Origin of the sequence: Accumulibacter sp. (assembly GCF_029255125.1) — a bacterium.
In the GTDB taxonomy this organism is placed as follows: Bacteria; Pseudomonadota; Gammaproteobacteria; order Burkholderiales; family Rhodocyclaceae; genus Accumulibacter.
On record NZ_JAPUVR010000138.1, the window covers coordinates 1 to 55,498 of the forward strand.

55 protein-coding genes and 2 tRNA genes (1 of these 57 cut by a window edge) are annotated in these 55,498 nt (G+C 64.1%); 31 read left to right on the plus strand and 26 right to left on the minus strand.

Translation table 11 applies throughout. The features are described 5' to 3' along the window. Positions 1 to 979 precede the first annotated feature (979 nt). On the plus strand, positions 980 to 1,168 hold the full coding sequence (locus tag Q1L59_RS14900; RefSeq protein WP_300333651.1) for a hypothetical protein: 189 nt from the start codon (positions 980 to 982) through the stop codon (positions 1,166 to 1,168). A 516-nt stretch (positions 1,169 to 1,684) separates the two neighbouring features. Here Q1L59_RS14900 and galU read toward each other — a convergent pair. The 14 genes from galU to fliF all read right to left on the minus strand — a co-directional run bounded on the left by galU (position 1,685) and on the right by fliF (position 13,856). Further along, complete coding sequence (galU, locus tag Q1L59_RS14905; protein WP_300333654.1) at positions 1,685 to 2,554, minus strand: UTP--glucose-1-phosphate uridylyltransferase GalU; 870 nt, start codon at positions 2,552 to 2,554, stop codon at positions 1,685 to 1,687. A gap of 177 nt (positions 2,555 to 2,731) precedes the next feature. Beyond that, positions 2,732 to 3,517 (minus strand): flagellar biosynthetic protein FliR, encoded by a 786-nt coding sequence (fliR, locus tag Q1L59_RS14910; protein WP_300333657.1) that lies wholly within the window; start codon positions 3,515 to 3,517, stop codon positions 2,732 to 2,734. 7 nt (positions 3,518 to 3,524) lie between these two features. Next, positions 3,525 to 3,794 (minus strand): flagellar biosynthesis protein FliQ, encoded by a 270-nt coding sequence (fliQ, locus tag Q1L59_RS14915; RefSeq protein WP_300333659.1) that lies wholly within the window; start codon positions 3,792 to 3,794, stop codon positions 3,525 to 3,527. Continuing rightward, a complete protein-coding gene (gene fliP / locus Q1L59_RS14920; protein WP_300333662.1) occupies positions 3,791 to 4,546 on the minus strand; it encodes a flagellar type III secretion system pore protein FliP in 756 nt (251 codons plus the stop codon). Before fliP ends, fliQ begins: the two co-directional genes overlap by 4 nt. Next, a complete protein-coding gene (gene fliO, locus Q1L59_RS14925) occupies positions 4,533 to 4,946 on the minus strand; it encodes a flagellar biosynthetic protein FliO (RefSeq protein ID WP_300333664.1) in 414 nt (137 codons plus the stop codon). Before fliO ends, fliP begins: the two co-directional genes overlap by 14 nt. A gap of 94 nt (positions 4,947 to 5,040) precedes the next feature. Further along, positions 5,041 to 5,403, minus strand: a complete 363-nt coding sequence (gene fliN, locus Q1L59_RS14930; protein WP_300333791.1) for a flagellar motor switch protein FliN — start codon at positions 5,401 to 5,403, stop codon at positions 5,041 to 5,043. 61 nt (positions 5,404 to 5,464) lie between these two features. Continuing rightward, positions 5,465 to 6,469, minus strand: a complete 1,005-nt coding sequence (gene fliM, locus Q1L59_RS14935; RefSeq protein ID WP_300333667.1) for a flagellar motor switch protein FliM — start codon at positions 6,467 to 6,469, stop codon at positions 5,465 to 5,467. Between the two features lie 9 nt (positions 6,470 to 6,478). Beyond that, positions 6,479 to 7,036, minus strand: coding sequence for a flagellar basal body-associated FliL family protein (locus tag Q1L59_RS14940; protein ID WP_300333669.1), 558 nt, complete (start codon positions 7,034 to 7,036; stop codon positions 6,479 to 6,481). A gap of 82 nt (positions 7,037 to 7,118) precedes the next feature. Beyond that, positions 7,119 to 8,225 carry a flagellar hook-length control protein FliK gene (locus Q1L59_RS14945; RefSeq protein ID WP_300333672.1) on the minus strand — a complete coding sequence of 369 codons (1,107 nt, stop codon included), beginning with the start codon at positions 8,223 to 8,225 and terminating at the stop codon, positions 7,119 to 7,121. A gap of 57 nt (positions 8,226 to 8,282) precedes the next feature. Then, positions 8,283 to 8,729, minus strand: a complete 447-nt coding sequence (fliJ, locus tag Q1L59_RS14950; protein WP_300333675.1) for a flagellar export protein FliJ — start codon at positions 8,727 to 8,729, stop codon at positions 8,283 to 8,285. A 25-nt stretch (positions 8,730 to 8,754) separates the two neighbouring features. Further along, a complete protein-coding gene (gene fliI, locus Q1L59_RS14955) occupies positions 8,755 to 10,173 on the minus strand; it encodes a flagellar protein export ATPase FliI (RefSeq protein ID WP_300333677.1) in 1,419 nt (472 codons plus the stop codon). Beyond that, positions 10,170 to 10,904, minus strand: coding sequence for a flagellar assembly protein FliH (locus tag Q1L59_RS14960; protein ID WP_300333679.1), 735 nt, complete (start codon positions 10,902 to 10,904; stop codon positions 10,170 to 10,172). The genes fliI and Q1L59_RS14960 overlap by 4 nt, the downstream gene beginning before the upstream one ends. A gap of 212 nt (positions 10,905 to 11,116) precedes the next feature. After that, entirely contained in the window at positions 11,117 to 12,115 is a 999-nt protein-coding gene (gene fliG, locus Q1L59_RS14965) for a flagellar motor switch protein FliG (RefSeq protein ID WP_300333681.1), read from the minus strand. Then, positions 12,105 to 13,856: a flagellar basal-body MS-ring/collar protein FliF gene (gene fliF / locus Q1L59_RS14970; protein WP_300333683.1), complete on the minus strand. Its 1,752-nt coding sequence runs from the start codon at positions 13,854 to 13,856 to the stop codon at positions 12,105 to 12,107. Before fliF ends, fliG begins: the two co-directional genes overlap by 11 nt. Before the next feature lie 123 nt (positions 13,857 to 13,979). Between fliF and Q1L59_RS14975 the strand changes: the two genes are divergently transcribed. From Q1L59_RS14975 to Q1L59_RS14990, 4 genes are all read left to right on the plus strand, one after another. After that, positions 13,980 to 15,173, plus strand: coding sequence for an ATP-binding protein (locus Q1L59_RS14975; protein ID WP_300333685.1), 1,194 nt, complete (start codon positions 13,980 to 13,982; stop codon positions 15,171 to 15,173). Continuing rightward, positions 15,163 to 16,554: a sigma-54 dependent transcriptional regulator gene (locus tag Q1L59_RS14980; RefSeq protein WP_300333688.1), complete on the plus strand. Its 1,392-nt coding sequence runs from the start codon at positions 15,163 to 15,165 to the stop codon at positions 16,552 to 16,554. Before Q1L59_RS14975 ends, Q1L59_RS14980 begins: the two co-directional genes overlap by 11 nt. A 76-nt stretch (positions 16,555 to 16,630) precedes the next feature. Then, a complete protein-coding gene (fliE, locus tag Q1L59_RS14985) occupies positions 16,631 to 16,963 on the plus strand; it encodes a flagellar hook-basal body complex protein FliE (protein WP_300333690.1) in 333 nt (110 codons plus the stop codon). Between the two features lie 18 nt (positions 16,964 to 16,981). Next, positions 16,982 to 17,581: a DUF4126 domain-containing protein gene (locus Q1L59_RS14990; protein WP_300333693.1), complete on the plus strand. Its 600-nt coding sequence runs from the start codon at positions 16,982 to 16,984 to the stop codon at positions 17,579 to 17,581. Positions 17,582 to 17,618: 37 nt separating this feature from the next. Here Q1L59_RS14990 and Q1L59_RS14995 read toward each other — a convergent pair whose 3' ends face one another. Next, positions 17,619 to 17,942 carry a hypothetical protein gene (locus Q1L59_RS14995; protein WP_300333695.1) on the minus strand — a complete coding sequence of 108 codons (324 nt, stop codon included), beginning with the start codon at positions 17,940 to 17,942 and terminating at the stop codon, positions 17,619 to 17,621. A 132-nt stretch (positions 17,943 to 18,074) separates the two neighbouring features. Between Q1L59_RS14995 and ylqF the strand changes: the two genes are divergently transcribed. Next, entirely contained in the window at positions 18,075 to 18,974 is a 900-nt protein-coding gene (ylqF, locus tag Q1L59_RS15000) for a ribosome biogenesis GTPase YlqF (RefSeq protein WP_300333696.1), read from the plus strand. Continuing rightward, positions 18,947 to 19,867, plus strand: coding sequence for an acyltransferase (locus tag Q1L59_RS15005; RefSeq protein ID WP_300333698.1), 921 nt, complete (start codon positions 18,947 to 18,949; stop codon positions 19,865 to 19,867). Before ylqF ends, Q1L59_RS15005 begins: the two co-directional genes overlap by 28 nt. Before the next feature lie 56 nt (positions 19,868 to 19,923). On the opposite strand, the gene Q1L59_RS15010 is transcribed toward Q1L59_RS15005, so the two are convergent. Continuing rightward, positions 19,924 to 20,472, minus strand: a complete 549-nt coding sequence (locus Q1L59_RS15010; RefSeq protein ID WP_300333699.1) for a phasin family protein — start codon at positions 20,470 to 20,472, stop codon at positions 19,924 to 19,926. Between the two features lie 273 nt (positions 20,473 to 20,745). Then, positions 20,746 to 21,405 carry a c-type cytochrome gene (locus tag Q1L59_RS15015; RefSeq protein ID WP_300333700.1) on the minus strand — a complete coding sequence of 220 codons (660 nt, stop codon included), beginning with the start codon at positions 21,403 to 21,405 and terminating at the stop codon, positions 20,746 to 20,748. Positions 21,406 to 21,579: 174 nt separating this feature from the next. Between Q1L59_RS15015 and Q1L59_RS15020 the strand changes: the two genes are divergently transcribed. The 7 genes from Q1L59_RS15020 (at position 21,580) to Q1L59_RS15050 (ending at position 27,964) form a co-directional block, all read left to right on the plus strand. Then, the gene (locus Q1L59_RS15020; protein ID WP_300333702.1) at positions 21,580 to 22,350 is read left to right on the plus strand and encodes a heme-copper oxidase subunit III; all 771 of its coding nucleotides are present in this window, start codon (positions 21,580 to 21,582) and stop codon (positions 22,348 to 22,350) included. A gap of 65 nt (positions 22,351 to 22,415) precedes the next feature. Next, on the plus strand, positions 22,416 to 23,147 hold the full coding sequence (locus Q1L59_RS15025; protein WP_300333703.1) for an SCO family protein: 732 nt from the start codon (positions 22,416 to 22,418) through the stop codon (positions 23,145 to 23,147). Continuing rightward, entirely contained in the window at positions 23,140 to 23,865 is a 726-nt protein-coding gene (locus tag Q1L59_RS15030) for a cytochrome c oxidase subunit II (RefSeq protein ID WP_300333706.1), read from the plus strand. Before Q1L59_RS15025 ends, Q1L59_RS15030 begins: the two co-directional genes overlap by 8 nt. A 17-nt stretch (positions 23,866 to 23,882) precedes the next feature. After that, on the plus strand, positions 23,883 to 25,454 hold the full coding sequence (locus Q1L59_RS15035; protein ID WP_300333709.1) for a cbb3-type cytochrome c oxidase subunit I: 1,572 nt from the start codon (positions 23,883 to 23,885) through the stop codon (positions 25,452 to 25,454). An 83-nt stretch (positions 25,455 to 25,537) separates the two neighbouring features. Continuing rightward, positions 25,538 to 26,176, plus strand: a complete 639-nt coding sequence (locus Q1L59_RS15040; RefSeq protein WP_300333712.1) for an SCO family protein — start codon at positions 25,538 to 25,540, stop codon at positions 26,174 to 26,176. 199 nt (positions 26,177 to 26,375) lie between these two features. Next, positions 26,376 to 27,269 carry a heme o synthase gene (cyoE, locus tag Q1L59_RS15045; protein ID WP_300333715.1) on the plus strand — a complete coding sequence of 298 codons (894 nt, stop codon included), beginning with the start codon at positions 26,376 to 26,378 and terminating at the stop codon, positions 27,267 to 27,269. 47 nt (positions 27,270 to 27,316) lie between these two features. After that, entirely contained in the window at positions 27,317 to 27,964 is a 648-nt protein-coding gene (locus Q1L59_RS15050) for a LysE family translocator (protein WP_300333718.1), read from the plus strand. 58 nt (positions 27,965 to 28,022) lie between these two features. On the opposite strand, the gene Q1L59_RS15055 is transcribed toward Q1L59_RS15050, so the two are convergent. Together Q1L59_RS15055 and Q1L59_RS15060 are read right to left on the minus strand one after the other, a co-directional pair. Continuing rightward, the gene (locus Q1L59_RS15055; protein WP_300333721.1) at positions 28,023 to 29,078 is read right to left on the minus strand and encodes a sensor domain-containing diguanylate cyclase; all 1,056 of its coding nucleotides are present in this window, start codon (positions 29,076 to 29,078) and stop codon (positions 28,023 to 28,025) included. 28 nt (positions 29,079 to 29,106) lie between these two features. Then, on the minus strand, positions 29,107 to 29,934 hold the full coding sequence (locus tag Q1L59_RS15060; protein WP_300333724.1) for an alpha/beta hydrolase: 828 nt from the start codon (positions 29,932 to 29,934) through the stop codon (positions 29,107 to 29,109). Between the two features lie 424 nt (positions 29,935 to 30,358). Between Q1L59_RS15060 and Q1L59_RS15065 the strand changes: the two genes are divergently transcribed. Both Q1L59_RS15065 and Q1L59_RS15070 read left to right on the plus strand, forming a co-directional pair. Continuing rightward, entirely contained in the window at positions 30,359 to 31,360 is a 1,002-nt protein-coding gene (locus tag Q1L59_RS15065) for a TerC family protein (RefSeq protein ID WP_300333726.1), read from the plus strand. Positions 31,361 to 31,377: 17 nt separating this feature from the next. After that, entirely contained in the window at positions 31,378 to 31,704 is a 327-nt protein-coding gene (locus tag Q1L59_RS15070; RefSeq protein WP_300333728.1) for a hypothetical protein, read from the plus strand. Positions 31,705 to 31,785: 81 nt separating this feature from the next. Here Q1L59_RS15070 and Q1L59_RS15075 read toward each other — a convergent pair whose 3' ends face one another. From Q1L59_RS15075 to Q1L59_RS15085, 3 genes are all read right to left on the minus strand, one after another. Beyond that, on the minus strand, positions 31,786 to 32,343 hold the full coding sequence (locus Q1L59_RS15075; RefSeq protein ID WP_300333731.1) for a 1-acyl-sn-glycerol-3-phosphate acyltransferase: 558 nt from the start codon (positions 32,341 to 32,343) through the stop codon (positions 31,786 to 31,788). Positions 32,344 to 32,558: 215 nt separating this feature from the next. Then, positions 32,559 to 34,874: a DNA internalization-related competence protein ComEC/Rec2 gene (locus Q1L59_RS15080; RefSeq protein ID WP_300333733.1), complete on the minus strand. Its 2,316-nt coding sequence runs from the start codon at positions 34,872 to 34,874 to the stop codon at positions 32,559 to 32,561. Positions 34,875 to 34,970: 96 nt separating this feature from the next. Continuing rightward, positions 34,971 to 35,138: a hypothetical protein gene (locus tag Q1L59_RS15085; protein ID WP_300333735.1), complete on the minus strand. Its 168-nt coding sequence runs from the start codon at positions 35,136 to 35,138 to the stop codon at positions 34,971 to 34,973. A 431-nt stretch (positions 35,139 to 35,569) separates the two neighbouring features. Here Q1L59_RS15085 and Q1L59_RS15090 point away from each other — a divergent pair, with 431 nt between their 5' ends. The 4 genes from Q1L59_RS15090 (at position 35,570) to Q1L59_RS15105 (ending at position 42,103) form a co-directional block, all read left to right on the plus strand. Beyond that, the gene (locus Q1L59_RS15090; RefSeq protein ID WP_300333736.1) at positions 35,570 to 35,797 is read left to right on the plus strand and encodes a hypothetical protein; all 228 of its coding nucleotides are present in this window, start codon (positions 35,570 to 35,572) and stop codon (positions 35,795 to 35,797) included. Further along, positions 35,785 to 36,333, plus strand: coding sequence for a nuclease-related domain-containing protein (locus Q1L59_RS15095; protein ID WP_300333737.1), 549 nt, complete (start codon positions 35,785 to 35,787; stop codon positions 36,331 to 36,333). Before Q1L59_RS15090 ends, Q1L59_RS15095 begins: the two co-directional genes overlap by 13 nt. A 55-nt stretch (positions 36,334 to 36,388) precedes the next feature. Beyond that, a complete protein-coding gene (locus Q1L59_RS15100; protein WP_300333739.1) occupies positions 36,389 to 41,002 on the plus strand; it encodes an EAL domain-containing protein in 4,614 nt (1,537 codons plus the stop codon). Between the two features lie 93 nt (positions 41,003 to 41,095). Next, on the plus strand, positions 41,096 to 42,103 hold the full coding sequence (locus Q1L59_RS15105; protein WP_300333741.1) for an NAD-dependent epimerase: 1,008 nt from the start codon (positions 41,096 to 41,098) through the stop codon (positions 42,101 to 42,103). A 65-nt stretch (positions 42,104 to 42,168) separates the two neighbouring features. On the opposite strand, the gene mutM is transcribed toward Q1L59_RS15105, so the two are convergent. After that, positions 42,169 to 42,996: a bifunctional DNA-formamidopyrimidine glycosylase/DNA-(apurinic or apyrimidinic site) lyase gene (gene mutM, locus Q1L59_RS15110; RefSeq protein WP_300333792.1), complete on the minus strand. Its 828-nt coding sequence runs from the start codon at positions 42,994 to 42,996 to the stop codon at positions 42,169 to 42,171. A 94-nt stretch (positions 42,997 to 43,090) separates the two neighbouring features. Here mutM and Q1L59_RS15115 point away from each other — a divergent pair, with 94 nt between their 5' ends. The 9 genes from Q1L59_RS15115 (at position 43,091) to Q1L59_RS15155 (ending at position 50,302) form a co-directional block, all read left to right on the plus strand. Next, on the plus strand, positions 43,091 to 44,854 hold the full coding sequence (locus tag Q1L59_RS15115) for a tetratricopeptide repeat protein (RefSeq protein WP_300333742.1): 1,764 nt from the start codon (positions 43,091 to 43,093) through the stop codon (positions 44,852 to 44,854). Next, a complete protein-coding gene (gene lolB, locus Q1L59_RS15120) occupies positions 44,851 to 45,471 on the plus strand; it encodes a lipoprotein insertase outer membrane protein LolB (RefSeq protein WP_300333744.1) in 621 nt (206 codons plus the stop codon). The genes Q1L59_RS15115 and lolB overlap by 4 nt, the downstream gene beginning before the upstream one ends. Before the next feature lie 12 nt (positions 45,472 to 45,483). Continuing rightward, entirely contained in the window at positions 45,484 to 46,365 is an 882-nt protein-coding gene (gene ispE / locus Q1L59_RS15125) for a 4-(cytidine 5'-diphospho)-2-C-methyl-D-erythritol kinase (RefSeq protein WP_300333745.1), read from the plus strand. Positions 46,366 to 46,463: 98 nt separating this feature from the next. Further along, positions 46,464 to 46,540 (plus strand) — tRNA-Gln (locus Q1L59_RS15130). Positions 46,541 to 46,630: 90 nt separating this feature from the next. Continuing rightward, positions 46,631 to 47,581, plus strand: coding sequence for a ribose-phosphate pyrophosphokinase (locus tag Q1L59_RS15135; protein WP_300333746.1), 951 nt, complete (start codon positions 46,631 to 46,633; stop codon positions 47,579 to 47,581). Positions 47,582 to 47,704: 123 nt separating this feature from the next. Next, positions 47,705 to 48,319 carry a 50S ribosomal protein L25/general stress protein Ctc gene (locus Q1L59_RS15140; protein WP_300333747.1) on the plus strand — a complete coding sequence of 205 codons (615 nt, stop codon included), beginning with the start codon at positions 47,705 to 47,707 and terminating at the stop codon, positions 48,317 to 48,319. A gap of 81 nt (positions 48,320 to 48,400) precedes the next feature. After that, entirely contained in the window at positions 48,401 to 48,991 is a 591-nt protein-coding gene (gene pth, locus Q1L59_RS15145; protein ID WP_300333748.1) for an aminoacyl-tRNA hydrolase, read from the plus strand. After that, positions 48,988 to 50,082, plus strand: a complete 1,095-nt coding sequence (gene ychF, locus Q1L59_RS15150; RefSeq protein WP_300333749.1) for a redox-regulated ATPase YchF — start codon at positions 48,988 to 48,990, stop codon at positions 50,080 to 50,082. The genes pth and ychF overlap by 4 nt, the downstream gene beginning before the upstream one ends. An 85-nt stretch (positions 50,083 to 50,167) precedes the next feature. Beyond that, positions 50,168 to 50,302 (plus strand): hypothetical protein, encoded by a 135-nt coding sequence (locus Q1L59_RS15155; protein ID WP_300333751.1) that lies wholly within the window; start codon positions 50,168 to 50,170, stop codon positions 50,300 to 50,302. Between the two features lie 196 nt (positions 50,303 to 50,498). Here Q1L59_RS15155 and Q1L59_RS15160 read toward each other — a convergent pair. Continuing rightward, positions 50,499 to 50,575, minus strand: a tRNA-Val gene (locus Q1L59_RS15160). Positions 50,576 to 50,900: 325 nt separating this feature from the next. Then, positions 50,901 to 52,523, minus strand: a complete 1,623-nt coding sequence (locus Q1L59_RS15165; protein ID WP_300333752.1) for an ABC-F family ATPase — start codon at positions 52,521 to 52,523, stop codon at positions 50,901 to 50,903. Positions 52,524 to 52,830: 307 nt separating this feature from the next. Between Q1L59_RS15165 and Q1L59_RS15170 the strand changes: the two genes are divergently transcribed. Both Q1L59_RS15170 and Q1L59_RS15175 read left to right on the plus strand, forming a co-directional pair. After that, a complete protein-coding gene (locus Q1L59_RS15170) occupies positions 52,831 to 53,721 on the plus strand; it encodes a hypothetical protein (RefSeq protein ID WP_300333753.1) in 891 nt (296 codons plus the stop codon). Positions 53,722 to 53,734: 13 nt separating this feature from the next. Next, the gene (locus Q1L59_RS15175; protein WP_300333755.1) at positions 53,735 to 54,385 is read left to right on the plus strand and encodes a toll/interleukin-1 receptor domain-containing protein; all 651 of its coding nucleotides are present in this window, start codon (positions 53,735 to 53,737) and stop codon (positions 54,383 to 54,385) included. Between the two features lie 125 nt (positions 54,386 to 54,510). Here the strand turns inward: Q1L59_RS15175 and Q1L59_RS15180 are convergent, their stop codons facing one another. Continuing rightward, positions 54,511 to 55,498, minus strand: partial view of an alkene reductase gene (locus Q1L59_RS15180; RefSeq protein WP_300333756.1) — the 3' portion only. The gene runs 104 nt beyond the window's last position; 988 of the gene's 1,092 nt are visible here — the last part of the coding sequence; the start codon falls outside the window, past its right edge; its stop codon occupies positions 54,511 to 54,513.

Sequence of the window (55,498 nt, forward strand, 5' to 3'; positions counted from 1 at the left end):
AAAGGCGGAAAGGCGAGTCGGCAGCCTCGCTTTCTACGCCACCGCAGAATTGTTCCCTTCCGCGCGACATCGGCGCCCGCTGCCCCGGGTGGCAGTGCTGAAACGAAAAATTCACAACCTCTGACTACTCCGATCACGCCGCCCATCTGCTCCGCCGCACCGCGTTCGCCGGCGGCCTCCATGGCCGGCGCTACAAACTCGTCTTCCGTGGCCAAAACGGGGCTACCTTGAACGCCACCACCGGGCTTTTCATGCTCCATTAGCTGAGGCTCAAACCGTCCTGCTCGCGGCCCAGCCTGTCGAGGGGCAATGGGCAGGCCGAGGCGTCTCTCGCACCGCCAAGTATCGCGCGAATCTCCCGCCGGCGGCTTCGGGTCTTTGGAAGAGGCTCGGCTGTGGGCCAACGACATCGTCCGCTGGTACAAAACACGGAGCACCTCCACAGCGGCTTCCGCTACGTGACGCCGGCCCCGCGCCAGCCTAATCCTGCTCGTTGGAGTGTGGCCGTAGTCGCAACTGGTCTGCTGCCGGCTTGGTCACCCTTAACGCTGGCCGGAAATCAGCGAAGCGCGATTGCGCCAGCACCACCGAAAGTATGCCAATCGCAGCGTGAGTTTCGGCGACAGCTATCTTGGCACTTGGAGAAGGGGGCATCTGCAGAACGAACTGAGTCCGGATGGCCAGGAGGCTTGCCTGTATTGCCACTCACCGAGTCAGCAACTCAAGTAAGATGCGGTGCGCGCAATTCGGTGCGCGTTTCGAGGCCGGATTGCAGCAGATGAGCGATGGCCTGCTAGAGCTCAGGAGAGAAAAACGCCACGACAGGTTCCTGGAACATCTCGGCCGACTCAAGCAGAGGACCTTGGCGCCAGCCAGCACTATAGGGTCAAGGTGGTCACCGAGGAAACCGGCAAGACGGTGGCAGCGATCACTTTGCAGAAGGTGCCGGTCCCCGGACGAGAGCCGGGAACCCCGGCGCTTGCTGCGTGCATGCCTGCACACCAACGAGTTCTCCTCGGGTGAAGTGAAGCTCTGGCGGACCTACTCGATGCTCACCGACCTGGAGAGTGTGTGCCGGAGTCTGAAAGGTAAGCTCGGCATGCGACCGATCTATCACAAGCGGGACGCGCGCTCGGACGGACATCTGATCATTACCGTGCTCGCCTAGCAGTGCGTTCAGTTTCTGCGCGTCAGACTCAAGGCCGCGGGAATCACCGACAGTTGGGCGACCCTGCGCGGGATATTCTGTGCGTCCAGCGCCGGGTGACCGCGATCTTCAACCAGTGCGACGGACGCTCGCTGCATGGGCGCAAAGCCACCGCCGCCGAACTCGGCCTGCTGGCAATCTATCGCGCGCTCCGCGTCAGCGCCGCACTCCGCGCAACGAGGAAACTGATCAGGTGAATCACAGATTGCGCGCTTGTGGTGCGACGCGCGCATTTCGTCGCAGGCGAGGCATTGATGCATCGAGCGATGCTTGTTGGCCCGCTAAACAGGGGTTGGGGCCGTGACCAGCGCGCATCCGGTCGAGCGCAGGCGTGGCGCAAGGCTTGCGGGCAACTACTGAGCGCCCCCTTCCGCCTTCGTGTCGATCTTGCGTGCGAGTGCTGTTCTGCTGTCGCCGGTTCGTGCGGCGCCTGCTTGTCGCCTGGCGCAGCAGCGGCTTGCGGCGAGCTCCTCGTTCTTACGTCACATACTTCGCCAGCAGCCGTCGCAAATCGTCAGCCAGTTCCGGGTGGCGGAGGCCGAAGGCGATGGTGGCGTCCAGGTAGCCGAGCTTGGAGCCGCAGTCGTAGCGTGTGCCGCGGTAGCGGTAGGCGAGGACCTGTTCCTCGGCAAGCAGTGCACCGATGCCGTCGGTAAGCTGGATCTCGCCACCGGAGCCTTTGCCGATGTGGGCGAGGTGATGAAAGATGCGCGGCGTCAGTACGTAGCGCCCGACGACGGCTAGCGTCGAGGGCGCTTTCGCCGGTTCGGGTTTCTCGACGATGCTGCTGATGTGTTCGACGCCGCCGCTCAACGGCTGGCTGTCAACGATGCCGTAGCTCTTGGTATGCGCGCGCGGCACGTTCTGGACGCCGATCACGGAGCAGTGGTGTTCGGCATGAACGTCCACCATCTGGCGCATCACCGCGGGCTCACCGTCGAGCAGGTCGTCGGCGAGGAGTACGGCGAAGGGCTCGTTGCCAACGACCGGTTTGGAACAGAGTACGGCGTGACCCAGGCCAAGCGCCTCGGACTGGCGGATGTAGATGCAGTTGATGTCCTTCGGCAGCAGGTTGCGCACGAACTCGAGCATTTCGGTCTTGCCGCGCCGCTCGAGCTCGGCTTCGAGTTCGTAAGCTTTGTCGAAGTGATCTTCGATCGAACGTTTCGAGCGGCCGGTGACGAAGATCATGTCGGTGATTCCGGCCGCTGCGGCTTCCTCGACGGCGTACTGGATCAGCGGTTTGTCGACGATCGGCAGCATCTCTTTCGGGCTGGCCTTGGTGGCAGGGAGGAAGCGAACGCCCAGTCCGGCGACTGGGAAGACCGCTTTGGTAACTCTTTTCATATGCTCGGCAACTCCCTGCAACTCGGTGAATGGAAACTCTTCCGGCACGGGCCGATGAGGGGATGTTGCGGACTCGTCGGGAATCCGCCCTTAAATTGGCTGGATAGTATATTCCGCTTGTTGCCGTTGCGGACAAAATGCATCGCTGGTGTGGCTCGGCCGGTCGCATTGCCGTGGCTACAGCATGCGCGGCGACAGGTTGCCGATCATTGAGCGCAGGCCGAGTTCGAAGAGCTGCTGCAATGGTTGGCTCAGGTAGGGCAGGGCAACGATCAAGCTGGCGAAGCCGAGTGCCAGGGTGAGCGGGAAGCCAATGGCCATCAGGTTGAGTTGTGGCGCTGCCCGGCTGAGCACGGCGAGCGCGAGGTTGGTGATCATCAGGGCAACGAGGATGGGCAGCGCGAGGAAAAGCCCCGACGAGAAGATGATGCTGCCTGCCTGCGCCAGTTTATGCCAGCTGGTCGGGTCTGCGCTTTGAATTCCGATCGGGATCAGCGCGAAGCTCTGGGCGAGCGTGGCGATGACCATCAGGTGGCCATTGATCGACATGAAGACGAGCAGCGCGAGCAGACCGAGAAATTCAGAGATGACGGCCGTCTGACCAGCGGTCTGCGGATCGTAGGCGCTGGCGAAACCTAGCCCCATTTGCATGCTGATCATTTCGCCGGCGAGGTCGACGGCGGTGAAGACGAGGCGCATGGCGAAACCCATGGCGAGGCCGATCAGCATTTGCTGGGCGAGAATCAGGAGCCCGGCTGCCGATCCCGGGGCGAGCGGCGGGATTGGCGGCAGTATGGGGGTGATGGCGAAGGTGATTGCCAGGCCGGCGGCGAGCCGGACGCGCAGCGTCAGCGCCGGGTTGCTGAACGGCGGGGCGGCAGCCAGGATGGCCAGGATGCGCGCCAAGGGGAAGAAGAAGGCGCTTACCCAGGCGTTGATCTCGTTGGCCGAGAGACTGATCACGCGGCAGTCAGCCGATGAAGAGGGGAATGCTTTCGAGCAGTCGCCGCATGTAGTCGACCATCAATTGCAGCATCCACGGTCCGGCCAGGATGAGGACGAGGAACATGCCGACCAGCTTGGGTATGAACGACAGCGTCTGTTCGTTGATCTGCGTCGCCGCCTGGAAGACGCTGATCACCAGGCCGATGAGCAGCGCAGCGAGGAGCAGCGGTGCTGACAGGAGCAGCGTCATTTCGATCGCCTGCCGACCGATATCCATGACCAGTTCGGGCGTCATGCGGCGAAGCTCGCCATCAGCGAGCCGAGCAGAAGGTGCCAGCCGTCGACGAGGACGAAAAGCATCAGCTTGAAGGGCAGCGAGACCATCACGGGCGACATCATCATCATGCCCATCGACATCAGCACGCTGGCCACGACCATGTCGACGATGAGAAACGGGATGAAGATGATGAAGCCGATCTGGAAGGCGGTCTTCAGTTCGCTGGTGACGAAGGCCGGGATGAGCAGGCGCATGGGCACATCGTCGGCGGTCTGGAAACGCGGGGCGTTGGTCATCCGGGCGAAGAGGGCAATATCAGCCTCGCGCGTCTGCTTGAGCATGAACTTGCGCAGCGGAACGGCGCCGCGTTCGATCGCCTGCAGATAGGTAATCCGGTTTTCGGAGAGAGGGACGTACGCGTCCGTGTAGACCGTGTCGAGCACCGGCGACATGATGAAGAAGGTGAGAAAAAGCGAAAGCCCGAGAAGAACCTGGTTGGGTGGCGAGGTCTGGGTGCCCAGCGCGTGCCGGAGCAGCGAAAGGACAATGATGATGCGGGTGAAGCTGGACATCATCAGCAAGGCGGCGGGAATGAAGGTGAGCGCCGTCAGTGTGAGGAGCGTCTGTATCGATAGCGTGTAGGTCTGACTAGCGCCGGGTCCGGGCGTGCTGGTGAAGGCGGGCAGGCCGCCGCCGGCTTGTGCCCAGACGGCGAGAGGCATGAGGAGCGCGGCAGGCAGGAGGAAGACGATCGCTCTAGCTGCCTTCATTCTTGCGTTCCGAGAGCTGCCTCAGCCATAGCGCAAAGCGTTGATCGGCAGCGGACGGCGCTTGCAGCTCGCCTTTCGGGAGTGTGTGCAGCGTTCGGATCTGGCCTGGTACCAGGCCGATGACGAGCCAGGTGTCAGCGATTTCGACGAGGACGATTCTCTCGCGGGCGCCGACGATCAAGCCGCCGACGATCCGCAGTGGTCCGCTACTGCCGAAGCCGCGTCCACCGTTGAGTCGGCGGAGGAGAAAAGCGGCCAGGAAGAGGACGCCAATGACCAGGACAAGGCCGAGGACGGTCTGTAGCATGGCTGTGGTCGACACGCCGGGATCGCCGCTGGCCGCCTGTGCCCAGGCGCCGCCTGGCAGGAGTGCGGTGCAGGCGCGTACTAAATGCGACATCACGAGCCTGGTGCCGGCGCGGCTGGCGTTCGCCTGGCAGATCACGCCACCCGGCTGGCCAATCCGGCCGTGTTCTGCCGAAGCAGCGGGAGGCTCAGTGGCCGATTCTGCGCGCACGTTCGGAGGGGGTAACGATGTCGGTCAGGCGAATGCCGAACTTGTCGTTGACGACGACCACCTCGCCCTGGGCGATCAGTGTGCCATTGACATAGACGTTGAGCGGCTCGCCGGCCAGCGCATCGAGCTCGACCACCGAGCCGTGCGCAAGTTGCAGAAGGTTCTTGATGGTGATCTTGGTGCGCCCGAGTTCGACCGAAATCTGGACCGGGATGTCCAGGATCATGTCGAGCTCATTCATCAGCGAAGGCTTGCCGCCGGGATCGTCGAAACTCGGAAAGATGTTCGCCGTCTGCGGGCCGGCCGCCGAGGCGGCATCGCTGAGCGCCTGTTCGGCCATCGCGGCTGCCCAGTCGTCGTCGATGCTGCTGCCCGGCGGGTCTTCCGGCTCGTCCGCTGTCTTAGCCACGCAGTTCTCCCAGCGGCGCTTCCTCGCCATCGGTGGCGATGAAACGCTCGACCTTCAAGGCGTATTGGCGACCCTGTTGGCCATAACGACATTCGATCAGCGGAACCTCGTCGACCAGGGCGACGATCGTTTCGGGAATGTCGATCGGGATCACATCGCCGACCTGCATGTTGAGGATATGGCGCAGGGTGACCGTGGTCGTCGCCAATTGCGCGCTGATTTCGACTTCTGCGTTCTTCAACTGCCTGCGCAGCATGATGATCCAGCGCCGGTCGGTCGACAACTGATCGCTCTGCATCGCGCTGTAGAGCAGGTCGCGGATCGGTTCGATCATCGAATACGGGAAGCAGATGTGCATGTCAGCGCTCGATCCGCCGAACTCCAGAGAAAAGCTCGTTGAAACGACAATTTCGGAAGGCGTGGCGATGTTGGCGAACTGCGAATTCATTTCCGAGCGGACGTACTCGAAACTCAGTTCGTATACCGGCTTCCATGACCGAGTGTACTCGGTGAAGACGACGGAAAGCAATCCCTGGATGATGCGCTGCTCGGTGGCGGTGAAATCGCGTCCTTCGACCCGGGTGTGAAACCGCCCGTCGCCGCCGAACATGTTGTCGACGACGAGAAAGACCAGGCTGGGGTCGAAGACGAAGAGTGCCGTGCCGCGCAGTGGCTTGGCGGTGACCAGGTTGAGGTTGGTCGGCACGACCAGATTGCGCGTGAATTCGCTGTACTTCTGAACGCGGATCGAGCCGACCGAAATCTCGGTGCTGCGGTGCATGTAGTTGAACAGGCCGATCCGCAGGTAGCGTGCGAAGCGTTCGTTGACCAGTTCGAGCGTCGGCATCCGCCCACGGACGATCCTTTCCTGCGTCCCGAGGTTGTAAGGGCGTGGCCCGCCATCGATTTCTTCCCCGCTTTCCGGCTCCTCGGCGTCGCCGGTGACTCCCTTGAGGAGGGCGTCTACCTCGTCTTGGGAGAGGAAATCCGTGCTCATTGTGGCTGGCTACTGAATGATGAACGAAGTGAACAGGACGTCGCGGATCGGCCCTTCTCTTTTCTTGTTTTTCGCCGCCGGGTCGAGGATATGGTTCATCTGGTCCTTGATCTCTTCGGCGAGACGCTGCTTGCCTTCCTTCGCGATCAGCTCGGACGCCTTCTTGCTCGACAGGAGGAGCGTGATGTCGTTGCGCAACTTGGGCATATACACCTTGAGCTGGTCGCCGGTTTGCGCATCCTCGACCTCGACCGCGGCAATCAACTGCAGGAACTGGTCGCCATTTTCCGGTACGAGGTTGACGGTAAAGGCGTCGAGCGCGACGTAGATCGGCGCTGCTTCGCGATCGACCTTCTTCTTCTTGACCGGCTTTGCCTTCTCGACCGCAGCTTCGCCGTTTTCCTCGTCGTGTTCAGGGCTGCTCTTGAGCAGGAAGAAAGCGGCTGTGCCGCCCAGCGCGAGGACGAGAACGACCGCGGCGACGATGATGATCAGCAGCTTCTTGCTGCTCTTCGCCGGGGTAGCTTCGGCGCTGTCCCCGGCGGGCTTGCTATCCTTGGTGGCCATCGAGCACTTCTCTCCCTGATTTGCTGGTCAGCCTGTTTCGTTTGCGCTTCGCGTGCTTCAGGCAAGGCGGCGGGCGCAGTGCCTACACGAAGAGGTCGACCAGCGCGTTGCCGCGCCGGATGGCCAGCGTGTGCGCCGCCTGCCCGGTGCCCGAAGCAATGCCAAGTATAGCGTCATCACCTCTTCGCCGGGGAGACTGCGATGCGTCCTCGCGTGCGGTCGGTGGCTGACGATCGGACTCGCTGCCGACGGTAACCTGGCCAAGCTGGACGCCAGCGCCGGCCAACAGTTCACGCAGCCGCGGCAGCGAATTTTCGATGGCGCTACGCACATCGGCGTTGGCCGACGCGAAGTGCGCGCTGGTTACCTCGCGGTCGATGCTCAGGGTGATTTCGACCTGTCCCAATTGTGCCGGGTTGAGCGTCAGTTGCGCTTGCTGCCGGTCGTTGTCGGCGAACCACAACAGTTTCTGCGCGAAGTCGTCGGTCCAGGCCGGATGCCCGAGCGGTGTTGCCACGTGCTGTGCGGGATGCCCGTCGACGGGGGCGGGCGAAGGATGCGCGCCGTTCGGCATGGGCAGCAGCGCGCCGAGCGGCGGCGAGCTGGACTCTGCTGTGGCGGTTTGGCGGCTGTCCGGTTCTGCCCCGGCAAGGCTGAAAGCGGCAAGTTTTGCCGCCCGTGGCTCGGTGGTGGCCGCTGCCGCAAGCAGCGTTTGCCGGCCGTCGGCGGCGCTCCCAGCGCTTGCGGCGTCGCGTAGGGCCGCTTCGTCGGTCAAGGGCGCGAGCAGCCGAACCGTACCGGCGGGCGCCGGATCTTCGTTCGGCAAGCCGCTGGTGGCCGCCTCGCCGAGTGCGCTGGCGACGCCAATGCGGGCGGTCGGTATCGCCGCGGCCAGGGTGACGAACCGCAAGGGCGTTGCTGCCTGGCCGGCTGCCTGCACCGCCAGGGCATCGGCAAGACCCGGCGTGGGCGGCGCATCGGCAAGTATCTGCGCGGTCGCGTCTGTCTGGTTTTGGTCCTCCGGCGGCTTCTGGCTGCTCCGCGTGTCGACGGCAAAGGCGGCGAGCAGACTGGCGAAATCGGCGACCACGGCGCCCAGGTCGGCGCTCGGTGCTTCATCCGTCCGGCTGCCGGCGGTGGTCGCCGCGAGGGACGAGGCGGTAAGTTGCGAAACGATGGAGATCGTCATGATCGTTCTTCTGGGCGGACGTAGTGCAGACTTTGAAGCAAGTCCCGTGCCAGCGCTTCACTGCTCCTCGCTGCCGTTTCCGCGGCGTGCTGCGTGTTCGTCCTGCACCTTCTGCTCCTGGCGCGTTTCCTGGCGCGCTTGCTGCAGCCGATGGCGCGTGGCCAAGGCGTCGAAGGCTTTCAGCTTGATCTGCTGCTGCTGCCATTCGAGCTGGCCGGCGACGGTTTGCGTTTCGTGGCGGCGGACAACCTGTGCCTGCTGCTCGATCGCTTCGTCGAGGCGGTCGAGGAACTGCTGGAAGTTGAGCCATTGTGGCTGCCCGATGCCGTTCTGCACGGCCTGACGGAAGCGCGCCGAGTACTCGTCGCGATACTGTTTCAGCAGCGCATGCTTGCCCTTCTCGCTTTGCTCGGCGGCAATCAGGCGGGCGAGCCGCTGCGTCGCGGCGTCGCTGCGGGTTTGCATCAGTTCGAGCACGGTCTGCAGGGCGAAGGGTTTGCTCATCGTGGACAGTCACCGGTGGCGCGTTTCAGGTGGCGCGCGCAAAGAGCGTCTGGAGGTCAGCGAGACTGCTCGTAAAGTCGGCGCGTTGGCTGAGCGCTTGCTGCAAGAGGGTCTCGAAGCGCGGGTAGAAGGCAATCGCCTGGTCGACCTGGGGATCGGAGCCGGCAACGTAGGCGCCAACGCTGATCAGGTCGCGCGAGCGCTGGTAGCGTGAAAACAGGCTCTTGAATCGGCGAATCAGTTCGAGGTGCTCGGGGCTGACCAGACTGACCATGGCGCGCGAGATCGATTGCTCGATGTCGATCGCCGGGTAGTGTCCGGCATCGGCGAGCGCCCGCGAGAGGACGATGTGCCCATCCAGGATGGCGCGCGCTGCGTCGGCAATCGGATCCTGCTGGTCGTCGCCTTCGGCGAGGACGGTATAGAAGCCGGTGATCGAGCCGCCCCCCTCGAGCCCGTTGCCGGCACGCTCGACCAGTTGCGGCAGGCGCGCGAAGACCGATGGCGGGTAGCCGCGGGTGACCGGTGGTTCGCCGATGGCGAGCGCGATTTCGCGCTGCGCCATCGCGTAGCGGGTCAGCGAATCCATGATCAGGAGGACGTGCCGACCGCGATCGCGAAAATACTCGGCGATGCTCGTCGCATAGGCGGCGCCCTGCAGGCGCATCAGCGGACTGACATCAGCCGGTGCGGCAACGACGACGGAACGGCGCAGCCCGTCGTCGCCAAGAATCTGCTCTATGAACTCCTTGACTTCGCGTCCGCGCTCGCCGATCAGGCCGACGACGATGACCTCGGCTGCGGTGTAGCGCGCCATCATGCCGAGAAGGACGCTCTTGCCAACGCCCGATCCGGCGAACAACCCCATGCGCTGCCCGCGCCCGACGCAGAGCAGTGCGTTGATCGCGCGCACCCCGACATCGAGGACATGGTCGATCGGCGCGCGCGACATCGGGTTGAACGGTCGGCTTTGCAGTGGGCGAAGCGCGCCGGCCTGCAGCGGGCCAAGTCGATCGAGTGGCCGTCCGGCGCCGTCGAGCACGCGACCGAGGAGTTCATCGCCGACCGGAACGAGCTTTGCGCGGTCGATCGAACGGCGCCGTGCGGGTGGCGGTTGACCGACCTGTGGTGGCCGGTTGCGCGTTTCCAGCGCGACGACGCGAGCGCCCGGCGAGAGGCCGTAGACATCGTCCGAGGGCATCAGGAAGAGCCGTTCGCCGTTGAAGCCGACGACCTCGGCTTCGATCGGCGAGCCGCCGGTCGGCATGATCCGGCACGAGCTGCCGAGCGGCAGCTTGAGTCCCGACGCTTCCATGACCAGGCCGTTGATCCGTGTCAGGTGTCCGCTGGGGAGCAGCGAACTGGCCTGGCGCGCGGCCTGCCGGCAGCCGACGAGAAAGCTCTGCCAGGCGGCCAGATGCGGGTTTTTGCCGGGGTCGCTCATTGCCCGCGATCGCGTGCGGATGGCTCGCCCTTCGCCAGCCACTCCGGGTTGATGCCGATCGCTTCGATGACGCGCCGCCAGCGCGTTTCGAGCGTGGCGTCAACCTCGCTTGCGCCGAGTTCAACCCGGCAACCGCCCGGGGTCAGCGCTGCGTCGTCGAGGATGCGCCAGTGACTGTGCGCGAGTTGCTCGCCAAGGTGAGTGCGGATCAGACTGGCGTCGTCCGGATGGGCAAACAGGAGCGGCTGCCCGTGATGCGGATGAAGCGTCGTCACCGCTTCCCTGACTACCGGTAGCAGCAGTTCGGGGCGGACGCGCAGACTCGAGCGGAGAACCTGATTGGCGATTTCGAGAGCCAACGCGAGCAGTTCGTCGGCCACCGTCTGGTCGATGGCGGCCAGCGCCTCGGGTAGCTTGTCGAGGACGCTGGCGAGTTGTCCGGCGATCGCCTGGGCGGCGCCGAGGCCCGCCTGGTAGCCGGCCGCGTAGCCCGCATCGTGTGCCTCGCGATGCATACGCTCGATCTCTTCGGCCGTTGGCAGAACGATCGCGTGCTCCTCGACCGGGCTCTCTTCCGTCGGCCGAATCTCGACCGGTTCGGCGCTGGGCGCGACGGCTTCGGGTGCCGATGGCGGCGGTTCATGCGGTGTGGCGTCCGCCTGCTCGTCGAAGGCTGCCACCTCCCAGCGCTGGTAAGCGGTCAACTTTTCCTTGGGGATCCACGGGTTCATCGACGATCCGTGGCGGCGAACGGGTAGATGCTCGCTTTCTCGCGTTGGGGCACGTGTGCACCGTGCCACCGGCCGCTGCGCTCATCGACTCGCTTGTCCCGATTTTCCAGCTTGTCCATCATGCGTTCTCTTGCTGTCTGTCGTTGCGTATGGCCGGTTCGCCGCCGGTCAGCGCGTCGATCGATCGACGCGCGTCGACGACCTGCCGGGGCTCAGACCATTTCCTCGTTACCGGCGCCGCCGAGGACGATCTGTCCCTCGTCGGCCAGACGGCGGACGATCTTCAGGATCTCTTTCTGTTCGGCTTCGACTTCGGAAAGGCGCACCGGGCCACGTGAATCCAGGTCCTCGCGCAGCATTTCGGATGCGCGCTGCGACATGTTGCGGAAAATCTTTTCGCGCAGAGCCTCGTTGGCGCCTTTCATGGCGAGGATCAGCGATTCGGACTGGATTTCGCGCAGCAGAAGCTGTATCGCCCGGTCGTCGAGGTCGAGCAAGTTTTCAAAGACGAACATTTCGTCTAGGATTTTCTGCGCCAGGTCCGGATCGTACTCGCGAATCGAATCGAGCACCGTGGTTTCGTTGGCAGTTCCCATGAAGTTGAGGATCTCGGCGACTGTCCGTACGCCGCCCATGGCCGATTTCTTGATGCTGGCGGAACCGGAAAGCAGGCGGAGCATGACGTCGTTCAATTCCTTGAGGGCTTCCGGCTGGATGCCTTCGAGCGTTGCGATGCGCAGGACGACATCGTTGCGCAGCCGGTCGGAAAACTGGTTGAGGATGTCGCTCGTATGGTCGTGCGCCAGGTGTACGAGGATCGTTGCAATGATCTGCGGATGTTCATTCTTGATCAGGTCGGCAACGGTTGGCGCATCCATCCATTTCAGCCCTTCGATGCCGTTGGTATCGCCTGGTTGGAGGATGCGTGAGATCAGGTTGGACGCCTTGTCGTCGCCGAGCGCTTTGGTCAGCACCGAACGAACGTAGGCGTCGGCATTGACATGCACCGCCGCCGAGTCCTCGGCGATCTGCTGAAAGTCGTCGACCACCTGTTCGACGCGCGTACGCGCCACCGACTTGAGCGCGGCCATCGCCTGCCCGATTTTCTGCACCTCCTTCGGTCCGAGGTACTTGAGCACCTCGGCAGCGTAATCCTCGCCGAGCGCGACGAGCAGGATCGCACTCTTTTCGATGCCGTCTTCAGCCGCCATTGGCACCCATCCATTCCTTGATGATGTTGGCTACCGCCTGCGGGTCCTGCTGGGCCAGAGCGCGCGCGCGGGTCAGCTTCTTTTCGAGCAGTTCGGCGGCTGTCGGAACGTGTTTCACCGGCTCCTCGGCTTCGCCTTCTTCCTCGTCGGCGATCACGTCGATCTGACCACCGGCAGCCGCTCGTTCGCCTGGCGGACGCTCGAGCATCGTCCGGATCAGCGGGCGAACGACGCCGAGCAGTAGATAGGCGACGATGGCGGCAATCACGCCGTACTTGATCAGATCCTTGGCCAGTGAGACGGTTTCCGGATCGCGCCAGGCAGGCAGACCCTCTTCCTTTTCGACGACGGTGAACGGCGCGTTGGCGACCGATATCGTGTCGCCGCGGTCCTTGTTGAAGCCCATGGCTTCCTTGACCAGGTCGCTGATCTGCTTCAGCTCGGCGTCGGGCAGCGCACGGTTGGCCGGTTTGCCGTCCTTGCCGATTTCCTTGCGCTGATTGACGACGACGGCCGCCGAAAGGCGTCTGATCGTGCCGACCGATTGCTTGACATGGCGAATCGTTTTGTCGATCTCGTAGTTGATCGTCGAATTCTTGCTTGTGCTGATTGGCTGGGCAACGCTGGCGATCGGCGCCTGAACGCCCGCCGCGTTGATCTGGCCGGGCAAGGGCTGGCCGGGTGCAGCAGTGCCACCGGCGCCGGCGACCGGCGGCTGGGTGAGCGGCGCGCTGGCCGGCACCGGCGGCTGGTTGCTGAGCGCGCCGGGAACCCCCTGGGCTGTTGGACTGGTGCTCGCCGTCTCGCTCGTCTGCTGACTACGAATGCTGATGTCGGGCGGCGTCGTGTTCGGCCGATGCGTTTCCGCTGTCTGTTCGCTTTGCGAAAAATCGATGTCGGCGGCAATCTGTACGCGCGCGTTGCCTGGGCCGACGAGCGGCGCCAGGATGTCCTCGACGCGCTTGATGATGCTCGCTTCCACCTCCTGAACGTACTTGACCTGCGTCGGGTCGAGCCCGGCCTCAAGCAACTTGCTCTTCATCTGCGAGAGCAGCGCGCCGCTCTGGTCGAGCAAGGTGACGTTGGCCGCGCTCAGTTGCGGCACGCTGGCGGCAACCAGATTCTGGATGCCGGCAATCTGCACCGGTTCCAGCGCGCGGCCCGGGTAGAGGTTGAGCAGGACCGAGGCCGATGGCTTGAGTTCTTCACGCATGAAGACCGTTGGTTTGGGAATCGCCAGATGGACGCGCGCGGCCTGGACCGCGGCGATCGACTGGATCGTCCGCGCCAGCTCACCTTCCAGGCCGCGTTGGTAGTTGATCTGCTCGGCGAACTGACTGATGCCGAATTTCTGTCCCTCCATCAACTCGAAGCCGACCGCGCTGCCGCGCGGTAGGCCCTGTGCGGCCAGACGCAGGCGGACGTCATGCACGCGCTGGGCGGGAACCAGGATGGCGCTGCCCGATTCGTTGAAGCGGTAAGGGACGTTCATCTGCTCCAGCGTGGCGATGATCGCGCCACCATCGCGCTCGCCGATATTGGAGAAGAGAACTCGGAAGTCGCTCTGCCGAAAGAGTATCGTCGCCGTGACCAGCAGCGCTATGACGGCTGCCAGGGCGACCATCAGGATGATCTTCTGCTTGTTGCTCAGACGCGCCAGCGCTTCGCGGGCGCGGCTCAGCAGGCTGTCCGCGGCGGCCGCGTTGGTCGTTTCTAGGCTCTCGGTTCCGGCTGCCGCCATGCTCGTGTGACGTCGAAGAGCCTGCAATCAAGCAGGCAAGAAGCAAAAAAGCTGATAATTACAATGCTATATTGTAGCGGTTAATGGCGGCTGACTCTTCATTCAATGAGCAAAGTAGCATAAATGACAACGGTCACACGCGAAGCGCAGGAGCTGCAAAAGGCGTTCGACGTTTTCAACCAGGTTTCATTGGCTCTCAGCGAGTCGTACCAGGCGCTGCAGACGCGCGTCGAGTCGCTGACCAACGAACTGGCCGTCGCCAACGGCGAGTTGCGCCGGCAGTACGAGGAAAAGGAAGCGCTGTCCGAGCGCCTGGCGCTGCTGCTCGACGCGCTGCCAGCGGGGGTCGTCGTGCTTGACGGCGAGGCGCGGGTCAGCGAGGCGAATCCGGCTGCGCGCGCGCTCTTCGGTCTGGCGGTCATCGGCCGACGCTGGCCCGAACTGGCGCGCCAGCGGCTGGCGGCGACCGAGGCTCCGGACGAGTGGCTGTGCGCTGCGCGCCGCCTGGCGATCACTGAGAGCGCGCTCGACTCGGCCGGCGGGCGGATTCTGCTGATCCACGACGTCACCGCGGCGCATGCTTTGAAGAGCGAGCTGGAACGTAACCGGCGTCTGGCCGCGATGGGCGAAATGGCGGCGGCGCTCGCCCATCAGTTGCGCACGCCGCTCGCCACCGCCTTGCTCTACAGCGCCAACTTGGCGCAGGCGGAGCTTGGCGCGGCGGCGCGCGTGCGCTTTGCGGAAAAGGCGACGGCGCAGCTCAAACGCCTCGAACGCCTGATCCAGGATGTGCTGCTCTTTGCCCGCGGCGAGCGTATCGGGCGCGATCGTGTGTCGCTGCGCGAACTGTTCGGCGAAGCGACACAGAGCGTCGAAGCCTTGTTTCGCGAGCAGGGCGTCAGCTTCCGGGTGCTCGGAGCGACCGGCGAGGCGGGTGCGGCGGTCATCGTCGGCAGCCGCAAGGCGCTCGCCGGGGCGCTGGTCAATTTACTGGAAAATGCGCTGCAGGCGTGCTCGGCGGGTGGCGACGTGACGCTTGCCGGCGAGTGGCAGGCGGGGCAGGTGGCGATCAGCGTGCGCGATAGCGGCGCCGGGATTGCGCCGGAGATCCAGGGGCGAATCTTCGAACCGTTCTTTACGACGCGGGGTCAGGGCACCGGCCTGGGCCTGGCGATTGCGCTGGCCGTCGTGCGCTCGCACGGCGGAACGATGCAGCTCAGGTCGGTGCTCGGCCACGGCTGCGAGTTCGTCATCGCGCTACCTTCCTCGCCAGCGGGAGAAGCGATTGATTCAACGGATGAATCCGATGGAACATGAAATGCCGATCCTGGTCGTCGAGGACGACGCGGCGTTGCGCGAGGCGATTTGCGACACGCTTGAGCTGGCCGGACAGACGGTTCTCGCAGCCTGCGGCGGCAACGCGGCGCTCGATGTGCTCGAGCGCCGCGCAGTCGCGCTGGTACTCAGCGACGTGCGTATGGTGCCGGTCGATGGCATCACTTTGCTCAAGGAGATCCGCCGGCGTCAGCCGCACCTGCCGGTCGTCCTGATGACCGCCTTTGCTGACGTCGACCGCGCGGTCGAGGCGATGCGCGCCGGGGCGTGCGACTTTCTGCTCAAACCCTTCGAGCCGCCGGCGCTGCTCGAGCATGTGCGACGCTACCGTTTGCCGGCGGGCGGCAATGAAGCGGGAATCGTCGCGCTCGATCCCGCCAGCCAGAACCTGTTTGCGCTCGCCCGACGCGTCGCGCAGAGCGATACGACCGTTCTCCTCAGTGGCGAAAGCGGTGTCGGCAAGGAGGTCATCGCGCGTTTCATTCATCAGCACTCGGCGCGCAGCAAGGGGCCGTTCGTCGCCATCAACTGCGCGGCGATTCCCGATACCTTGCTCGAGGCGACGCTCTTCGGGCATGAAAAGGGCGCTTTCAGCGGGGCGCAGCAGGCGCAAGCGGGCAAATTCGAGCAGGCGCAGAACGGCACATTGCTCCTCGACGAGGTGACCGAAATGCCGCTTGCCCTGCAGGCCAAACTGTTGCGCGTCCTGCAAGAGCGCGAAGTCGAACGGGTTGGCGGCAAGAAGCCGATTGCGCTCGACATTCGCATCATCGCAACCTCGAATCGCGACATGGCCGAGGCGGTGGCAAAGGGGCTGTTTCGCGAGGATTTGTTCTACCGCTTGAACGTCTTTCCGCTGCTGATTCCGTCGCTGCGTCGGCGCAGCCGTGACATCGTTCCGCTCGCGCTGCATTTCCTGGCCGAGCACGGTGGGCGTGCCGGGCGACCAGGTCTACGCCTGTCAGCGGCAGCCGAGGCCGCTCTCGAGCGGCATCCGTGGCCGGGCAACGTGCGGGAGCTGGAAAACGTCATGCAAAGGGCATTGATCCTGGCCAGTGGCGAACTCGTCGAGGTCGACGATCTGCATCTGACGGGTGAGTTCCTGCGCCCCGTCGGGGCGTCGCTGGCGGATGCTGGCGCGGTGGCGCCGGCACCCGCCAGCCAGGGCGCGGACGGCGCGCTGCCGGCGGCGCAGGCCGAGCGTGGCGACAGCTTGCGCGAGCGCGAGCGGGCGCATATTCTGGAAACCTTGGCCGCCAGCGGTGGATCGCGTAAACTTGCTGGCGAACGCTTGGGCATGCCCGAGCGCACCTTGCGCCACAAGTTGCGCAAGTATCGCGAGGAGGGCTTTCTGAAGGACTGAGGTCGGCAGTCCCGGCCGCCTGGGTATGAGGCATGCTCCTTGCTTCTTCTTGCCTGGATAGCGTTCGGAGATCAGGATGGACACCAGGGGAATCGATCAGATGTTGGGTATGCTGCGCGCCACGTCGGCTGCCGCCAGCGGCGGGCCAGCCGAACCGGCGGGCGCGGCGGTGGGCGCGCCGGGCGGGACGGACTTCGCGCAGGTCTTGCAGAACTCGATCGCCGCGGTCAGCCAGACGCAGCAACAGGCGGAAGCGATGGCGGCAAATTTTGCCGCCGGCAACAACTCCGAGAACCTGCACGAGGTGATGCTTGCCTTGCAGAAGGCCAGTCTGTCGTTTCAGGAGATGGTGCAGGTGCGTAACAAGCTGGTCTCGGCGTATCAGGATGTCATGAACATGCAGATCTGAGGTCGGAGGTAAACGGCGATGGGTTCGTGGCCGCTTGACCTGACCGGTCTGCTGGCGATTGCCGCCGGCCTCGGCTGGGCTTCCGGAATTCGCCTGTACGCGACGCTGTTCGTCGTCGGCCTGGCTGGCAACCTGGATTGGGTGAGCCTGCCCGAAGGCTTGCGCGTGCTGCAGCACCCGTGGGTTCTCGGCGCGTCGGGCCTGATGTTGTTGGTCGAGTTCCTGGCCGACAAAGTGCCCTGGATAGACTCGCTGTGGGACGGCGTGCACAGCTTCATCCGCATACCGGCCGGCGCCGCTCTGGCGGCGATGGCCTTTGGCGGACAGGGTGTCGAGTGGCAGACGGCAATGGGCATCGTCGGCGGTGGGCTGGCCGCCGGCGCGCATTTTGCCAAGGCGGGAACGCGCGCGGCGGTCAATGCCTCACCCGAGCCTTTCAGCAATCTCGCCGTGTCGTTCGCCGAAGACTCGCTGGTCCTTTTCGCCTTGTGGCTGATGTTTGCCCATCCTTGGCTGTTGCTCGTTCTTCTCGCCGCTTTCCTGGCCTTGCTCGTCTGGCTGTTGCCGAAAGTGTTTCGCCTGTTGGGCGGCTGGCGCCAGGCGCAGCGTCGCGCCTGAGCCGGCGGACGCCGGACGGTACTCGTCGGCAAGCGGCCTAAGCCATGCGGGCGGCAGCCCAGACCATTCCCCCGCCGATCGCGCCCAGCGAGACGGCGAGCAGTAGCGCACAGCCTGCCCGATAGGCGTACGGACGGCAGGTGCGGTCGGCCAGCGCGAGGAGGTGCAGCGCACCCCAGAGGACAGCCAGGCCGACGATCAGCGCGATGGCGAGCACCTGCACTTCGCCTGAGTCGACCGATGGCATGCGCTTCTCGCGCCAGGGCAGGGCGAGAAAAACGCCGAAAATCCAGAAGAGTGCGCTGCTCCCGCCGGCGCAGAGCAGGGCGACACCGCGCGTGATCCATTTTTCCATCATCATCCTTTTGTTCGGGTCTGGGCTGCCCGTCACGGTGGAACTTCTTCAGCGCACTGCCGATAACTCCGGGCGGCACAGCAGGACCGGGCAAGCGGTGGGATAATCGCATTTTTCAGTCAGCAATTCGAGCTTCCAATGACCATTCAGTGGTATCCCGGTCACATGGCTGCGGCGCGCAAGAAGGCCGAGGAGATGATGGCGTCGATCGACGTCGTGATCGAACTGGTCGATGCACGGTTGCCGGAAGCCAGCACCAATCCGCTCGTGCGTCAGCTCCGTCTGCAGCGCCAGCGGCCGTGTCTGAAGGTGCTGAACAAGGCTGATCTGGCCGATCCGCGGGTCACCCGCGCGTGGATCGCGCATTACGATGGCCAGGAGGGAATGCGCGCGCTGGCCCTTTCGTGCCGCAACGCAGCCGAGGTGGCGCGCCTGCCGGCGCTCTGCCAGAACCTGGCGCCGCATCGCAACGACAATGTGAAGCCGCTGCGCATGATGATCATGGGCATACCGAACATCGGCAAGTCGACGCTGATGAACGCGCTGCTCAAACGCAGGCTGGCCAAGGTCGGCGACGAGCCGGCGATCACCCGGGCGCAGCAGACGACGCAGATCGGTCCGCGGCAGTGGATCACCGATACGCCAGGGCTGCTCTGGCCGCGCATCGAGCATCCCAGCGACGGCCTGATGCTTGCGGCTAGCCACGCGATCGGACGCAACGCGATGGTCGACGACGAGGTGGCGCAGTTCCTGGCCGGTGTGCTGCTCGCGCGCTACCCGGATCTGCTCGCCCGGCGATACAGTTGGACCGCCGGTGCGCTCAGCGCTCTCGATCCACTCGGCGTGATCGAAGCGATCGCCGTCCAGCGCGGACTGCGTCTGCGTGGCGGAGTGGCCGACCTGGAGAAGGCGGCGAGCGTCCTGGTGCAGGACTACCGGTCCGGTCTGCTCGGCCGGATCAGTCTGGAAACGCCGACAACGCGCGGGGAAATGCTGCTTGGAACGGATCGATGCGCAGAACTCTCGGCGGCACACTGACCGGTCTGCTCAGCGCCCTGTTGCTCGCGCTCAACTCTCTGATCTGGGTGCCACTTCTGCTGCTGCTTGCCCTGGTCAAACTTCTCCTGCCTAGTCGCGCCGTCCGCCTGCGACTCGATCCGGTGTTGATCGGGATTGCCGAAGCGTGGATACGTTGCAACGGTGCCTGGATGCAGCTTACCCAGAAAACGGCCTGGGATATCGCCGGGCTCGACGGGCTCGCAGCGCGCGGCTGGTATCTGGTGAACTGCAATCATCAGTCCTGGGCCGACATCTTCGTTCTCCAGCGGGTGCTGACGCGACGGATTCCGCTGCTCAAGTTCTTCCTCAAGCAGCAGTTGGTCTGGGTGCCAGTGATGGGGCTGGCCTGGTGGGCACTGGATTTTCCGTTCATGCGCCGGCACAGCGAAGAGACGCTGGCCAAGCACCCGGAATTGCGCGCGCGCGACCAGGAGGCCACACGTCTGGCGTGCGAGAAGTTCGCGCTGATTCCGACCAGTGTGATGAACTTCTGCGAAGGGACGCGCTTCACGCCAGCCAAACACGCGCGCCAGCAATCGCCGTACCGACATCTGCTCAAGCCGAAGGCGGGCGGTATCGCGCTGGCGCTCAACGTCATGGGCGAGCGCTTCGCCGCCATCCTCGACGTTACCATCGTCTATCCCGAAGGCGCGCCGAACTTTTGGCAGTTTCTCTGCGGCAGCATGCGGCAGGTCGTCGTTCGGGTACACCGGCAGCCGGTCCCACGCGAACTGGCGAAGGGCAACTACGTCGGCGATCCGGCCGTGCGTCAAGCGTTTCAGGTCTGGCTGCAAGAACTTTGGCGCGCGAAGGACGAAGAAATCGGGCGCCTGCTCGCCGAAAAGGTGACCACTGCCGGCCGTGGCGCTTGACTGGTGTGGCCGGCGAGATCCTCCGCTCGCTTTGCTGCGAGTTGCCTTCCGGCAGCCTAGGCGCTGGCGCGCACGGCGCGCGTCACCGCGCAGGCGCTTGCCGCGACGCAGGCTTCCGTCGCCTCCGCCCATTGCCGGGCGCTGCGGTTGGCTACCCGCAGCGTGCAGTCGGCGGCCGAAAGGGCACACTTGGCGGTGGCCTGGGCGAACCAGAATCCGGCCGGCGAGTTTTGCCGGCTACGCTCGACGAGCGGCGATAGCGACGCCGCAAGGGAGGCATTGAGTTCCGCCTGTCGAGTTTCGGCCAATTTGATCAGTTGCTCCTGCACGTGGGCCGCAATCTCATAGAGGCTGCGCGAGTAGGAGAGCAGCTTTTCGAGCACGGGGCGGCGACAGGTCCGGCTGAGCGCAAGCGCGTCAGTCAGGTCGCGCACCTCAGCCAGCGAGCCTTGCTGTGCGGCAGCGCTTTCGACGAGCGAACGCGTCGAATTCAGGTTGAGGCTGATCAGGTGTTCCGAACCGTCGAGCGCTGTGCGCACCACGTCAGCCAGGACATCGATCGTCGTTCCGCGTTTGTCGATGATTCGTTGGTGGGCGGGTGGCATGGTGGACTCCGGCAAACGTGATGAAGAGGCGTCTGCTCGCAAAAAGCGGGTCGTCGCTCATTTTGGACTTGCTCCGAGGTGATCGGATCGACGCTATTTGTTGCGGTGCAGCATGAGGCTAGCCTAGCGCGTATCGGCTGCTGAGTCAAGGATCTTGTGCGGGAATTTTGCGATTCAGCGCTCCCCCTCGAGCGCTCCGGCTCCGGCGTCATGGCCGGGCCTGCGGGACCGCTCGTTGCAAGAGCGCAACTGGCGGTCCGCTGTACCGACGCCTCAGTGGCCGCGTGTCGACAGGTACTCGGCGACGGCTGCGATCTCTTTGTCATCGAGGCGCGCCGCGATGTCGCGCATCACGCGCGCCTCGTCATTGGCGCGCGAGCCGTCCTTATAGGCCTTCAGTTGCTTGACCAGATAGCTGGCGTGCTGGCCGCCGAGCGAGGGAGCAAGGACTGCCGGGACGCGTACCATCAGCTTGTTCCAGTCACGGTTGCCGATGCCATCCGGACCGTGGCAGCCGATGCAACCGGGTACCACGTTCGGGCGTCCCTTGCCTTTGCGGAAGAGCTTCTCGCCTGCGGCGAGGATCTCCTGGTTGGTCGCCTCTTCAGCTTTTGGCTTCTGCTTGGCGAAAAAGGCGGCAATGTCCGCCAGGTCGGTTTCGGCAACCGCCTGCGCCTGCGGCGTCATCTGCTCGTTCTTGCGCTTTCCAACCTTGAAATCATGAACCTGCTTGACGATGTACTCGGGTAGCTGGCCCGCCAGCTTCGGCCACGGATCGGCCGGCGGCGGCAATGCTATGCTGTTGCCATCGGGACCGTGGCAGGCGGTACAGACGGCAGCTTTGGCTTCCCCGAGTTCGGGATTTCCTGCCGCGAAGGCGCCAAAAGTCGCCCCCAGAAAGACAAAGCCGAGCATGGACAATGGCTTGCGCATGTTTTGTTCCTTCCTCCCCACGAGATTTTTCCGGAGTTTGCAGAATCGTGCCGTCTCTGACATAATCTGCGACCGAATGTCGCATGGCAGGTATTATGAAGACTCGCCGCCCTGCTGGCAACAAAGCGTGATAAAAGCAGATCAACCAAGCGTTAGGGAGAGGGAGGAAGCGCGATGTCACAACACCATGTTGCCCACCACGATGCTCACCATGGCGGCCACCATGCCCACTGGGACACCAGCGTCTGGCCGGCGGTCATCAGCATAGGCATCCTGGCCTGGAGCCTGGCGTTTTCGTTTCATTTCGTCTATCACCAGAGTTTTGCCGGGCTGATCACCTTTGGCCTCGGCCTGCCGCTGATTCTCGCCGGCATCGCCGGCTGGACGAGCGAAGCGATGGGCAAGGGCGAGGGTCTGTCGTTCGGCGCGATGGGCTGGTTCATTCTGGCGGAAGCCATGATTTTCATGAGCTTTTTCGCCTACTACTGGTTCATGCGCTTGAATTCGCCAGCCTGGCCGCCGGCCGGAACGCCGGAGTTGCCGGTGGTCTATCCGCTGGTGATGACCGCGGTGCTGGTCGGTTCGTCGATCACCATCCACGCTGCCGAACACCAAATGGATCTGGGCAACAAGTCCGGTTTCCTGACTTGGCTGGTCGTCACCATCGTGCTTGGTCTGACCTTCCTCGGCATGTCGGTTTACGAATGGACACACCTGATCCATGGTGGCTTCACGATTGCCACCAACAGCTTCGGAACCACGTTCTATTCGATTACCGGTCTGCACGGCTCGCACGTCGTCGTCGGTCTGGCGATTTTCCTGGCCGGGCTTCTGCCGGCTTTGCGCGGCAACATCTCGCACGGGTTCTGGCGTACGGCCAGCCTGTACTGGCACTTTGTGGACGTGATTTGGTTCTTCGTCGTTTCGCAAGTCTACTTCTGGTAGGCCTTAGCACCGTGGCATACGCGGTTGGGGAGCCGACGCGCTCGAGTTCGCCGGATACGTCGGTCATGCGCATCGACGAGCCCCGGTTCCTCGGCGCACGTCTGGCCGGCGAGACTCGCCTGATCGACAGTAGCGGCGCGAATTTCGCGCTCGGCGAGATGTTCGGCAAGCCGCTGATCCTGGTTCTGTCGTATTACGGCTGCGACGGCACCTGCCCGACCATGAACATGGAGTTGGCCAGAGCGTTGGCAAAGGTCGAGCGTTTCCGGCTGGGGTCCGATTACCGCGTCTTGACGGTGTCGTTCGACGCGCGCGATTCCAGCGCAACCGCGGCCGATTTTCTGCGCAAGACGGGGGCTGTCGGCAGCGGGGGGGACGGCAGCGAATTGCAGCCCGGCTGGCGGCACGCCGTGCTCGCCGACAAGGATGTGAAAACGTTTGCCGCCAGTGTCGGCTTCAACTTCTTCTGGTCGGATGCGGCAAAGGCCTTTCTTCATCCGAATGTCCTGGTGTTCCTGACGCCGCAGGGGCGAGTGGCGCGCTACATCTATGGCACGCGTATGGATGCGGAAACGCTTACGCTGGCGCTCACCGATGCCGACTGGGAGCGGATCGCAAATTCAACTGCGGTTTTCGACATGGTTACCGGCGCGTGTTTCAGCTACAACTACGAAGAAGGCAGGTATCAACTGAACTACCCGCTGCTCGCGGGTATAGGCTCCCTTCTCCTCGGCCTGTCGCTCATGGGCCTGGGAGCATGGGGATATCGGAGGAAGATGGGGAGGATGCATGGATAAGATTCTCAAACGTTTGGCGGTGACGAGCGTGGCTGCGGCGGCTGCCGGCGGAGCGATGGCAGCAGCGGGAGGGGCGGAGCGCGTGTTCGATCCGGCGCCCGGTTGGGATTACCTCTGGAAAGAGGTGCTCATCGACATCTCCGTGATCGGCATCCTGTTCGCCCTGATGACCGCGTATCTCATCTGGCGCTACCGGCGGACGCCGGACAATGTCGTTGGCAGCGGCCCGCGTCTGTCGCCGGCGGCGGCGGTCGGCTGGGTGGTCATTCCGACCTTCGTCTTCATGGCCGACGACTTCTTCATCGCCGCCAACGGCTGGGCGCTGTGGAACAAGTATCGCGATGTTCCGGCCGATCGCTTGGAGATTCAGCTCGAATCCGGCATGTACAGTTGGGACTACACGTATCCGAATGGCGTGCAGACGCAGAATGAATTGATCGTTCCGGCCGGCAAGCCGATCCTGTTGCGGATGACCAGCCGCGATACGCTGCACAGCCACTTCATTCCGGATTTCCGCGTCAAGGAAGACTCGATGCCTGGGCGGGTGACCTATATCTGGTTCCTGCCCAAGGAGGCCGGCAAGGAGCATCTGGTGACCTGCGCCGAGTACTGTGGCGTCATGCATTCGTACATGGCTGGCCGAGTCGTCGTGAAGACGCCGGAAGAATTCAAGGCGTGGTACGAGACGAGCGGAGCCTCCGCCAAGAAAAGCAGTTGAGTGACGGGAGACGGGACATGAACTTGAAAGAATGGATCTTTACCACCGACCACAAGCGCGTCGGAGTGCTCTACCTGATTGGCTCGATCGCCGCGTTCATCGTCGCCGGCATCATGGCGTTGCTGATGCGCGCCGAATTGTCGACGGTGGGTCCAACGATTACGAGCAATCCGACCACCTACAACGTCTGGCTCTACGCGCACGGCGCAGTAATGATTCTCGGCTTCCAGATCCCGGCGCTGACCGGTTTCTTTGCCAACTACTGCATCCCGCTGATGATTGGCGCCAAGGATGTCGCTTTCCCGCGCGTCAATGCGCTGTCGGTGTGGCTGTTCTACGTCGGTATCATCCTCGCGCTGCTCACCTTCTTCATTCCGGATCCGCCGGACATCATGTGGACGGGCTATCCGCCGTACTCGACGATCACGACCGGGAACACGGCGCTCTATACCTTCACGGTGCTGATACTCGGTTTCGCGTCGATCATCGGTGGGGTTAACTTCCTGACCACGATCACTTACATGCGCGCGCCGGGCCTGACCTGGAACAAGCTGAACATCTTCGTCTGGTGCACGCTCGGCGCCTTCGTCCTGCAGTTGATCTTCGTCCCCGTTCTCGGAACAGCGGTGACCCTGATCAGCATGGACAAGTACCTCGGCACGCACTTCTTCGATCCAACGCGTGGCGGCGACGTTCTGACGTATCAGAACCTCTTCTGGTTCTACTCACACCCCGCCGTGTACGTGATCTTCCTGCCTTTCTTCGGCGTCTTGTTCGAGATCGTCGCGACCTTCGCCAAGAATCAGGTGTTCAACTACAAGGCGGTCGTTTATGCAGGGATCGGCGGCATCGTTCTGTTGGCCGGCGAAGTGTGGGTCCACCACCTGTATGTTTCCGGCATGGTCGACTGGATACGCGTCGGGCAGATGGTGACCACGCTGCTGATTTCGGTGCCTGTCGGCCTGATGCTGATCGGCCTGGTCGGGACGCTGTACAAGGGCTCCATCACCTTTGAAACGCCGATGCTCTATGCCCTCGGTGTACTTTTCCTGTTCCTCATCGGCGGGCTGACCGGGATTCCGCTTGCCGTCGCGTCGCTCACCCTGCACCTGTCGGACACCTACTATGTCGTCGGACACTTCCATTACGTGATGGCGGTCGCCGGGACGTTCTCGATTTTCGCCGGCGTCTACTACTGGTTCCCGAAGGTCACCGGCCGCATGTACAACGAGTTCTGGGGCAAGGTCGGCTTTTGGATCACTTTCGTCGGCACCAACATTGTCTTCTGGACGATGATGGACATCGGCGTCAAGGGCATGCCACGGCGCTATTACGACTATGCGCATTTTTCCCAGTTCGAGGGCGCACATCAGTTGATGACGATCGGTGCCGTGATTCTCGGCGTCGGCTTTGCGATCGCGCTGATCAACTGGATCGTCGGCGCGGCCAAGGGACAGCCCGCGGGAGACAATCCATGGGGCTCAATGTCGCTCGAGTGGACGACGGTCTCGCCGCCGCCGCACGGTAACTGGCCGACGCCGCCGTCGGTCAGCGAGGAGTGGACGCCGTACGCTTACGGCAAGCGCTGACGCGCGGTGTTGATCATGCTCTGCCAGGGCGCCTGCGGGCGCCCTTTTTCTGCTGCAGCGGTGCTTGACGACGGCCAGGCCGAATGAACAAAGCTCGTGCGCTCGGATTCGTCCTTGGCGGGGCGGCGCTTGTTCTCCTTGCCGCATGGCTGATCTGGCGCGGCGCTGGGCAGATTGCTCCCGTGCCGGCCTTCGATCCTCGCCAGGCGCGCCTGTCGTCGGCCACGGTGCTCAATGACGAGAAGCCGTTGCCAGCATTCTCCCTGCTCGGCGAGCGCGGAAACTTCGACAACTCGGCACTTGCCGGACGATGGACGCTGATGTTCTTCGGCTATACCTTTTGTCCCGACGTCTGCCCGACGGCGCTGCTGCTGCTCAAGGAACTGAAAGCCAAGCTGGCCGAACGTACGATTGGCGCGCCGCAGGTGGTGATGGTTTCGCTTGACCCGGCGCGCGACACGCCGGCAACGCTGAAGAACTACACGGCCGCCTTTGATCCCGACTTCATTGGCGTGACCGGTAGTGACGAAGCGCTGGCACCTTTGGTCAAGCATCTGGGCGTCTATTACTTGCGGCACGAGCAGGACAAGAACTCCGGCTATCTGGTCGACCATAGCGCGGCGATCTATCTGATCGACCCGCAGGGCCGCCTGAAGGCGGTTTTCTCGCCGCCGCAGGATCTGGCGCGCATGTCGGCCGATTATCCGGTGCTTGTGCGCTGAGTCCTTGCATGACGATGTCCGTTTCCTGGCAGAAAGGATTGGCGACCGGTGACCGCGCGCACCGTCCTTCTCGTCGTGCGCGGCATCGGTTGCCGGCCGAGCGCATGAAACCCGGGTTTGTCGGGTGCGTGGCGCGCGGCAACTGGTGCTACACTCGATACTCGCAAACGCTTGTCCGCAAACATCTTCCGATCCGTCGATGAAGCCTGCCAACCCCGTCCTCCTCACCTCCCTCGATCGCTTGCGTGCCTTTGCTGCGATGACCAAGCCACGGGTGGTATGGCTGATCGTCTTTTGCGCCGTGATCGGTATGTTCCTGGCGGCACCCGGGATGGTGGCGCTGCCCCTGCTGCTCGCCGCAACCACCGGAATTGCACTGGTTGCTGGTGCCGCGGCGGCGGTCAATTGCCTGGTTGAAGAGCACATCGACGCCGCCATGGCGCGCACGCGGACGCGGCCCTTGCCGCGGCGCGAGGTGGGTGTTTTCGAGACCTTCTTTTTTTCCGGGGTACTCGGCGGCATCGGCTTGTCGCTGCTCTACCGGCTGGTGAACCCGCTTACCATGTGGCTGACGCTCGGCACTTTCGTTGGCTATGCGCTGATTTACACGATTTATCTGAAGCCGCGCACGTCGCAGAATATCGTCATCGGCGGCGCCGCCGGGGCGATGCCACCGGTTCTCGGTTGGGCTGCGGTTACCGGCCAGACACCGATCGAGGCCTGGTTGCTTTTCCTGATCATCTTCGTCTGGACGCCGCCGCATTTCTGGTCGCTGGCACTCTATCGGGCGCGCGAGTATGCTGCCGCCGGTTTGCCGATGTTGCCGGTCACGCACGGTGCCGAATACACGCGCCGGCACGTTTTCCTCTATACGGTCGCGTTGACTTTCGTCACGCTGCTGCCGTTTGCCGTGGGCATGAGCGGGGTTGTCTACCTGCTCGCCGCGCTCGTGCTCGATGGCGTCTTTCTGGCGTACGCGTGGATCGTTTGGCGCAACTATTCCGATCGCGCCGCAGCGAAAACCTTTCGTTGGTCGATCATGTACCTGGCTTTGCTTTTTGCTGCCCTGCTGGTCGATCATGCGCTGCGCTAGCCAGACCGCCGCGGCGACCAGCGGCCGCCATCGGGGAACGATCCGCTTTGCATGAGCTCCTGCCACCCTGGCCGTTGTTTTCGGCGTTTCTGGTCTCGAGCCTCGTTCTGGCGCTGACTCCCGGGCCGGGTGTGCTCTACATTGTCACGCGCAGTATCGTGCAGGGTCGGCGGCACGGCTTGCTGTCGGTCTTTGGCGTTGCGCTCGGCAACCTCGGCAACGCGCTCGCTGCTTCGCTCGGGCTGGCGGCTCTGTTTGCCGCGTCGGCGCTCGCCTTTTCGATTGTCAAGTACGCCGGCGCGCTCTACCTGGTCTATCTGGGCATCCGCATGCTCGGCACGCGACCGGCTGCGCCGGCGCTGGCGGTTCCCGCGCCATCTTCGCTGAATCGCGTGTTTCGCGACGGTTTCGTCGTCGCTTTGCTCAATCCCAAGACGACCGTCTTCTTTGCTGCCTTCCTGCCCCAGTTCCTGAGCCCGGACGCGCCTTTCGTCGTGCAGAGCATCACCCTGGGGGCCGTCTTCGTGGCCATCGCCGCGCTGACCGACAGCGCCTATGCGCTGGCTGCCGGCGTGCTTGCCCCGCGTTTGCGCGGCGGCGCGGGCAGCCACCTGGGGCGGGTGCTCGGCGGCCTGACGTTCATCGGTCTGGGGCTATTCACCGCCCTTGCTGGATCGCGCGGGGCGAACAAGTAGGAACCGTCGGCTGTCCGGTGGCCGCCGCAGCACGGCCGGCAGCCGCGCTGCGCCTGACTCAAGTGGTGTCGTCGGCCGCGCAAACTCGATTGCGACCGGTTTCCTTCGCCCGGTAGAGCGCGCGGTCGGCGCGCGCATAGACGCTTTCCCACGACTCGTCGCTCAGCTCGGAGCGAGCGAAGCCCGCGCTGACCGTGACCGTCAGCCGGCCAGCGCGCGCTTCGATGACTTGCGCGGCGACCGCCTGCCGCAAGCGCTCGGCGATCAGGCCGGCGGCAGCGGCATCCGGATTGCCCAGGCAAAGCACGGCGAATTCCTCGCCGCCGACCCGCCCGACAATCTCCAGGTTGTCGCGCGTCATGCGACGCAGAACCTCGGCCACGCTGGCCAGCACTTCGTCGCCTGCGTCGTGACCATAGCTATCGTTCACCGCCTTGAAATGGTCCACGTCGAACAGGATCAGAGCAAAACGCTCGCCACCGCGCCGCATCCGTGCGCAGGCTTCGCCGCAGCGGCGGCTGAAGTAGCGGCGGTTGTAAAGCTTGGTCAGAAAGTCGGTGATCGCTTCCTGTTCGAGCCGCGCATTGAGCTGCTGCAACTGGCGAAAAGCCGCTTCCTTTTCGGCCTCGATCAGCAGCCGCCATGCCTCTGCTTCGAAGCGATGGGCACAGATTTGCGCGATCTCGCGCAAGACCTCGCCCTCTGCTGGTGTCGCAATCCGTTGCGAAGAGATGATCGCGTAGTGCCCAATCATTTCTCCGCTCGGGCCCCAGAGCGGAATGCCGACATAGCTCTCGAAGGTGGTTTCCTTCTCCGCCGCAAAGTTGCGACAGACGTCGCCGGGAATCACCACCGGCGCGCCGTCGAACACCATCTCGCATGGCGTTCCGACCAGATCGAACTCGAAGCTGTCGCGCAGGCCGCCGTCCTGCCAAGCCGCCAGTACGCGCACGCGCGTCGGCGGATGGTCGAGCAGGCGGGTCACGAAAACCATATCGGCCTTGAACAACTGACCGACCACGGCGACACTCGTCGTCAGGAAATCGTCACCCAGGTAAGGGGCGGTGACGTCTACCAAGCGCTTCAGTATTGTATAGGCATTGCCTACGACCATTCTCCACTCCTTTCAGGCCAAGGATCCGTCAGTCGCATCGCGCCGGCTCGATGCGTGCACGTGCGGGTGGGCCGTCATCCGCAATCACTGCGCCAGCGGCGAGGCGGTCTACGAAGCGGGTAATGGCCGCGATCACCGCCTGCGGCTGGTCCCGGTGCGGCGAATGGCGACAGTTCGCCAAAGCCAGCAGCTCAACGTCGGGCGCACGCTCGGCAATGCAGTCGATCTGCCGCATCGTCGCGTACTCGTCGTCACAACCCTGGAGGGCGAGCAGCGGACAGGTGATCCGTGGCAGGCAGTCGGTAATGTCCCAGGTGCGAAACTCCGGGGCCAGCCAGATATCGTGCCAGGCGCGAAAGACCGTATCCGGGTCGCGGTGGAAACGCGCCAGTCGCTGCGGCCAGTCGGTCGTCGCGTAGATTTCGCCGGCGCGCCGTATGCCCTCGAGCGCCTTGTCCTCGACGAACTCGTGCGGTGCCAGCGCGACGACGCCAGCCACACTGTCCGCGTCATGGGCGGCGTGCAGCAGAGCAATCGAACCGCCGTCGCTATGGCCGACGAGAATCGGGCGTTCGATGTCCAGAACTCTGAGCAGGCGGGGTAATCCCAGCCACGCCTCGTCGTGCATGTAGCGCGCCGTGCGCCGACCGGGCAGAGGATCAGAGTCCCCGTAGCCCAGGCGCGACCAGACCAGCACGCCGCAGCCGGTAGCCTCTGCGACTTGCGTCGGAAAGTCGCGCCACATGGCGACGCTGCCCAGACCTTCGTGCAGGAAGACGAGTGGCGGACGACCCGTCCGTCGCGCCGGGAGCCGCAGGTACTCCAGGTGTTGTCCGGCGACCTCGATGAAGGGCATGCTCAGACGGTCTGGTTCAGGGTGGACATGGCAAGCAAGTGTACCCGCGTACAGTCGACTGGCGCAACACTGGCGACGCCCGGCGCGCTTCGGGCAGCTTGGGCGAACGGCCAGACATCTTCGTCGCTTGCGTTTCCGCGACGAAGTGATCGGCCGATTGTTGACTGGCGCAGTGCGGATAGGTACGATATTCCTGTTCCAAGGGGGAGTAGCTCTCCGCCAACGTATCGTCAGTACGGTAGGGTCGTCAAACCTGCCCGGTTCGTTGGGCGGCCAACAGGGAATCGACTGTGGGCCGCGAGCAAGACCTTTGCCGCGCAGGCGAAGGTCCGTTACCAGCATGGTGGCCGGCGTCGCGAGCGCTGGACAAAAGGGCTGCCGCACGACGTGGCGGTGTAAGGGTAACGACTTTGGAGCACTGGCAATGGAAACAATTGGTACTTGGTGGATGTGGGCGGGTTTTGCCGCCGTCGTCTTCGTCATGCTCGCGATCGACCTTCTGTTGGTCGGGGGCGGAAAGCAGCATCGCGTTTCGTTCAGGGAGGCAGCAACCTGGTCCTGCATCTGGGTAGCGGTCTCGCTGCTCTTCGCCGGCGCGCTCTGGTGGTATCTCGACGGCAGTGCCGGACGCGAGGTTGCCAACGAGAAGACGTTGGAGTACGTGACCGGCTATCTGATCGAGAAATCGCTCGCGGTCGACAACGTGTTCGTCTGGCTGTTGCTCTTCAGCTTTTTTTCGATTCCGCTCGAACTGCAGAAGCGCGTCCTCCTCTTTGGCGTTCTCGGCGCCATCGTCATGCGCACGATCATGATCTTTGCCGGTGTCTGGCTGATCGCCAAGTTTCACTGGATCCTGTACCTCTTTGGCGCCTTCCTGGTCATTACCGGGATCAAGATGTGGTGGTTCGCCGACGAGCAACCCGATCTCGCGCAGAACCCGGTGATCGCCTGGATTCGCCGGCATATGAAGGTCACGCACGAGCTCGATGGCGAGCGCTTCTTCGTGATGCGGCAAGAGGCCGGCCGATGGGTACGCTACGCCACACCGCTCTTCCTGGTCCTCGCTCTCGTCGAATTTTCAGACCTGATCTTCGCCGTCGACTCGATTCCGGCCATCTTCGCAATCACGACCGACCCCTTCATCGTCCTGACCTCGAACGTGTTCGCGATTCTTGGCCTGCGCGCGATGTACTTCCTGCTCGCCGACATGGCTGACCGCTTCTCGTTGCTCAAGTATGGCCTGGCGCTGGTACTCATGTTCATCGGAGTCAAGATGTTGCTTATCGACGTCTTCAAGATTCCGGTGCTCATCTCGCTGCTGGTCGTGGCCGCGATCATTTCTACTTCGATCGTCCTTTCGCTGCGCAAGGAGGCGCACGCCGGCAAGCCGGGCGGTGACGCCGCGCGCAGCGGCGAGGCCGGCTGAGCGCAGACGCCCGCCGAGTGAGCGAAAAGCCGAACGCGATCATCCCGGCGCGCGCGGAAACTCTCGGCGTCCTTCGCTTGATCGGGCGCGGCGAGTTGCTGCTCATGCTCGAGGGCGATGCGGACGGTTACGGGACACGGTGGACGCTGGGCGGTCAGCAGGTGCAGCCGGCGATCGCGCGCTACCTGATGGACGGGGGCTATCTCGCGGAAATCGCGCGCAGCGAACTCGGCGTCCGTCGGCTGACCCTGAGCGCGGCGGGAAAAACCTTGCGCGACAACGGCCTGCGCTGGTGGGCGAGCCTCAGCCTGCGCGAGAAACTGGAAGTCATCGTGCTTGGCTAGACGTGACGATGCGACCCGGCCGCCGACGCGCTGCGCACGCGCGACCCGGTGGCCAGTGCTTTCGGCGGGCTGCCGCAGTGCTCAGTCGAGCCAGCGGATCGGCGATGCGAGTGCTGGACGCCGGCCTGGCCGGTCGACGTAGTGGCGGGCGATCTCCGCGATATCGACGGCGGGATCGCCGCTCAGCGTGAGGTAGGCGAGTATCCCGGCCTGTCGGCGCGCATAGTCTACAAAGCCAAGCGCCAGCGGGACATTGGCCGCCAGCGCAATGCGGTAGAAGCCACTTTTCCAGCCGGCGGTCAGCGCGCGCGTTCCTTCCGGTGCGAGGACCAGGAGCAGCTTCGGCTGCGCGGCAAACTGCGCCGCCATCGCGGCGACGAATCCGTTGCGCACGCGACGATTGACCGGGATACCTCCCAGGCTGCGCAACAGGCCGCCGAATGGCCAGCGAAACAGCGAATCCTTGGCCACCCAGCGCACCTCGAGGCCGAGTGCAAGTTTGGCCAGCAAGGCGTACAGCGCGTCCCAGTTGGAGGTATGCGGATAGGCGACGAGAACCGCGCGCGTCGGCCGCTGCGGCGGTTCGTGCAGGGTCCAGCCGTGCCAGGCGAGCAGACGAGCGGCCAGCTTTTTCAACATTCGTGCACTTTACCCGAGCCGAGCCGTTTTGCGTTGCGCGTCTACGACTGCGTCACGGTACAGTGCTCGCCGGCCGGCGGAAAGTGAATGAAGTCCACCGGCAGCTCGCCTGTTGCGGCTGCGAGCAAGTCCAGCCGCCGGGCCGATCGACGGCGGGCCAGGCGTCGGCAGCCCGGCGCCCCGCGCGACCTGGCGTGCGGTCGCGGCGTGCTGATCTACCGTGCGTGCCAGTAACGACGATACTCGCTGCGGTACGCGCTGAGCGCCAGCTCTCGACCTGGCCGAATGAGCACGGCTCCGTCGCGATCACTGCGCCACAGGCGGCTGTCGGCGTAGCGTTCGAGCACTTGCGGCCGCGGATGCTGGAAGCGGTTGCGGTAGCCGACCGGAATGATCGCTTCGCGTGCGCCGACGGCAGCGACGAAGTCGGGCGTCGACGACGTGCCGCTGCCGTGGTGCGGAACGAGCAGAACGTCGCTGCGCAGTTGTGCTGCCGAGCGGGCGAGCAAGGCCTGCTCGTCGCGTGCCTCGATGTCAGAGGTCAGGAGAACGCTGTAGTCGGCGCTTTCGATGCGCAGCACGCAGCTCATGTTGTTCGTTTTGGCGTTCGGCCGTTCGTAGTCGCTGGTGCTCGGATGCAGGATCGAGAAACGGACGCCGTCCCAGGTCCATCCCTGACCGGCAACGCAGCGCTCACCGGTGATCTCGCCGACGGAAGACAGCGTGCGGGTGATCGGTACGGCCTCCTGGACGGCGACGAGGCCACCGGAATGGTCCTTGTCCCGGTGCGTCACGAGCAGTGTGTCGATCCGTTCAATGCCGGTGGCGCGCAGGTAGGGCACCACGATGCGCTGGCCGGCGTCAGATTCGGCGCTGTACAGCGGGCCGGTATCGTACAGCAGCGCATGTCGGGCAGTGCGCACGACGACGGCCAGCCCCTGCCCAACATCGAGCACGTCGACCCACGCAGCGCCCGGCTCCGGCCGCTCAGCCCGCGTAAAGATCGCTGGCAGGAGCAGGCAAAGCGCCAGCCAGCGTGCTGGAAAGCCGCGCGGCATGAGCAGCCAGACGACGCCGACGAGGGCGAGCAGCGTCGCCGACAGCGGCGGTGCTGGCTGTTCCCAGAGGGGCCAGCCGGCCAGCCAGCTTAGGCAATCCATCAGAACGGCGAGCAGCCAATGGTCGACGTGCAGCAACAGCGGCCAGGGAAAAACGGCGAAGAGCAGGGCGAGCGGCGTGATCACGAAGCTGACGAGCGGGATGGCGAGTGCGTTGGCGGCTGGCGAGACCAGGGAAAACTGCTGGAAAAGCAGCAACATCAACGGCAGCGTACCGATGCTGACCGCCCACTGCGTGGTTCCCCAATGCGCCAGCGAATCGCGCCAGCCGTGCACCGCGCCCAGGCGTGCCGTGCCGACCAGGAAGAGCAGTCCGACGGCAGCGAACGAGAGCCAGAAACCAGCAGCGAGAACGGCCCAGGGATCGAGCACGAGAACGAACAACATGGCGAGCAGCAGGCTACGGCTGGCCCCCAGGTTGCGGCTCGACCACAAGGCAAGAGCAACGACGCTCAGCATGTAGAACGTGCGCTGTGCCGGAACGGCAAAACCGGCGAGCAGCGAATAGCCACCGGCGGCTAGCCAGCCGGCGAGAATGGACAGTTTCGGCGCCGGCAGCCAGAGCAGCGCGCGCTCGCTGCGTCGCCATAGGTAGCCGGCGAGCGCCGCGAAAAGCGCGGCGACCATCGTCACATGCAGGCCCGAGATCGACATCAGGTGGGTGACGCCGGTCTGCCGGAACAGGCGCCATTGCTCGGCCGGAATCGCTTGCTGGTCGCCGATCGCCAGCGCGACGAGAACGCCGACGTAAGGTGCGTCGGGCAGCACGGCAAAGAACGAGCGGCGGATCAGCTCGCGCAGCCGCTCGATCGCGTAGCCCGGACGCCAGACGAAATCGTCCACCCGTTGTGCGTCGGCGTGCGGTCTTACGTAGCCGGTGGCGCGCAGACTGCGCTCGAAGAGCCAGGCTTCATAGTCGAAACCGTGCGGGTTGGCGTTGCCATGCGGGCGCTTGAGCCTGAGCGTGAAACGCCAGCGCTCGCCGGGTCGGATCACCAGGCCGTTACGCCACTCGTCTTCGCGCCAGCCGTGATACCAGGAGAGATTGACCCGACGGGGCAGACGGGCGTGCGGCGTAAGGACCGCTTCGACATCGAATTCGAAGCGCTCACCACGTTCGAATCCATGCGGCAGCGCGGCGACGACGCCGACCACCTGCACGTCGCGCCCCTCCCACTCGCCGGGCAAGTCATCGTGCAGGCGCCAGTCGGCGCGCAGCGCTGCCCAGGAAAAGCCGAACAGGGCGCAGGTGCCGATGAGCAGTCCCCGTCGGACGAGCGGTTGACGACGGAAGATGGCGAGCAGGAGCAGCGCGGCAGCCAGCGCTCCCGCCAGCGGTGGTAGCTCGGGCAGCGCCGGCTGCACCTGGAGAAGACCGACGCCGACGGCGAAAGCGATGAGGTTGCTGCGCATGACGCATTAAACCAGATCGCGCGGGTACTTTGCCCGGCAAGTGATACGGTCGGCGCCGGGGTGCCGCGATGTTCACTACCGAGCAGGACGGCCAACTCAGCAAAGGCAGTTCACCAGCCTGACCAGGAAACGCCAGATCAGGATCGGCATCGACGCTATCGGATACCAGGTACCAAGGTTGTCGTCCAGCCTTTGTGCAAGAGCGCCGATGACGACCAGAGGTATTGCAAGGCCGACGATCGCCTCGCCGAGCGGAAAGGCCACTTGGCCTCCTTCTTGCTCCAGATCTGGAACAAGCGAGTGCGCCATCGCTCGGTCGCCTGAAGACCACTCCCTGGCGAAACAAACGGGGTTACCCCCTGATCACCAGTCAATGACTCTCGGCTTGACCTCCGATAGGTCGACGCAGAGAATGACCGCAAGACCGCAAGTACTCCAGGAAGCGCTTATGCCCGCCACGGTGGACTTGCGAGGCGCGCGTGCAGGCCTGTTGGGTGTGTCGCTGCGACTCCACGCTGCGCGAAGACGGCGTATCGGTGTGGATGCAACAGCCATCACCACGCCAGGAAGCTGCCGATCCGCAGTCCGCCAAGGAAGCTGGCGACGGCGATTTCGCTCGACGACCAGCGGATCGCGCCAGCGCTGACGACATCGGCGCTGACCCTTGCTGAGAGCGGAACCGGGAAGCACCATTCATGGCAACGCTGACAGAGCAGATTGCCGTTGTGTTCGGTGTACTCGGCGTATGTTTTGCCGGGCCGGCTGCCGCACTCTTCGTTCTCTTCCGGAGGAAGGCGAAGGCCAGGCAGAGCAGACGTTCCCCGCTCGGCAGCGCGCTGCTACGGAGTCCGCGTCATTCGCTGCGCGAGAAACTCGACGGGGCTGACCACGACCTGATCTGGAACCTGGCTTGGCTCTACTGATCGCGCTGCCACTCATGACGCTGACGCTGTTTCTGGCGCAGAGCCACCTGCGCGGACTGCAGGCGATGGCACACCTGGCACCGCTTTACGGCTTGGCGGGGGTCGCCTTCATTGCCTACATGCTGCGCAAGCTGCTCAAGGCCGGGATCCGCCTCGACCATCTGAAAGCGGGCTACGACGCCGAGGTCGCCGTCGGCCAGGAGCTGGACCAGCTCATGCGGCAAGGCGCGGCGACCTTCCACGATCTGCCGGCCGAGCAGTTCAACATTGACCATGTCGTGGTCGTCAGCGAGGGCGTCTTTGCCATCGAGAGTAAAGGCTTTACGAAATTGAACCAGGGTCGCCGTGGCAGTCCGCATTGCCGGTGGCGCCATTGCTCTACCTGCCAGCGCTCGTCGATCCGTAGCCCCAGCTTGCGTGCCGGTTTGCGGCCGGTCTGGATGAGCCGGTGCAGCAGGCGCCAGCCGCCTGCCGTCGCCGGCTGGCGAGGAAGCCTCCGAAGTCTTGCCTTTTTGTCTCATACTTGTCGCCGCTAGCCGGATCACCCGGCCAAGCGTCCCGATTCCACCGGGGTGACTGAACGGAGAGCTGATGAGCAACGCGAATCAAGACGAAGCGAAGAAGGGGCGCCCGAGTTCGCGGCGCGCACCGCCGGTCGGCGCGTCGGCCGACAATGAGGGCGCGCACGCGCGCAGCGATGAACGCCCGTTCATCGTCGGCATTGGTGCCTCGGCCGGTGGCCTGGAGGCGCTCAGCCTGCTGCTTCCCGGCTTGCCGAAGAACCTCGGCCTGACCTACGTCGTCGTTCAGCACCTGTCGCCGACCTACCGCAGCATGATGTCGCAGTTGCTTGGGCGCGAGACGACGATGCCGGTCAAGGACATCGAGGATGGGGCATTGCCGGAAGCGAACACCGTCTACATCACGCCGCCGAATCGCAACCTGACGCTGCTCGGCGGCTGCTTCCGTCTGGTCGAACCGGCGCGCGAGTCGATGCCCAAGCCGTCGGTGAATCGCTTCTTCGCCTCGTTGGCGGAGGAGATCGGCGAATCGACGATCGGCATCATTCTCTCCGGTACGGGTTCCGATGGCGCTGCTGGAATCCATGCGATCAAGGCCGCGGGTGGCTTCACGTTCGCCCAGGACCCCGACACCGCCAAGTACAGCGGGATGCCACAATCGGCAATCGACACCGGCAGCGTCGACTGGATCCTGCCGCCGGAGAGCATGGGCGCCGAGATCAGCCTGATCGTCCTCAATCGTGGACTGATCCCGGTGGCGACGCAGGCGGCGAGTGCTCCAGCGACGCTGAAGACGCTGCTCGGCAAGGTGCGGGCGCGGACGCGGGTCGATTTCTCGCAGTACAAGGAGCCAACGCTGTGGCGGCGAATCGAGCGGCGGATGGCGGCCAACCATGTCAGCACCTTGCACGACTATCTGCAGGTGGTCGATCAGACGCCAGTCGAACTCGACAAGCTGTGCAAGGACATCCTGATTTCAGTCACCGCGTTCTTCCGCGACACCGACGCTTTCGCCCGCCTCGACAAGGTGGTTGCCGAGATCCTCGCCGGTAAGCAGCCGGGCGACGACATCCGCGTCTGGGTGGCCGGCTGCGCCACCGGTGAAGAAGCCTACTCGCTGGCCATCCTCTTCGCCGAACGTCTGGGGGCCGCTTTCGACCAATATCGGTTACAGATCTTCGCTACCGACATCGATCTGGACGCGATGGCGCTTGCCCGGCGTGGCGTCTTCGCCGCTTCAAGCCTGGCGCACATGGACCGCGGGCGCATTCGGGCGCATTTCACGCCGCACGGTGATCGCTACGAGATCAACAAAATCTTGCGTGATGTGGTCATTTTTGCCCGCCAGGATCTGGTTCAGGACCCGCCTTTTCTCCGCCTCGACCTGGTGAGCTGTCGCAATGTGCTGATCTACTTCCAGAGCGAGCTGCAGGCCCGGCTGCTCTCGGTCTTCCATTACGCGCTCAATCCTGGCGGCTATCTCTTTCTCGGCAAGTCTGAGGGAATCTTCCAGCAGGAGGCGCTGTTTGGCGTCGTCGACAAGGACGGCCGCCTCTACCGGCGGCACGGCGTGAGCGCCCGCCTGCCGCTGCTGCGCGCCGAGATGCAGCCGCCGGCGGCGGGCATGAATCAGCATCTGCGGGCAGCAAAGCCGACGACCCCGCTCGCTTTCGAGAACATTCTGCTCGAAGCGGCCGGGCGCTACTTCATTCCGACCAGCATTCTGATCAACGGCAAGTTCGAGATCCGCCATATTCATGGCGACACCAGCCGCCTGCTCAACGTCGCGCCGGGCAAGCCGGCTTTCGACTTGCTCTCGTTGATTCGCCGCGAGTTGCGCACCGAGGTGCAGGTGCTGATGCGCCAAGCACAGGTGAAGCAGCTTGTTGCTTATGGGCGTCCACGCCACATCAAGGCGCTCGACCCGGGTCGTGGCCTGCGTCTTTCGGTGCATCCGCTGTCGGCGATCGACAGCGAAGCGCTGTTCATGGTGTGCATCGAATGGATTCAGCCGACTGCCGGGCGCGGCGCGGTCGAAGACAGCAACACGATCACCGACAAGGAGCTTGAGGACGAACTGGCGGCGACGCGCGAACACCTGCAGACGCTGGTCGAGGAACTGGAGACCTCGAACGAGGAAATGCAGGCGCTCAACGAAGAGATTCAGGCGTCGAACGAGGAAATGCAGGCGTCGAACGAGGAGCTGGAGGCGTCGAACGAGGAACTGCAGTCGACCAACGAAGAGCTGGCGACGGTCAACGAAGAGTTGCAGATCAAGACTGCCGAGACGCAGGAACTGAACGTCGAACTCGAGTGCATCCAGAACAGTGTCGATTACCCGCTGCTCGTGCTCGACCGCAACCTCAGTCTGCAGCGCTTCAACAGCGCTGCAGCGCGCGTCTTCAAGCTGGCGGCGGCGCAAAGCGGACGCCATCTGCGCGACCTGCCGCTACCCGCCGGCATGCCCGATCTGGTGGCGAGGAGTCAACAGGTGATCGAGACGCAGGAGGCTTTCGACTGCCAGATCGTGAACGCCAACCGTCGCCACTATGCCCTGCACATCGTGCCGCTGCTGCGCGACACGCAACGCGTGATTGGCGTCATCCTGCTCTTTGCCGACAATACCAGCCTTTACGAGGTCGAGCGTTCGGCGCGCGAAACGCAGGTCAGATTGCTCGCCGTAATGAACAATTCGATTTCGCTGATGGCGGTCAAGGATTCGTCGGGCCGCTATCAGTTTGCCAATCCGCGCTTCGAAGCGACGTTCGGATTTGCTGCCGGGCAGGCAATTGGCAAGACCGACGGGCAACTCTTTCCAGCCGAGGTCTGCGAGATCTTCCGCGAGAGCGAAATCGCAGCGATGCGCCAGCGGCAGGGCGTCGAACGCGAGGAAGCCTTGCCCTTACGCGACGGGCCGCGCCATTTCCTGGCTGTACGCTTTCCGCTGCTCGACGACGACGGCGCGATTACTGGACTCTGTTTCCAGGCGACCGACATTACTGCGCGCAAGCAAGCCGAAGACAGCCTGCGCCTGGCGGCAATGGTCTTTGAACGCGCTTCGGAAGGCGTCATGGTGACCGATACCGAGCAACGCATTCTGACGGTGAACGATGCGTTCACGGCGCTCACCGGCTACACGCGCGAGGAGGTCGTCGGCCAGTCGCCCAGCCTGCTGCGATCGCATCTGACCTCGCCTGAGCTCTACCGCGACATGTGGGAGCGGATCAACCGCCTCGGCGTCTGGCAGGGGGAAATCTGGAACCGGCGCAAGAACGGCGAGCTTTTCCTCGAATGGTTGTCGATCAACACGGTGAAGGACGCGAGCGGAGAGGTGATCAACTATGTCGGCATGTTCAGCGACATCACCAAGGCACGCGAGTCGCAGCAGCGGATCGAGTACCTGGCAACGCACGACGAGTTGACCGGGCTGCCCAACCGGGCGCTGTTCAACGACCGCCTGCAGCTCGCCCTGGCGCGCGCTGAACGCCAGAGTGAAAGCATGGGGGTCGTCTTCATCGACCTCGACGACTTCAAGGTCGTGAACGATACGCTCGGCCACCCGACGGGCGACCGGCTGTTGAAGCAGGCGGCCATGCGACTGCTCGACTGCGTTCGCGCCGAGGACACGGTGGCTCGGCTGGGGGGTGACGAGTTCGTCGTCCTGCTCGAAACGAGCGACCGGAAGGAAGCGACACGCACGGCCCAGCGTCTGCTCAATGCGCTGAGCACCAGCTACTGCTTCGAAGAGCACGAGTGTTTCGTCAGTGCGAGCATCGGCCTGAGCATGTTTCCGGAGGACGCCAGCGACGCCGGCGCGCTGATGCGCAAGGCGGATTCGGCAATGTACCGGGCCAAGGACCACGGCAAGAACGCTTTCCGCTTCTTTACCGCCGACCTTGCGCGGCATGCGGCGCGCCGACTCACGCTCGAGACCGGTCTGCGGCGAGCCATCGACAGCCGCGAGCTGACCGTCCACTATCAGCCGCAGGTGAGCTTCTCCAGTCAGCAGGTGATCGGCGCCGAGGCCCTCGTGCGCTGGGCGTGCAACGGGGAAGCCGTCGAACCGGTGGAGTTCATCCCGGTGGCCGAGCAGAGCAGCGTGATCGTCGCGCTCGACGAGTGGGTTCTCGGCGAGGTCTGCCGGCAGATCGTGCGTTGGGATCAAGCTGGATTGCCGCCGGTACGCGTCAGCGTCAACGTCTCGGCACGCCACTTCCGCAAGGAGGGGATGGCCGCCGACCTGATGCAGATTGTCAGCGCGCACGGCGTCGCGCCGCAACGGCTGTGCGTCGAGATCACCGAAGGCGTGCTGATGGATGTCGAGCGCGCCGAACGCATGCTTGCCGACCTGGTCGCCCATGGCTTGACGATCAGCATCGACGACTTTGGCACCGGCTTTTCGTCGCTCTCCTACCTGAAGCGCTTTCCGATCCACGAACTGAAGATCGCGCGCAGCTTCGTCAACGGCATCGCGCGCAGCGCCGACGACCGCGCAATCGGTTCGGCAATCATCACGCTGGCTCGCAACATGGGCATGAGCGTGGTTGCCGAGGGCGTCGAGCTGGCCGAACAGCATGCCGAACTCGACGCTGCGGGTTGTCACTACGGGCAAGGTTTTCTCTATTCGCCGCCACTTGCCGCCGACGACTTTGCGCGCTGGCTGCAAGTGCGGCGAGCCGTCTGACGAGAGGGTGCTAGAATCGCGCTCGGGGTCCGCCACCCTGGCCCTGTGCTTAGTTTGCCTCACTTTGCCTTATCCTTGCCTTGGGAAACTGATGTGAAAGTCCTGCTTACCGGCGCTGCCGGCTTCATTGGCCGGGCCACTGCCCTGCGCCTGCTTGACCGGGGTGACGAGGTCGTCGGCCTCGACAACCTGAACGACTACTACGACGTTTCGCTGAAGCTCGACCGGCTGCGTTTTCTCGAACCGCGCAGCGGATTTCGCTTCGTCAAGCTGGATGTCGGCGATCGGACGGGAGTCGCCGAACTCTTCGCACGCGAGCGCTTCGACCGCGTCATCCACCTGGCGGCGCAGGCCGGCGTGCGTTACTCGCTGAAGAATCCGCATGCCTACGTCGATAGCAACCTGGTCGGATTCGTCAATATCCTCGAGGGCTGCCGCCACACGCAAGTCGAGCATCTGGTCTATGCCTCGAGTTCGAGCGTCTATGGCGGCAATACGCACATGCCGTTTTCCGAGCACGACAGCGTCGATCACCCGGTCAGCCTGTATGCGGCAACGAAAAAGGCCAACGAACTGATGGCGCATTGTTACAGCCACCTGTACGGCCTGCCGACGACCGGCCTGCGCTTTTTCACCGTGTATGGCCCGTGGGGTCGGCCGGACATGGCGCTCTTCCTGTTTACCCGGGCGATTCTCGCGCGCCAGCCGATCGACGTGTTCAATCATGGCAACATGCAGCGTGACTTCACCTATGTCGACGATATTGTCGAAGGCGTCATTCGCGTGCTCGACCGCCCGGCGACGAGCAATCCTGGCTACGTCGCCGAGCAACCCGACCCAGCAACGAGCAACGTTCCCTACCGCGTGTTCAACATCGGTAATCACAACCCGGTGCCGCTGCTCGACTTCATCGGCGCGATCGAAGAGGCGCTCGGCATCAGCGCGGTGAAACGCATGCTTCCCTTGCAGGACGGCGATGTTCCGGCGACCTACGCGGATACCGATCTGCTCGACGAGTGGGTCGGTTTTGCCCCGGCGACGCCGATCGGCGATGGCGTCAAGCGCTTCGTTGCCTGGTACCGCGATTACTACAAGGTCTGAGTGAGGTGGTCGGTGCGGTCGCCCGCCGCAGCGGCCCGCGGGTGTTGCGGGCAGGGCGCTGGTCGTCAGCGTTGGCAGTGCGCACAGTAGAACGTCGAGCGTCCAGACTGGCGGAGCATTCTCACCGCTTGTCCACATGTCGGGCAGGGTTCGCCGGCGCGCCCATACACAGCACACGAGAGCTGGAAGCAGCCGGCGCCGCCATCGCTGTGGACGTAGTCGCGCACGCTGCTGCCGCCGGCCGCAATCGCCTTCCGTAGAGTCGAGCGGATTGCCTCGGCGAGGACCCGGTAGCGCTGCAGACTGATCCGGTTGGCCGCTCGGCGCGGCGAGACACCGGCCAGGAAGAGGCTTTCGGCAGCGTAGATGTTGCCGATACCGACGACCAGTCGACTGTCCATCAATAGCGGTTTGATCGGTCCACGGCGTTCACGGGTGGCGGCGTACAGCCAGTCGCCGTCAAAGCTTGCCGACAAGGGCTCGATTCCGAGTACGGCAAGCAGCGGAAGCCGCTCGATGTCGCTGCCTTCGTGCCAGACGAGGGCGCCGAAGCGGCGCGGGTCGCGCAGGCGAAGAACGCTTGCCCCGAACGAGAGGTCGAAATGGTCGTGTTTGCCGGCTGGAGTTTCAGCGGTGACCAGGCGCAAGCTGCCCGACATGCCGAGATGCAGCACCAGCCAGCCACCCCCCTGCTGGCTTGCACAGTCGAAGAGCAGGTATTTCCCGCGACGGTCGATGGTTTCCACGCGCAATCCGATCAGCCGCTCGGCCAGCCCCGGAGTGATTGCATGGCGCAGGCGGGGCGTGCGCACGACGGCGGCGACGACCTGCTGGCCGACGATGAACGGGAGCAGTCCCTGGCGGCTGACTTCAACCTCTGGAAGTTCCGGCATTGCCGCTGGCGCAAAAAGCCCATAACATGTGGAAAGCGGATTATCCCGCAAACCCGAACCGACCACGCTCCCGTTTGCAGCGAGCAAGGAAACCATGAAGTCTAAGAAGAGCATCGCCCTCTGTGCAACGTTGGCATTGGCCGGCGTCGTGCCCGTCTTTGCTGCTGGCGAGGCAGTTGACGGCCGACCGCGCAAACCGGTCACGCGCGAGGCAGCAGGGCAAGGCGAGAGCGGCGTGCCCGCGCGTGCTGCCGATCCACTACTGTTGGGACGCGGGCTGACCGCGCAGATCGTCTATCAGGTGCTGCTTGCCGAAGTTGCCCTGCAACGTGGTCGGGGCGACTTCGCCAGCCAGGCCTATACCGATCTGGCCCTGCGTACGCGCGACCCCGCCCTCCTCGAACGGGCAATCGAGGTCGCCGGAATTGCGCGCCGTCTCGATCTGGTGCTCGAGCTTGCCCGTCAGTGGATACAGGTTGAACCCGATTCAAAGCGTGCGCAGCAGGTGCTGGCTGGCGTGATGATCATGAGCAATCAGTTCGACGGATTGGCTCCCCAGTTGATCAGCATGCTCGAAGCCGACCGGCCGGCGCTGCCCGGCAACCTGCTCGGCTTGAACCGGATGCTTGCGCGCAGCCCGGATCGGCAGGCGGTGTACCAGTTGATCAGTCGGGTGTGCGCGCCTTTTCGCGATTTGCCCGAGGCGCACTACGCGCTGGCCGTCGCCGCGAGTTCAGCCGGCGAGAACGAACGCGCGCTGGCGGCGGCGCGCAAAGCGAACGAACTACGCCCCGATTGGGAACCGGCGGTGCTGGTCGAAGCCGAGCTCCTGGCGCGCCGGTCGCCAGCCGAGGCGATTGCCCGCTTGCAAGCGTTTGTCGATGCTTATCCGATGGCACGCGATGTGCGCCTGTTTCTGGCGCGTGCGCTGGTCGGCGAAAAGCGCTACGCCGACGCCAAACGCCAGTTCGAACGCCTGCTCATCGCTTATCCAAACAATCCCGATGTCGTTTTTCCGGTCGCCGTTCTGGCCTTGCAAGAAGACGATCGCGTCCTCGCCGAGGCACAACTCAAGCACCTGGTGACGCTCGACATTCCCGACAAGAGCACGGCCTACTACTACCTCGGCCAACTGGCGCAGGACGGCAAACGTCCGGATGAAGCATTGAGTCATTTCCGGCAGGTCCGGACGGGCGAACACGTCGTACCGTCCGTGGTGCGTAGCGCCGCCATTCTCTCCAGCCAGGGCAAGATCGGCGAAGCGCGCCGCCTCCTGCAGGACGCCGCGTCGGCCAACCCGCAGCAGCGAGTTCGCCTGCTGATTGCCGAGGCGGCGGTTCTACGCGAGGACAAGCAGTACGCGGCGGCTCTGGAGCTACTCGACAATGAACTGGCGGCGCAACCGGACGAGCCCGATCTGCTTTACGAGTCTGCCCTGCTGGCCGAGAAGCTTGACCGTCTCGAACTGATGGAAAGCCGCTTGCGCAAACTGATCGAACTGCAGCCGGAGAATGCGCAGGCGTACAACGCGCTCGGCTATTCGTATGCGGAACGCAACCTGCGCCTGCCAGAGGCCAGGCAGTTGATCGAAAAGGCGCTGCAACTGGCGCCGGACGATCCTTTCATCCTGGACAGCATGGGCTGGGTGCTCTATCGCCAGGGTGATCATGCCGGTGCGCTGACCCTGCTGCTGAAGGCGTATGGGCAGCGTTCGGATCCGGAGATCGCCGCGCACGTCGGCGAGGTGCTCTGGACGCTGGGTCGCTACGACGAGGCGCGGCGTACCTTGCGCGAAGCACAGACGAAGCATCCGGGCAACGACGTGTTGAGCGAAGCGGTCCGGAAGTTTGCCCAGTGAGCAGTCGCTCCGAGCGCGACCGCCGAGCAGCCTGGCGGTCATTCGAAGCTCGCCTGCCGCTACTCTTTGCCGGCCTGCTATTGGTTGCCGCGTGTTCGACGCCGGGCCGCGTTGGTGATGCTGCTTCGGCGATCGGGCGCGACCGCCTGCAGGCGTTCTCGCTCGCCGGGCGTTTTGCGCTGCGTCAGCAAGAGGGCAGCCATTCCGGGCGCATCGCCTGGCGACATGCCGGCGATTCCGATCACCTGGTCATTTCCTCGCCGTTTGGCCAAGCCCTTGCCGAGGTGTTTGGCAACGCGGGCGGCGCGCGCCTGCTTGGCAACGATGGGAAAATCTACGAAGCAGCGACGATCGACGAGTTGCTGGTCGCGGTGCTCGGCTATCCACTACCGCTCGGCCAGCTCGTCGATTGGCTGCGCGGCAAAAGCGGAGCGGGCGGGCAGGTGGTCAACGACAGCTTCGGGCGGCCGCTCGAGGTGGTCGATCAGGAGTGGCGCCTGCGTTACCAGTACGACAATGACGACGCGCAGGCCTTGCCTGGCCGGCTGTTCGTCGAGCGCGCGCAAGTCTTTGAACTGCGCCTGCGCATCGACGAATGGACCGAGCTTGCACCCTGAGAGCAGGCGCACATGTCCGCCGCGCATGCACGCTGGAACTGGCAGAGCGTCTACCCGGCGCCCGCCAAGCTCAACCTTTTTCTGCACGTGATTGGTCGCCGGGCCGACGGTTACCACCTGCTGCAGACGGTGTTCCGGCTGATCGAGCGCGGCGACAGCTTGCGTTTCTCGCCCCGCCAGGACGGCCAAGTGTGTCAGATGACGCCCTTGCCCGGGGTGCGCGCTGACGACGACCTGAGTGTACGCGCCGCGCGTCTGCTGCAGGCCGAGGCTAGCGCGCAGGGCAGGGGATGCGTGCCCGGTGTCGATATCAGTGTGGAGAAACGTCTGCCTTTGGGGGGTGGCCTGGGCGGCGGCAGTTCGGACGCGGCGACCGTCCTGCTCGCGCTCAATCACCTCTGGCAGCTCGGTCTGCGCCGCAAGCGGCTGCAGGAAATCGGCCTTGCGCTGGGCGCCGACGTTCCGTTCTTTGTTTTTGGGCGCAATGCTTTCGCGCAGGGCGTCGGTGACGCGCTGCAGGCGCTTGACCTGCCCGCGCGCCACTACCTGGTTCTACAACCGGCGGTGAGCGTGTCGACGGCGGCGATCTTTTCAGCCCCCGAGCTTCGCCGTGATACGCCGCCAGTCAGCGTCGGCGAATGGTCGGCGGGCTTTGGCCGGAACGACTTGCAGAGCGTCGCCTGCGCCCGCTTTCGCGAAATCGCCGACTGCCTGGACTGGCTTTCGCGCTTTGCCGAGGCGCGGATGACCGGTTCCGGGGCGTGCGTCTTCGCCGAATTTGCCGACCGCGACCTGGCCGAGGATGTCTGTCGGCGGGCTCCGCCTGGGCTGCGCGCATGGGTCGCTGCCGGCGTCGAGCGGCATCCGCTGTACGACCTGGCGGCGGACGACTGACCGGCAAGCATGCGCCTTGCCGAGCAGCAGCTTTTTTTCTCGGCGAAATCCCTTTATAATGCGCCCCTCGCTCGCTGGCCGGGCGAGAGCTTTACCGCTGGGGAGTCGCCAAGTTGGTCAAGGCACCGGATTTTGATTCCGGCATCCGAAGGTTCGAATCCTTCCTCCCCAGCCACTCCGATTCTGTCAAAGCGGGTAGGCTGCCTAGCCTGCCCGTCTTGCTTTATAAGGCGCCGCTTGCCTGGGGCGTCAGGGGAAGCACAGCATGGCCTATGACAGCCTGATGGTATTTTCCGGCAACGCCAACCCCGCTTTGGCTGCCGATGTCGTCAAACACCTCAACATCGCCCCCGGCCGGGCCAAGGTCGGCCGCTTCTCGGACGGCGAGATCAGCGTCGAAATTCAGGAACATGTGCGCGGCATGGACGTGTTCATCCTGCAATCGACCTGCGCACCGACGAACGAGAACCTGATGGAGCTGTTGGTCATGACCGACGCGCTGAAGCGCGCGTCGGCCGCGCGCATTACGGCGGCCATACCGTATTTCGGCTACGCCCGGCAGGACCGACGCGTGCGCTCGGCACGTGTGCCGATCGCCGCCAAGCTGGTTGCCGACCTGCTCACCGCAGCGGGCATTCACCGTGTCCTCACGATGGACCTGCACACCGAACAGATCCAGGGTTTCTTCAACATTCCGGTCGACAACATCTATTCTCTGCCGATCATGCTGGGCGACGTGTGGAAACGCAACTTCGATCATCTGATGGTCGTTTCGCCCGATGTCGGCGGGGTGGTGCGCGCCCGCGCGCTGGCCAAGCGGCTCGAATGCGATCTGGCGATCATCGACAAGCGGCGGCCAAAGGCCAACGTTTCTGAAGTGATGAACATCATCGGCGAGGTCGAAGGGCGCACCTGCGTGATCATGGACGATATGGTCGATACCGCTGGCACCTTGTGCAAGGCGGCCACCGCGTTGAAGGAGCACGGCGCGCGCCATGTGCATGCCTACTGCGTACATCCGGTTCTCTCCGGGCGTGCTGTCGAGCGGATCAACGCCTCCGATCTGGACGAACTGGTGGTGACCGACACCATTCCGCTGCGCCAGGATGCGCAGGAGTCCCCGCGCATACGGCAGCTTTCTGTAGCCGAAGTGATGGCCGAAACGATACGCCGGATCAGCAATGAGGATTCGGTCTCGTCGCTTTTCATCGAGTAGGGCAGGGGAAAGGTTTAGAACTTCGAGTCAAGACGTGTTCTGTCCCTTTGCCTCCGTCTACCACGTTTTTTCTAACCCCCTGCCTGGTCGCGGGCGGGGTTGTTGCACCTAACAGGAGTTACCATGAGCTTTCAACTTGAAGCCCGCCAGCGTACGCTGCAGGGGTCCGGAGCGAGCCGCCGCCTGCGTCGTACGAGCCGCGTGCCGGCAATCATTTACGGTGGATCGGCGGCCCCGCAGCTGATCGATCTGGATCACAACGAAATCCTGCTCAATCTGCGTAAGGAGGCCTTCCACGCGTCCGTTCTGACGCTCAAGGTCGATGGCAAGGCGCAGAACGTTGTTCTACGCGATTCGCAGATGCACCCCTGGAAGCCGCTCGTCTTTCATTGTGACTTTCAGCGCGTTGACACCGAGCACGTCATTCACCAGAGGGTACCGCTGCACTTCATCAATGCCGACATCGCGCCCGGCGTCAAGATTGGTGGTGGGAAGGTCTCGCATGCGCTGAATGACATCGAGGTCGTTTGCCTGCCGCAGGATCTGCCGGCCTATATCGAGGTCGACCTTAAAGATCTCGACGCCGGTCACGCCTTGCACATTTCCCAACTCGCTCTTCCCGCTGGCGTCAAAGCGCTTGTGCATGGCGACGATGATCCTGTCGTTGCCTCGATTCCGGCGCGCAAGACGGGTGGTGAAACTGACGAAACGGGCGAGGGCGAAGCCGCGGCGAGCTGAGGCGGACGCGGTTCGCGATAGGCCGCCCGCCGGCTCGGCACCGGCGGCGGCCTTCCTTTTTTCAGCGTCGAGCACAAACCTATGCCTCCCCCACGTTTGATCGTCGGCCTCGGCAATCCGGGTGCCGCTCATGCCGAGCACCGGCACAACGTCGGCTTCTGGTTCGTCGATCGATTGGCCGACCACTTGCGCGTTTCGCTGCTGCCGCAGGGCAAGTTTTACGGGCGCCTGGCGCGCTGCGGCGATCTGTGGCTGTTGCAGCCGACCACGTGGATGAATCTTTCCGGTCAGGCGGTCGCTAGTCTGGCGCATTTCTACCGTATCGCGCCGGAAGAAATCCTTGTCGTGCATGACGAACTCGATCTTCCGCCGGGCAGCATTCGCCTCAAGCAGGGAGGTGGCAACGGCGGACACAACGGTCTGCGCGACATTCAGGCGCGCCTGTCGACGCCGGGTTTCTGGCGTCTGCGACTGGGAATCGGGCATCCGGGCGAGCGCGATGAGGTTGTCAACCATGTTCTCCGCGCGCCCCGGCGCGAGGAGCGGGAACTGATCGAGCGCGCGATCGAGCGCTGTCTGCTTGCCTGGCCGCAACTCGCGGCCGGTGACTACGCGGCAGCGCAGCGCCAACTGCACGGCAAGACCGTGTCACCACAGGAAATCCGGCCATGAGCCTGCAATGCGGAATCGTCGGACTGCCGAACGTCGGCAAGTCCACCTTGTTCAACGCCTTGACCAAAGCGGGCATTGCGGCCGAAAACTATCCCTTCTGCACGATCGAGCCGAACGTCGGCATCGTCGAAGTACCTGACCCGCGGCTGGCGCAGATCGCTGCATTGGTCAGGCCGCAGCGCGTGCAACCGGCGATCGTCGAGTTCGTCGATATTGCCGGCCTGGTTGCCGGGGCGTCGCGCGGCGAAGGCCTGGGCAATCAATTCCTCGCCAACATCCGCGAGACCGACGCCATCGTCAATGTCGTGCGCTGCTTCGATGACGACAATGTCGTTCATGTGGCGGGTCGCGTCGATCCACTTTCCGACATCGAGACCATTCTCACCGAGTTGGCACTGGCCGATCTGGCCGTCGTCGAGCGCACGCTGAATCGGGAGAGCAAGAAGGCAAGGGCAGGGGGCGACAAGGACGCGCAGCGCCTGGTCGGCGTGCTCGAGCGGCTGCTGCCGCATCTCGATGCAGCCAAGCCCGCGCGCACGCTCGCCTTGGCCAGGGAAGAGAAGGCGCTGCTCAAGCCGCTCTGCCTGCTGACGATCAAGCCGACGATGTATGTCGGCAACGTGCTCGAGGACGGATTCAAGAACAACCCACACCTCGACCGCTTGTGTCAGCATGCGGCCGGCGAGAATGCTCCAGTCGTTGCTCTGTGCGCCAAGATCGAGGCCGAACTGGGTGACCTGGACGACGAAGACAAGCTGGCTTTCCTGGCCGACCTCGGGCTTGCCGAGCCCGGCCTCAACCGTCTGATTCGCGCGGCCTATCAGTTGCTCGGGCTGCAGACCTACTTCACCGCCGGACCGAAGGAAGTGCGCGCCTGGACGATCCACGCCGGCGACACGGCGCCGCAGGCAGCCGGCGTCATCCACAGCGATTTCGAGCGCGGTTTCATCCGCGCGCAGACGATCAGCTTCGCCGACTTCATTGCCTGCAAGGGCGAGCAGGGCGCAAAGGAAGCCGGCAAGATGCGCGCCGAAGGGAAGGAATACGTCGTCAAGGACGGCGACGTGCTGAATTTTCTGTTCAACGTCTGAGAGGCCGGGCCGTGTGCGATCAGGTGATCCCACGGCACCTCAGAATCGGGAGCCCAACACCTTGTGTCGGCAGCGGGGTGATGCAATGCATCCGCATCTGCTGCGCCATCTCATGCCTGATCGGCCGAATCGGGTGTCGGCGGCGGAGATCGCCGACCTTGTGATGCGCCGCCGCTTCCTCTACCTGTTCGTCGCGATCGACCGTGTCAACACCGATTGAAGACCGAGGCAGTGAGGCTATCGACCGGGCAGTTGGACAACTGGGGGTAGGGTCGCTCGGCGCTGCCCGACAGGCGAGGCAGGAGCGATGACTGCTTGACCGGTAACCCGGCCAAGCGGGGCCGCCAGCTCGCTCGGGCGCCACAAACGGTGCAAAGAAAAAGCTGTCCCGGCAACGGGACAGCTTCCTCAGGTGTTGGTAGGCGCGATTGGACTCGAACCAACGACCCCCACCATGTCAAGGTGGTGCTCTAACCAGCTGAGCTACGCGCCTTCGGCTAAGCCATCCGGTAGCCGGCGGCCTGGCGAAAGTGCGCATTATACGGGGCGCTGGCGGCAAGTCAAGCGGCCGGCAGAGAAGCAGAGAACGACGGCAGCGAGAACTTGGCTGAACCGGCGCCGCAGCTCAAGTTGGTGAACGGCCGGCGAGCTCGAATGGGCGGGTACTCCCAGATGCGGATCAGGCCGACCAGGCGGTCAAGGACGGGAAGCTTCTGGTGGGACTTGTTGCCACTCGCTGCCGACTGTTTAAGTCGGCGCTGAGCGGAAAAGGCGATCAGGTCTGGCGATGCGACCGGCCGACAAGATCACGGCGGCGATCAGGCCAGGCCCTGGCTGGCGAGATACTCTTCGTAGTTGCCCAGGTAGTTGACGATCTTGCCGTCAAGGCGGATTTCGAGGATGCGCGTGGCCAGCGAGGAAACGAATTCGCGATCGTGCGAGACGAATATCAGCGTTCCTTTGTACTTCTCGAGTGCAGTGTTGAGCGACTCGATCGATTCCATGTCAAGGTGATTGGTCGGCTCGTCGAGCACCAGAACGTTCGAGCGCGTCAGCATCAGCCGCCCGAAGATCATTCGCCCCTGTTCGCCGCCGGAGATCACCTTGACCGGTTTGCGTACCTCGTTGCCGGAAAAGAGCAGGCGGCCAAGTGTTCCGCGAATCAAGGTCTCGAGGTCGTCGCCGTCGCCCGCTGTTGCACGCGCGTAGCCGGCGATCCATTCGGTCAGGCTGAGGTCACTGGCGAACTCCTGCGCATGGTCCTGCGGGTAGTAGCCAGGGCGCGCCTTTTCCGCCCACTTGATGCTGCCGCGCGCTGGCTGCAACTCGCCGACGAGGAGCTTGAGCAGCGTGCTCTTGCCAACGCCATTCTCGCCGATGATCGCGACGCGGTCGCCGCCGTTGAGCGTCAGCGAGAAGTTGTCGAAGAGGCGGCGCGCGCTGCCCGCATAGGCGAAGCTGATCCGGTCGATCTCGACCGCTTGCCGGTGGAGTTTTTCCTTGTCGTCGAACTCGAAGCGTATCCAGGGGTATTGCCGCGACGATGGCTTGACGTCTTCCGGCCGCAGCTTGTCGATCAGCTTCAGGCGCGAGGTGGCTTGCCGGGCTTTCGAGGCGTTGGCGGAAAAGCGCCGGACGAAGTTCTGCAGTTCGGCAATCCGCTCCTTCGCTTTTGCGTTGGCGCTTTGTTGCCGCTCGCGGGCAAGCGCCGAAGCTTCCATGAAGTCGTCGTAGTTTCCCGGGTAGATCGTCACCTTGCCGTAATCCAGGTCCGCCATATGCGTGCACACCTGATTGAGAAAGTGCCGGTCGTGCGAGACGATGACCATCGTACTGTTGCGTTCGTTGATCACGTTTTCCAGCCAGCGGATCGTTGCGATATCCAGGTTGTTGGTCGGTTCGTCGAGCAGCAGGATGTCTGGATCGGCAAAAAGCGCCTGCGTCAGCAGAACGCGCAGCTTCCAGCCCGGTGCGACGTCGCTCATCGGACCGTAATGCTGGTCAGCCGGTATGCCGACGCCGAGCAGCAACTCTCCGGCGCGCGCCTCGGCGGTGTAACCGTCGTACTCGGCAAAGCGCGCTTCGAGCTCGGCGGCGTGCAGATAGTCTTCCTCGGTCGCTTCCGGGTTGGCGTAGATGGCGTCCTTTTCGCGCATGCACGCCCACATTTCGGCGTGTCCCATCATGACGACATCGATGACGCGCTGCTCCTCGAAGGCGAACTGGTCCTGGCGCAGGTAGGCCAGGCGCTCGTGCGGGTCCTTCGAGACGTTGCCCGCGCTCGGCTCCAGTTCGCCGTCGAGAATCTTCATGAAGGTCGACTTGCCGGCGCCGTTGGCACCGATCAGCCCATAGCGATAACCCTCGCCAAACTTGACCGAGACGTTTTCGAAAAGGGGCTTGGCCCCGAACTGCATGGTGATGTTGTTGGCGACAAGCACGAAGAAACCTCGGAAAAATCATTAAGTTGCAAGGAAGATGCTATTGTACCGCGGTTTCGCTGCGCCGCCTTGTGCCTGATCGAAAACAGCGCCGGGAGAAGCTGTGGCGAGGCTGCCGGGGAGCGCGGCGGGAAGGCCGCAGGTCGCCGGTTCCGGGTGGCGTTGAACGGGAGTTTGGCGAGCGTTTCCCGGCCGCATCCCGCTATAATGAGCCTGCGGCGTGTGGCGGCTGGCTGTCGCGGGCGGTAAATGGTTGCTTCTATCGTCCGGCATTGGCGGGTGATTGATTCTGGGGAGAGCGGAGAACATGCCTGAGCCTAGCAAGGTGTTTCCTTTGGCGGGCCGACTGGAGGCTCTCTGTGGGTGGCGGGTGGCCTTCCTGATCGCATTTTGTCTGCTCGTCGGCGGATGCGCCGTCCCGCCACAGCGCGCGACGCCAGCGGCCGATGAAGGCTTGCCGAAGGCTGTCGGTGGAGCGCCCGAGGCGGGTCCGATACGCCGCAATGTGCGCGCCATTGCCCCCGCCGAGAGCGCCGCCGCCGCCGGAGCAGCCGCGGGTGGCGTGCCGGCCGACGCGAGTTCGCCGCCGGCAGCGGCGCCGATCCCTCGTTTTACGTGGCCGCCACCCAAGGCGTCGGCCGAGGTTTCGATCCCGGACAAGTGGGTGCGTAGTGCAGCGGATGCGACGCTGCTGAGCGTTTCCGACAAGCTCGAGAAGGCGCTGCGTTTGGCCGAGTACGCTGACTGGAGCTACTACGCGGTGCCCGGTGGCTTTGCTCTGGCGACGCACGTCGAGCAGATCAAGCCGGACGGAACGCCACTCGCGGGCGGCGATCGCTGGCGCACGGGTACGCCTTCGGTGGCCAACCTGTCGCTCCTCGAGTTCATCCTGGCGCTGGCGCATGCGCCGCCGGGAAGCTATCGGGCGATCGTGTTCATCGTTACTGATGCGGTCTGGGCGCAATCACCGGCCGCGCCAACTGGCGACGAGATCGCCGGCTGGGCCGGCAGTGGTGCGAGCGGGTTGCCGACGGCGGTCGGCAAGCTGCCCTATGGTCCGCAGCATCGCGTGCAGGCGTTGGTCTATGAGTTTCGCAAGGGACACGCCGGGCCGGCTGCACTGGTCTTGCCGAGCAGGGTGTCCGGCGAAAGGCATTTGTACAGAGGTGGTCTCTGGAAACCGCTGAGCATTCTCTGAATGGAGGGATGCGATGAGCCAGCACTCCGTGTTCATCAGCTATCGACGCAGCGACAGCACGGGCGAAGCGGGACGTCTGAGCGACAGTCTGGAGGCCTTGCTCGGCACGGCGTGCGTCTTCCGCGATGCTGACGGCATCGCTCCGGGCGACGATTTCGAGGCCGCGCTGGAGCTTGAACTCGCCGCGACGAGTGCGGTTCTCGTCCTGATCGGCAAGCGCTGGGCGCCCGAACTCGCGGCTCGCCAGGCGCGCAAAGAACCTGACTATGTGCGGCGCGAAGTGGCGACTGCGCTGCGCCTCGGCAAGCGGGTGATTCCCGTGCTGCTGAACGGCGCCGAGCTGCCTCGCGTCGACGATCTCCCCGCAGATCTGCGTGCTCTTGTTCGTCATCAGGCGGTGAGCGTGCGCGACGAAGCCTGGAATGTCGATGCTGGACGTCTGGCGGATGCCATCGGGCGCCCCTATTCCTGGCGCAAAGTCGGTTTGCGCGCAGCGCTGGTCGTGCCGCTGATTCTGATTGCCACCTGGTACGGCGTTCCCTATCTCGCGCCGTCGACCAGCGACCAGCTTGCCTTGGCGCGCGGTCTCGTTCTCGTCCTGTTGCTCGCCTACGCCGGAGGTGAGTGCTGGCTGCGTTGGCGCGAGGTGCATCGCCGCGCCTGAAAACGAGCCGCGCTGATCGGCCGCTCGCGCCCGACTAGCCTGGCTTCGGTGACCACCCAAGGCGGGTGGCCGCCCGCCTCGGCTGTTGGATCAGCCAGTCCGGCGCCGCGCGTCAGCGCAGTGGCTCACCGCCCCGACTGAGGCTCGCCGCCGGGCCAGACCGGATAGTCCGTATAGCCTTCCGGCCCGGGCGTGTAGAAGCTTGCCGGATTGGGCGCATTGAGCGGCGCTCCGACCCGGATCCGCGCCGGCAGATCGGGGTTGGCCAGGAAGGCGCTGCCGAACGCAACCGCATCCAGGGTTCCATCGGCGATCGCCCGATTGGCTTCGTCGGCGGTGTACCCCATATTGCCGATCAGCACTCCCTGGTAGACAGAACGTACCGGTGTCACGACATCGCCTTTCTGCAGCCCGAAGAAATCGCCGCGCATCAGGTGGAGATAGGCCAGCTTGAAGTCGTTCAGCCGACCGGCGAGCCAGCCGGCCAGCCCGACCGGATCGCTGTCGATGATGTCGTTGTAGCTGTTGAGCGGCGAAATGCGCAAGCCGACGCGCTCGCTTCCCCACACCTGGCAGACCGCCTCGATGACCTCGAACAGCAGCCGCGCGCGGTTCTCCAGTGGTCCGCCGTAAGCCCCGCTGCGTTTGTTCGTCCCATCGCGCAGGAACTGGTCGAGCAGGTAGCCGTTTGCTCCATGCACCTCCACGCCGTCAAAGCCAGCGGAACGGGCGTGTTCTGCGGCTGAACGGAAGCCAGCGACGATTCCAGAGATTTCGTCGTCGGCGAGGACGCGGGGAACGGTATAGGGCTGCTTGCCGGTCGGCGTATGGACCTCATCGCCGCGGATGGCGAGTGCGCTCGCGCCAACCGGCTCCCTGCCGCCGTTGAGCGCCGGGTGGCAGGCGCGTCCACCGTGCCAGATCTGGAGAAAAATGCGGCCGCCGGCGGCGTGCACTGCGTCGGTCACCAGCTTCCAGCCGGCGGCATGCGCGGCGGAACAGATGCCGGGTTCGGTCGCGAATGCCGAGTGGCCAGCGATGGCCATCGTCGCTTCGGCGATCAGCAGCCCGGCGCTCGCGCGCTGCGCATAATACTCGGCCATCATTGCATTG

Excerpts from the sequence above, each read along its gene's own strand:
- galU (WP_300333654.1), bottom strand. The coding sequence starts at position 2,554 with ATGAAAAGAGTTACCAAAGCGGTCTTCCCAGTCGCCGGACTGGGCGTT.
- fliQ (WP_300333659.1), bottom strand. The coding sequence starts at position 3,794 with ATGACGCCCGAACTGGTCATGGATATCGGTCGGCAGGCGATCGAAATG.
- fliP (WP_300333662.1), bottom strand. The coding sequence starts at position 4,546 with ATGAAGGCAGCTAGAGCGATCGTCTTCCTCCTGCCTGCCGCGCTCCTC.
- fliO (WP_300333664.1), bottom strand. The coding sequence starts at position 4,946 with ATGTCGCATTTAGTACGCGCCTGCACCGCACTCCTGCCAGGCGGCGCC.
- fliN (WP_300333791.1), bottom strand. The coding sequence starts at position 5,403 with ATGGCCGAACAGGCGCTCAGCGATGCCGCCTCGGCGGCCGGCCCGCAG.
- fliM (WP_300333667.1), bottom strand. The coding sequence starts at position 6,469 with ATGAGCACGGATTTCCTCTCCCAAGACGAGGTAGACGCCCTCCTCAAG.
- Q1L59_RS14940 (WP_300333669.1), bottom strand. The coding sequence starts at position 7,036 with ATGGCCACCAAGGATAGCAAGCCCGCCGGGGACAGCGCCGAAGCTACC.
- Q1L59_RS14945 (WP_300333672.1), bottom strand. The coding sequence starts at position 8,225 with ATGACGATCTCCATCGTTTCGCAACTTACCGCCTCGTCCCTCGCGGCG.
- fliJ (WP_300333675.1), bottom strand. The coding sequence starts at position 8,729 with ATGAGCAAACCCTTCGCCCTGCAGACCGTGCTCGAACTGATGCAAACC.
- fliI (WP_300333677.1), bottom strand. The coding sequence starts at position 10,173 with ATGAGCGACCCCGGCAAAAACCCGCATCTGGCCGCCTGGCAGAGCTTT.
- Q1L59_RS14960 (WP_300333679.1), bottom strand. The coding sequence starts at position 10,904 with ATGAACCCGTGGATCCCCAAGGAAAAGTTGACCGCTTACCAGCGCTGG.
- fliG (WP_300333681.1), bottom strand. The coding sequence starts at position 12,115 with ATGGCGGCTGAAGACGGCATCGAAAAGAGTGCGATCCTGCTCGTCGCG.
- fliF (WP_300333683.1), bottom strand. The coding sequence starts at position 13,856 with ATGGCGGCAGCCGGAACCGAGAGCCTAGAAACGACCAACGCGGCCGCC.
- Q1L59_RS14975 (WP_300333685.1), top strand. The coding sequence starts at position 13,980 with ATGACAACGGTCACACGCGAAGCGCAGGAGCTGCAAAAGGCGTTCGAC.
- Q1L59_RS14980 (WP_300333688.1), top strand. The coding sequence starts at position 15,163 with ATGGAACATGAAATGCCGATCCTGGTCGTCGAGGACGACGCGGCGTTG.
- fliE (WP_300333690.1), top strand. The coding sequence starts at position 16,631 with ATGGACACCAGGGGAATCGATCAGATGTTGGGTATGCTGCGCGCCACG.
- Q1L59_RS14990 (WP_300333693.1), top strand. The coding sequence starts at position 16,982 with ATGGGTTCGTGGCCGCTTGACCTGACCGGTCTGCTGGCGATTGCCGCC.
- Q1L59_RS14995 (WP_300333695.1), bottom strand. The coding sequence starts at position 17,942 with ATGATGATGGAAAAATGGATCACGCGCGGTGTCGCCCTGCTCTGCGCC.
- ylqF (WP_300333696.1), top strand. The coding sequence starts at position 18,075 with ATGACCATTCAGTGGTATCCCGGTCACATGGCTGCGGCGCGCAAGAAG.
- Q1L59_RS15005 (WP_300333698.1), top strand. The coding sequence starts at position 18,947 with ATGCGCAGAACTCTCGGCGGCACACTGACCGGTCTGCTCAGCGCCCTG.
- Q1L59_RS15010 (WP_300333699.1), bottom strand. The coding sequence starts at position 20,472 with ATGCCACCCGCCCACCAACGAATCATCGACAAACGCGGAACGACGATC.
- Q1L59_RS15015 (WP_300333700.1), bottom strand. The coding sequence starts at position 21,405 with ATGCGCAAGCCATTGTCCATGCTCGGCTTTGTCTTTCTGGGGGCGACT.
- Q1L59_RS15020 (WP_300333702.1), top strand. The coding sequence starts at position 21,580 with ATGTCACAACACCATGTTGCCCACCACGATGCTCACCATGGCGGCCAC.
- Q1L59_RS15025 (WP_300333703.1), top strand. The coding sequence starts at position 22,416 with ATGCGCATCGACGAGCCCCGGTTCCTCGGCGCACGTCTGGCCGGCGAG.
- Q1L59_RS15030 (WP_300333706.1), top strand. The coding sequence starts at position 23,140 with ATGGATAAGATTCTCAAACGTTTGGCGGTGACGAGCGTGGCTGCGGCG.
- Q1L59_RS15035 (WP_300333709.1), top strand. The coding sequence starts at position 23,883 with ATGAACTTGAAAGAATGGATCTTTACCACCGACCACAAGCGCGTCGGA.
- Q1L59_RS15040 (WP_300333712.1), top strand. The coding sequence starts at position 25,538 with ATGAACAAAGCTCGTGCGCTCGGATTCGTCCTTGGCGGGGCGGCGCTT.
- cyoE (WP_300333715.1), top strand. The coding sequence starts at position 26,376 with ATGAAGCCTGCCAACCCCGTCCTCCTCACCTCCCTCGATCGCTTGCGT.
- Q1L59_RS15055 (WP_300333721.1), bottom strand. The coding sequence starts at position 29,078 with ATGGTCGTAGGCAATGCCTATACAATACTGAAGCGCTTGGTAGACGTC.
- Q1L59_RS15060 (WP_300333724.1), bottom strand. The coding sequence starts at position 29,934 with ATGCCCTTCATCGAGGTCGCCGGACAACACCTGGAGTACCTGCGGCTC.
- Q1L59_RS15065 (WP_300333726.1), top strand. The coding sequence starts at position 30,359 with ATGGAAACAATTGGTACTTGGTGGATGTGGGCGGGTTTTGCCGCCGTC.
- Q1L59_RS15075 (WP_300333731.1), bottom strand. The coding sequence starts at position 32,343 with ATGTTGAAAAAGCTGGCCGCTCGTCTGCTCGCCTGGCACGGCTGGACC.
- Q1L59_RS15080 (WP_300333733.1), bottom strand. The coding sequence starts at position 34,874 with ATGCGCAGCAACCTCATCGCTTTCGCCGTCGGCGTCGGTCTTCTCCAG.
- Q1L59_RS15090 (WP_300333736.1), top strand. The coding sequence starts at position 35,570 with ATGGCAACGCTGACAGAGCAGATTGCCGTTGTGTTCGGTGTACTCGGC.
- Q1L59_RS15100 (WP_300333739.1), top strand. The coding sequence starts at position 36,389 with ATGAGCAACGCGAATCAAGACGAAGCGAAGAAGGGGCGCCCGAGTTCG.
- mutM (WP_300333792.1), bottom strand. The coding sequence starts at position 42,996 with ATGCCGGAACTTCCAGAGGTTGAAGTCAGCCGCCAGGGACTGCTCCCG.
- Q1L59_RS15115 (WP_300333742.1), top strand. The coding sequence starts at position 43,091 with ATGAAGTCTAAGAAGAGCATCGCCCTCTGTGCAACGTTGGCATTGGCC.
- ispE (WP_300333745.1), top strand. The coding sequence starts at position 45,484 with ATGTCCGCCGCGCATGCACGCTGGAACTGGCAGAGCGTCTACCCGGCG.
- Q1L59_RS15135 (WP_300333746.1), top strand. The coding sequence starts at position 46,631 with ATGGCCTATGACAGCCTGATGGTATTTTCCGGCAACGCCAACCCCGCT.
- Q1L59_RS15140 (WP_300333747.1), top strand. The coding sequence starts at position 47,705 with ATGAGCTTTCAACTTGAAGCCCGCCAGCGTACGCTGCAGGGGTCCGGA.
- pth (WP_300333748.1), top strand. The coding sequence starts at position 48,401 with ATGCCTCCCCCACGTTTGATCGTCGGCCTCGGCAATCCGGGTGCCGCT.
- ychF (WP_300333749.1), top strand. The coding sequence starts at position 48,988 with ATGAGCCTGCAATGCGGAATCGTCGGACTGCCGAACGTCGGCAAGTCC.
- Q1L59_RS15155 (WP_300333751.1), top strand. The coding sequence starts at position 50,168 with ATGCATCCGCATCTGCTGCGCCATCTCATGCCTGATCGGCCGAATCGG.
- Q1L59_RS15170 (WP_300333753.1), top strand. The coding sequence starts at position 52,831 with ATGCCTGAGCCTAGCAAGGTGTTTCCTTTGGCGGGCCGACTGGAGGCT.
- Q1L59_RS15175 (WP_300333755.1), top strand. The coding sequence starts at position 53,735 with ATGAGCCAGCACTCCGTGTTCATCAGCTATCGACGCAGCGACAGCACG.